64 protein-coding genes (1 of these 64 only partly in view) are annotated in these 57330 nt (G+C 50.6%); 57 read left to right on the top strand and 7 right to left on the bottom strand.

Annotation, left to right across the window (positions count from 1 at the left end; translation table 11 throughout):
* Positions 1-64: 64 nt before the first annotated feature.
* Positions 65-637: a hypothetical protein gene (locus tag FGI41_RS22940; protein WP_139492634.1), complete on the bottom strand. Its 573-nt coding sequence runs from the start codon at positions 635-637 to the stop codon at positions 65-67.
* 168 nt (positions 638-805) lie between these two features.
* Between FGI41_RS22940 and trxB the strand changes: the two genes are divergently transcribed.
* From trxB to tadA, 5 genes are all read left to right on the top strand, one after another.
* Positions 806-1759, top strand: a complete 954-nt coding sequence (gene trxB, locus FGI41_RS22935) for a thioredoxin-disulfide reductase (protein ID WP_139492633.1) — start codon at positions 806-808, stop codon at positions 1757-1759.
* Between the two features lie 94 nt (positions 1760-1853).
* The gene (locus FGI41_RS22930) at positions 1854-2969 is read left to right on the top strand and encodes an aminopeptidase (RefSeq protein WP_139492632.1); all 1116 of its coding nucleotides are present in this window, start codon (positions 1854-1856) and stop codon (positions 2967-2969) included.
* 64 nt (positions 2970-3033) lie between these two features.
* On the top strand, positions 3034-3900 hold the full coding sequence (locus FGI41_RS22925) for a DUF8832 domain-containing protein (RefSeq protein WP_255298609.1): 867 nt from the start codon (positions 3034-3036) through the stop codon (positions 3898-3900).
* 245 nt (positions 3901-4145) lie between these two features.
* Positions 4146-5585, top strand: coding sequence for a S8 family serine peptidase (locus FGI41_RS22920; protein ID WP_139492631.1), 1440 nt, complete (start codon positions 4146-4148; stop codon positions 5583-5585).
* Between the two features lie 174 nt (positions 5586-5759).
* Complete coding sequence (gene tadA / locus FGI41_RS22915; protein WP_139492630.1) at positions 5760-6233, top strand: tRNA adenosine(34) deaminase TadA; 474 nt, start codon at positions 5760-5762, stop codon at positions 6231-6233.
* A 43-nt stretch (positions 6234-6276) separates the two neighbouring features.
* Here the strand turns inward: tadA and FGI41_RS25185 are convergent, their stop codons facing one another.
* Both FGI41_RS25185 and FGI41_RS22910 read right to left on the bottom strand, forming a co-directional pair.
* Positions 6277-6450: a hypothetical protein gene (locus FGI41_RS25185; protein ID WP_176560407.1), complete on the bottom strand. Its 174-nt coding sequence runs from the start codon at positions 6448-6450 to the stop codon at positions 6277-6279.
* Positions 6451-6499: 49 nt separating this feature from the next.
* Entirely contained in the window at positions 6500-7231 is a 732-nt protein-coding gene (locus tag FGI41_RS22910) for a pseudouridine synthase (protein ID WP_139492629.1), read from the bottom strand.
* A 169-nt stretch (positions 7232-7400) separates the two neighbouring features.
* On the opposite strand from FGI41_RS22910, the gene FGI41_RS22905 reads away from it, so the two are divergent.
* Together FGI41_RS22905 and FGI41_RS22900 are read left to right on the top strand one after the other, a co-directional pair.
* Complete coding sequence (locus tag FGI41_RS22905) at positions 7401-7838, top strand: ribonuclease H-like YkuK family protein (RefSeq protein WP_139492628.1); 438 nt, start codon at positions 7401-7403, stop codon at positions 7836-7838.
* A 178-nt stretch (positions 7839-8016) separates the two neighbouring features.
* Positions 8017-9435: a PAS domain-containing sensor histidine kinase gene (locus FGI41_RS22900; RefSeq protein ID WP_139492627.1), complete on the top strand. Its 1419-nt coding sequence runs from the start codon at positions 8017-8019 to the stop codon at positions 9433-9435.
* Between the two features lie 716 nt (positions 9436-10151).
* Here the strand turns inward: FGI41_RS22900 and FGI41_RS25580 are convergent.
* The gene (locus FGI41_RS25580; protein WP_255298608.1) at positions 10152-10280 is read right to left on the bottom strand and encodes a hypothetical protein; all 129 of its coding nucleotides are present in this window, start codon (positions 10278-10280) and stop codon (positions 10152-10154) included.
* Positions 10281-10504: 224 nt separating this feature from the next.
* On the opposite strand from FGI41_RS25580, the gene dnaX reads away from it, so the two are divergent.
* The 6 genes from dnaX to FGI41_RS22870 all read left to right on the top strand — a co-directional run bounded on the left by dnaX (position 10505) and on the right by FGI41_RS22870 (position 14960).
* Positions 10505-12253: a DNA polymerase III subunit gamma/tau gene (gene dnaX, locus FGI41_RS22895; protein ID WP_139492626.1), complete on the top strand. Its 1749-nt coding sequence runs from the start codon at positions 10505-10507 to the stop codon at positions 12251-12253.
* 29 nt (positions 12254-12282) lie between these two features.
* The gene (locus FGI41_RS22890) at positions 12283-12591 is read left to right on the top strand and encodes a YbaB/EbfC family nucleoid-associated protein (RefSeq protein WP_139492625.1); all 309 of its coding nucleotides are present in this window, start codon (positions 12283-12285) and stop codon (positions 12589-12591) included.
* A 49-nt stretch (positions 12592-12640) separates the two neighbouring features.
* A complete protein-coding gene (gene recR / locus FGI41_RS22885; RefSeq protein ID WP_139492624.1) occupies positions 12641-13237 on the top strand; it encodes a recombination mediator RecR in 597 nt (198 codons plus the stop codon).
* A 193-nt stretch (positions 13238-13430) separates the two neighbouring features.
* Entirely contained in the window at positions 13431-14414 is a 984-nt protein-coding gene (locus FGI41_RS22880; RefSeq protein ID WP_139492623.1) for a CPBP family intramembrane glutamic endopeptidase, read from the top strand.
* Positions 14415-14438: 24 nt separating this feature from the next.
* Positions 14439-14678, top strand: coding sequence for a YaaL family protein (locus tag FGI41_RS22875; protein ID WP_176560406.1), 240 nt, complete (start codon positions 14439-14441; stop codon positions 14676-14678).
* Between the two features lie 12 nt (positions 14679-14690).
* A complete protein-coding gene (locus tag FGI41_RS22870) occupies positions 14691-14960 on the top strand; it encodes a pro-sigmaK processing inhibitor BofA family protein (protein WP_139492621.1) in 270 nt (89 codons plus the stop codon).
* A 16-nt stretch (positions 14961-14976) separates the two neighbouring features.
* Here the strand turns inward: FGI41_RS22870 and FGI41_RS22865 are convergent, their stop codons facing one another.
* Positions 14977-15495 (bottom strand): hypothetical protein, encoded by a 519-nt coding sequence (locus tag FGI41_RS22865; RefSeq protein WP_139492620.1) that lies wholly within the window; start codon positions 15493-15495, stop codon positions 14977-14979.
* 97 nt (positions 15496-15592) lie between these two features.
* Between FGI41_RS22865 and FGI41_RS22860 the strand changes: the two genes are divergently transcribed.
* The 15 genes from FGI41_RS22860 (at position 15593) to rsmI (ending at position 27649) form a co-directional block, all read left to right on the top strand.
* Positions 15593-16549 carry a lysylphosphatidylglycerol synthase transmembrane domain-containing protein gene (locus FGI41_RS22860; RefSeq protein WP_176560405.1) on the top strand — a complete coding sequence of 319 codons (957 nt, stop codon included), beginning with the start codon at positions 15593-15595 and terminating at the stop codon, positions 16547-16549.
* A gap of 2 nt (positions 16550-16551) precedes the next feature.
* Complete coding sequence (locus FGI41_RS22855) at positions 16552-18030, top strand: alkaline phosphatase family protein (RefSeq protein ID WP_139492658.1); 1479 nt, start codon at positions 16552-16554, stop codon at positions 18028-18030.
* A complete protein-coding gene (locus FGI41_RS22850) occupies positions 18027-18749 on the top strand; it encodes a glycosyltransferase family 2 protein (protein ID WP_139492618.1) in 723 nt (240 codons plus the stop codon). The genes FGI41_RS22855 and FGI41_RS22850 overlap by 4 nt, the downstream gene beginning before the upstream one ends.
* Before the next feature lie 22 nt (positions 18750-18771).
* A complete protein-coding gene (locus FGI41_RS22845; RefSeq protein WP_139492617.1) occupies positions 18772-19842 on the top strand; it encodes a hypothetical protein in 1071 nt (356 codons plus the stop codon).
* Positions 19843-19894: 52 nt separating this feature from the next.
* A complete protein-coding gene (locus FGI41_RS22840) occupies positions 19895-20077 on the top strand; it encodes a sigma factor G inhibitor Gin (protein ID WP_139492616.1) in 183 nt (60 codons plus the stop codon).
* A gap of 164 nt (positions 20078-20241) precedes the next feature.
* Entirely contained in the window at positions 20242-21717 is a 1476-nt protein-coding gene (locus FGI41_RS22835; RefSeq protein WP_438358052.1) for an aminotransferase class I/II-fold pyridoxal phosphate-dependent enzyme, read from the top strand.
* 32 nt (positions 21718-21749) lie between these two features.
* Entirely contained in the window at positions 21750-22388 is a 639-nt protein-coding gene (gene tmk / locus FGI41_RS22830; protein WP_255298607.1) for a dTMP kinase, read from the top strand.
* 223 nt (positions 22389-22611) lie between these two features.
* Positions 22612-22941 (top strand): cyclic di-AMP receptor DarA, encoded by a 330-nt coding sequence (darA, locus tag FGI41_RS22825; protein ID WP_139492614.1) that lies wholly within the window; start codon positions 22612-22614, stop codon positions 22939-22941.
* A 29-nt stretch (positions 22942-22970) separates the two neighbouring features.
* Positions 22971-23417 carry a YaaR family protein gene (locus FGI41_RS22820; RefSeq protein ID WP_139492613.1) on the top strand — a complete coding sequence of 149 codons (447 nt, stop codon included), beginning with the start codon at positions 22971-22973 and terminating at the stop codon, positions 23415-23417.
* A gap of 10 nt (positions 23418-23427) precedes the next feature.
* A complete protein-coding gene (holB, locus tag FGI41_RS22815; protein WP_139492612.1) occupies positions 23428-24414 on the top strand; it encodes a DNA polymerase III subunit delta' in 987 nt (328 codons plus the stop codon).
* A gap of 3 nt (positions 24415-24417) precedes the next feature.
* Complete coding sequence (locus FGI41_RS22810) at positions 24418-25233, top strand: PSP1 domain-containing protein (RefSeq protein WP_139492611.1); 816 nt, start codon at positions 24418-24420, stop codon at positions 25231-25233.
* A 33-nt stretch (positions 25234-25266) separates the two neighbouring features.
* Positions 25267-25656 (top strand): DNA replication initiation control protein YabA, encoded by a 390-nt coding sequence (gene yabA, locus FGI41_RS22805; protein WP_139492656.1) that lies wholly within the window; start codon positions 25267-25269, stop codon positions 25654-25656.
* Between the two features lie 69 nt (positions 25657-25725).
* Positions 25726-26493: a tRNA1(Val) (adenine(37)-N6)-methyltransferase gene (locus FGI41_RS22800; protein WP_139492610.1), complete on the top strand. Its 768-nt coding sequence runs from the start codon at positions 25726-25728 to the stop codon at positions 26491-26493.
* On the top strand, positions 26480-26749 hold the full coding sequence (locus FGI41_RS22795; RefSeq protein WP_139492655.1) for a GIY-YIG nuclease family protein: 270 nt from the start codon (positions 26480-26482) through the stop codon (positions 26747-26749). Before FGI41_RS22800 ends, FGI41_RS22795 begins: the two co-directional genes overlap by 14 nt.
* Positions 26750-26755: 6 nt before the next feature.
* Positions 26756-27649 (top strand): 16S rRNA (cytidine(1402)-2'-O)-methyltransferase, encoded by an 894-nt coding sequence (gene rsmI, locus FGI41_RS22790; protein WP_139492609.1) that lies wholly within the window; start codon positions 26756-26758, stop codon positions 27647-27649.
* Between the two features lie 113 nt (positions 27650-27762).
* Here the strand turns inward: rsmI and FGI41_RS22785 are convergent, their stop codons facing one another.
* On the bottom strand, positions 27763-28020 hold the full coding sequence (locus tag FGI41_RS22785; RefSeq protein ID WP_255298606.1) for an AbrB/MazE/SpoVT family DNA-binding domain-containing protein: 258 nt from the start codon (positions 28018-28020) through the stop codon (positions 27763-27765).
* Between the two features lie 845 nt (positions 28021-28865).
* Here FGI41_RS22785 and metG point away from each other — a divergent pair.
* From metG to spoVG, 12 genes are all read left to right on the top strand, one after another.
* The gene (gene metG, locus FGI41_RS22780; protein WP_139492608.1) at positions 28866-30956 is read left to right on the top strand and encodes a methionine--tRNA ligase; all 2091 of its coding nucleotides are present in this window, start codon (positions 28866-28868) and stop codon (positions 30954-30956) included.
* An 18-nt stretch (positions 30957-30974) separates the two neighbouring features.
* Positions 30975-31754, top strand: a complete 780-nt coding sequence (locus tag FGI41_RS22775; protein ID WP_139492607.1) for a TatD family hydrolase — start codon at positions 30975-30977, stop codon at positions 31752-31754.
* Positions 31755-31906: 152 nt separating this feature from the next.
* Positions 31907-32749, top strand: a complete 843-nt coding sequence (dinD, locus tag FGI41_RS22770; protein ID WP_139492606.1) for a DNA damage-inducible protein D — start codon at positions 31907-31909, stop codon at positions 32747-32749.
* Positions 32750-33084: 335 nt separating this feature from the next.
* Complete coding sequence (locus tag FGI41_RS22765) at positions 33085-34155, top strand: resuscitation-promoting factor (protein ID WP_139492605.1); 1071 nt, start codon at positions 33085-33087, stop codon at positions 34153-34155.
* A gap of 131 nt (positions 34156-34286) precedes the next feature.
* Entirely contained in the window at positions 34287-34841 is a 555-nt protein-coding gene (gene rnmV / locus FGI41_RS22760; protein ID WP_139492604.1) for a ribonuclease M5, read from the top strand.
* Complete coding sequence (gene rsmA / locus FGI41_RS22755; RefSeq protein WP_139492603.1) at positions 34838-35728, top strand: 16S rRNA (adenine(1518)-N(6)/adenine(1519)-N(6))-dimethyltransferase RsmA; 891 nt, start codon at positions 34838-34840, stop codon at positions 35726-35728. Before rnmV ends, rsmA begins: the two co-directional genes overlap by 4 nt.
* Before the next feature lie 207 nt (positions 35729-35935).
* A complete protein-coding gene (gene veg, locus FGI41_RS22750) occupies positions 35936-36211 on the top strand; it encodes a biofilm formation stimulator Veg (protein ID WP_139492602.1) in 276 nt (91 codons plus the stop codon).
* Positions 36212-36291: 80 nt separating this feature from the next.
* Positions 36292-36474, top strand: a complete 183-nt coding sequence (locus FGI41_RS22745) for a small, acid-soluble spore protein, alpha/beta type (protein ID WP_139492601.1) — start codon at positions 36292-36294, stop codon at positions 36472-36474.
* A 901-nt stretch (positions 36475-37375) separates the two neighbouring features.
* A complete protein-coding gene (gene ispE / locus FGI41_RS22740; protein WP_139492653.1) occupies positions 37376-38254 on the top strand; it encodes a 4-(cytidine 5'-diphospho)-2-C-methyl-D-erythritol kinase in 879 nt (292 codons plus the stop codon).
* 62 nt (positions 38255-38316) lie between these two features.
* Complete coding sequence (gene purR, locus FGI41_RS22735) at positions 38317-39150, top strand: pur operon repressor (RefSeq protein ID WP_139492600.1); 834 nt, start codon at positions 38317-38319, stop codon at positions 39148-39150.
* Between the two features lie 2 nt (positions 39151-39152).
* Positions 39153-39542 carry a RidA family protein gene (locus FGI41_RS22730; protein WP_139492599.1) on the top strand — a complete coding sequence of 130 codons (390 nt, stop codon included), beginning with the start codon at positions 39153-39155 and terminating at the stop codon, positions 39540-39542.
* Between the two features lie 104 nt (positions 39543-39646).
* Complete coding sequence (spoVG, locus tag FGI41_RS22725) at positions 39647-39937, top strand: septation regulator SpoVG (protein WP_139492652.1); 291 nt, start codon at positions 39647-39649, stop codon at positions 39935-39937.
* A gap of 105 nt (positions 39938-40042) precedes the next feature.
* Here spoVG and FGI41_RS22720 read toward each other — a convergent pair whose 3' ends face one another.
* On the bottom strand, positions 40043-41056 hold the full coding sequence (locus FGI41_RS22720) for a CobW family GTP-binding protein (protein WP_139492598.1): 1014 nt from the start codon (positions 41054-41056) through the stop codon (positions 40043-40045).
* A gap of 173 nt (positions 41057-41229) precedes the next feature.
* On the opposite strand from FGI41_RS22720, the gene glmU reads away from it, so the two are divergent.
* The 17 genes from glmU to FGI41_RS22640 form a co-directional block, all read left to right on the top strand.
* Positions 41230-42606, top strand: a complete 1377-nt coding sequence (gene glmU, locus FGI41_RS22715; RefSeq protein WP_139492597.1) for a bifunctional UDP-N-acetylglucosamine diphosphorylase/glucosamine-1-phosphate N-acetyltransferase GlmU — start codon at positions 41230-41232, stop codon at positions 42604-42606.
* A gap of 28 nt (positions 42607-42634) precedes the next feature.
* Positions 42635-43585 carry a ribose-phosphate diphosphokinase gene (locus FGI41_RS22710; RefSeq protein ID WP_139492596.1) on the top strand — a complete coding sequence of 317 codons (951 nt, stop codon included), beginning with the start codon at positions 42635-42637 and terminating at the stop codon, positions 43583-43585.
* 89 nt (positions 43586-43674) lie between these two features.
* Positions 43675-44310: a 50S ribosomal protein L25 gene (locus tag FGI41_RS22705; RefSeq protein ID WP_139492595.1), complete on the top strand. Its 636-nt coding sequence runs from the start codon at positions 43675-43677 to the stop codon at positions 44308-44310.
* Positions 44311-44449: 139 nt separating this feature from the next.
* Complete coding sequence (gene pth / locus FGI41_RS22700) at positions 44450-45019, top strand: aminoacyl-tRNA hydrolase (RefSeq protein WP_139492594.1); 570 nt, start codon at positions 44450-44452, stop codon at positions 45017-45019.
* 93 nt (positions 45020-45112) lie between these two features.
* Positions 45113-45343, top strand: a complete 231-nt coding sequence (locus FGI41_RS22695) for an anti-sigma-F factor Fin (RefSeq protein ID WP_139492593.1) — start codon at positions 45113-45115, stop codon at positions 45341-45343.
* A gap of 103 nt (positions 45344-45446) precedes the next feature.
* Entirely contained in the window at positions 45447-49016 is a 3570-nt protein-coding gene (mfd, locus tag FGI41_RS22690) for a transcription-repair coupling factor (RefSeq protein WP_139492592.1), read from the top strand.
* Positions 49017-49057: 41 nt separating this feature from the next.
* Positions 49058-50161, top strand: coding sequence for a peptidylprolyl isomerase (locus FGI41_RS22685; RefSeq protein ID WP_139492591.1), 1104 nt, complete (start codon positions 49058-49060; stop codon positions 50159-50161).
* Between the two features lie 325 nt (positions 50162-50486).
* On the top strand, positions 50487-51026 hold the full coding sequence (spoVT, locus tag FGI41_RS22680) for a stage V sporulation protein T (protein ID WP_139492590.1): 540 nt from the start codon (positions 50487-50489) through the stop codon (positions 51024-51026).
* Positions 51027-51301: 275 nt separating this feature from the next.
* A complete protein-coding gene (locus tag FGI41_RS22675; protein WP_139492589.1) occupies positions 51302-52933 on the top strand; it encodes a putative polysaccharide biosynthesis protein in 1632 nt (543 codons plus the stop codon).
* Positions 52934-52954: 21 nt separating this feature from the next.
* Positions 52955-54433 (top strand): bifunctional methyltransferase/pyrophosphohydrolase YabN, encoded by a 1479-nt coding sequence (gene yabN, locus FGI41_RS22670; RefSeq protein ID WP_139492588.1) that lies wholly within the window; start codon positions 52955-52957, stop codon positions 54431-54433.
* 44 nt (positions 54434-54477) lie between these two features.
* Entirely contained in the window at positions 54478-54771 is a 294-nt protein-coding gene (locus FGI41_RS22665) for an RNA-binding S4 domain-containing protein (RefSeq protein WP_139492587.1), read from the top strand.
* Between the two features lie 163 nt (positions 54772-54934).
* Positions 54935-55504 (top strand): hypothetical protein, encoded by a 570-nt coding sequence (locus FGI41_RS22660; protein WP_139492586.1) that lies wholly within the window; start codon positions 54935-54937, stop codon positions 55502-55504.
* Positions 55497-55649 carry a hypothetical protein gene (locus tag FGI41_RS25180; protein WP_176560403.1) on the top strand — a complete coding sequence of 51 codons (153 nt, stop codon included), beginning with the start codon at positions 55497-55499 and terminating at the stop codon, positions 55647-55649. Before FGI41_RS22660 ends, FGI41_RS25180 begins: the two co-directional genes overlap by 8 nt.
* 158 nt (positions 55650-55807) lie before the next feature.
* Entirely contained in the window at positions 55808-56092 is a 285-nt protein-coding gene (gene yabP, locus FGI41_RS22655) for a sporulation protein YabP (protein ID WP_139492585.1), read from the top strand.
* Positions 56089-56661, top strand: coding sequence for a spore cortex biosynthesis protein YabQ (gene yabQ / locus FGI41_RS22650; protein ID WP_139492584.1), 573 nt, complete (start codon positions 56089-56091; stop codon positions 56659-56661). The genes yabP and yabQ overlap by 4 nt, the downstream gene beginning before the upstream one ends.
* Before the next feature lie 30 nt (positions 56662-56691).
* Positions 56692-56997, top strand: coding sequence for an FtsB family cell division protein (locus tag FGI41_RS22645; protein ID WP_139492583.1), 306 nt, complete (start codon positions 56692-56694; stop codon positions 56995-56997).
* 100 nt (positions 56998-57097) lie between these two features.
* Positions 57098-57330 carry the 5' portion of a S1 domain-containing RNA-binding protein gene (locus FGI41_RS22640; RefSeq protein WP_139492582.1) on the top strand. The gene runs 184 nt beyond the window's last position, so only the first 233 of its 417 coding nucleotides appear in the window; the start codon lies at positions 57098-57100; its stop codon lies beyond the right edge, outside the window.

The following is a 57330-nucleotide window of genomic DNA, read 5'->3' as shown; positions in this document are numbered from 1 at the left end:
TGAGACAGCTCTCTGAGTTCTTTTTTTCTATTTTCATCAGATAGACATTGAAAAATTTTTTGTTCTAGTTCGTTGATTGTTTCATAACCTCCTTCTTCACATTTTGATATAAACCAGTATCTTCAATATATTTATCCTCTTGAGCGTCTTTTCCATCTACGTTGAATTTTCCATAAGCGGCACTTTCAATAATCCAAATGGGTTCAGGATCGTAACCGGGAGTAAGGTAAATCCGATATTTTTTAGTGGGATCCATTTGGGTATAACCGGCAATTGAACGGACCATTTTCCCTGGAATTACGCCATTATTATCAATTGTAGCGACTGGCTCGTATACAGGGATAATATCTCCTTTTTTAATTGATTTAGTATCATCTTTAATAACCTGATCGACTTGGAATTGTGTCTTTTGGTCAGCTGTTTCAAGGTAACCATCTTGGTCATAGATAATTTTGGGCTCTGACTTGATTGGTGTTCCTGTAACGACCAAAGTGGAGAATTTCCTCAGGTCTGATTCTTTTTCATAAATTGTCATATGTACTTTTGGGCTATAGTGTTTGGTTAAATTAAGGTCAGTAAAATAATACATAACTCCTAGTGTTGCGAATACTGTTAGAAATACACCAATTTTTCTCAAGACAATACCTTCTTTCTTAGTATCCCCATTTTAATGTAAGGTGATCTTTATCTGGCATGCTGACGAACATAACATGAATATAATCAATAAAATAGAGAAAACCCATCATAAAACAGCGCAAAAAAAGCCATGATGATACAGATGACTGTATTTACGGGAGGGAGTTTCATGCACAAGGTTGTTGTGTTGGGAACAGGACCGTCTGGCTTGACGGCGGCTATATACTTGGCTCGTGCGAATATGAATCCATTGGTGATCGAAGGGGATCAGCCTGGCGGGCAGCTGACGCTGACGACAGAGGTGGAGAACTTCCCCGGCTTTCCTGACGGTATCATGGGCCCTGAACTGATGGAGAATATGCGCAAACAGGCGGAGCGGTTCGGTGCGACTTTTGAACGCGGGTGGGTGACAGAGGTGGATCTGTCGAAGCGTCCTTTTACACTCAAAGTAGAAGGAAAAGGTGAGATCCAGACCCAAGCGTTGATCATCTCCACCGGGGCCTCAGCTAAGATGCTAGAGATTCCGAATGAGCGGGAAAATATCGGACGCGGGGTGAGTACCTGCGCGACGTGTGACGGCTTCTTTTTCCGCGGTAAAAAGATTATCGTGGTCGGCGGCGGTGACTCTGCGATGGAAGAGGCGAATTTCTTGACCAAGTTCGCTTCCGAAGTGCGGCTCGTGCATCGCCGTGAAGAGCTGCGTGCCTCCAAAATCATGCAGGATCGTGCCCGTGAGAATCCGAAAGTGACCTGGAGTCTCAATAATACCCCGATAGAAGTGGTGGCTGGTGAGAACGGTGTGACCGGGCTGAAAGTGAAGAACAATGAGACGGGTCAGGAAGAAGTATTGGAGACGGACGGGATCTTCATCGCGATCGGCCATCGTCCGAACACGGCTTTTCTCGGTGGTCAGATCGAAACAGATGAGATCGGCTATATCAAGGTAAAGCCAGGCACGTCAGAGACCAATGTGGAAGGCGTTTTTGCCTGCGGTGACGTGCAAGACAACAAGTACCGCCAAGCTATCACTGCTGCGGGTTCGGGATGTATGGCCGCACTGGATTGCGAACGGTACTTGGAAGGCAGCGCGGTGCATGACTGGAGTCAGACGCTGAATAAGTAGCGTGTGACCGACAAGTTTTTGAAAAAAAGGTTCCCCTCTCGACAAGGGTGGAACCTTTTTTTGTATACTGGGGAGAAAAGGGAGGTTGATCATCATGCAAGATCCACGACTGGCAAAAATCGCAGATAATTTGATTACCTATTCACTCGACCTGCAAAAGGGAGAGACGCTTTATATCGAGGTGCGTGGGGAAGGGCTGCCCCTTGCCAAAGAAGTGATGAGACAGGCGCAGGCCAAGGGAGCTTATCCGTTCTATCGGATCATTCATCCCAGCCTGCAACGGGAGCTGTTCATGGGGATGACCGAAGAGTATGCCAGCCGGTTGAAAGAAATCGAGGAGCCGATGTTCACAAAGGCAGACGCGTTTCTTGCGATCAACGGGGTGATCAATGATACTGAGCTGTCTGATGTGCCAGTAGAGAGACGGCAGGTGTATGGCAAAGTGATGCGTGAAATCTTTCGGCACGTTGATAATATCAGCAAAGGCTGTCTGATCAATTACCCGACATGGGCACTGGCACAGAAAGCGAATATGTCGCTGGAGGCGTTCGAAGATTTTTACTTCGGGGTGTGTTCGATTGATTATGCCAAGATGTATCAAGCCAGCATTCCGTTGCATGAGCTGATGCAGCAGACAGACCGGGTGCGAATCACGGGGCCTGGTACCGACCTGCAGTTTTCGATCAAAGACATCGGCAAGGCGTTCGCGGTCGGCCGACGTAACATGCCAGACGGTGAGGTCTACACGGCTCCTGTACGCGACTCCGTCAACGGGGTGATCACGTACAATACGCCGAGTACGTATCAGGGGACGAACTTCGAGAATATCCAGCTTCGTTTTGAACACGGAAAGATCGTCGAGGCCACCTCTAACAACACCGCACGTCTCAACGAGATTTTCGATACAGATGAGGGAGCACGGTATATCGGAGAATTCGCCATCGGCATCCACCCGTTGATCCTGCACCCGATGAACGACATCCTGTTCGATGAAAAAATCGCAGGGAGCTTCCACTTCACACCGGGTCAAGCTTACATGGTAGCGGATAACGGCAACCGCAGTGCTGTCCACTGGGATCTGATCAACATCCAGCGGCCCGAGTATGGCGGCGGCGAGATCTGGTTCGATGATGTCCTGATCCGAAAAGACGGAAGATTCGTGCATGAGTCCCTGCTTGGGCTCAACCCGGAGAACCTGCTGGCTGACTGATTTGAGTAGCGTACGGGGTATCGGTATAATGGGGGGAAACAGGTGAAAGGAGCCTTTTCCAACGATGAAAGCACACCCGATTCCCCTCATGATGGCGGCGGTGCTCCTGCTCACAAGTACAGCATGCGGCAACTCAGACCAGAATCAAGCCAATCCACATGCCGGACACCAGCAAAATCAACCTGCTCCAGCGGCAGATGGACACACCGACCACCAGCATCCAAACGGTGAACAGAACGCACAAGTGAAAGCAGCCTGGACCTTCACCCCAACGAACCCACAGCCACAGGAGAAGACAACCGTCCAGGTCCAGATTCAGGACAAAGCAGGCCAACCAATCCAGCAATTCGACATCAATCATGAATATTTGATGCATCTGATCGCGGTCAGCAGTGATTTGTCTTATTTTGACCATCTGCATCCTACATACAAAGAGGATGGGCAGTTTGAATTAACGACTGCTTTTCCTGCGGGCGGGGACTACAAGCTGATCGCAGATTTTATCCCGACAGGCCAAGCCGCGATGTCCAAGAGTGTCTGGGTGACGGTGGGAGGAGATGCACCTGCGCCGACCCCGCTCACACCAGATGAGAATCTGACCAAAGTCGTCGACGGCAAGGAAGTCACCCTGCAATTCAACAAGGATCTTCAGGCAGGCGAAGAGGTGGAGCTGACCTTCTCGTTCCAAGATGCCCAGACGAAGCAGCCGATCACCAATCTGGAGCCGTATCTGGGAGCGGCAGGTCACGTCGTCATCATCAGCGGCGACACCGAGCAATATCTGCATAACCACCCTACCGACGAAAAATCGACAGGCCCGAAAGCGAGCTTTATGACAGCGTTCCCAACGAGCGGTCTGTATAAGATTTGGGGACAGTTTCAGCATCAGGGGAACGTATTCATCGTGCCCTATGTGGTCAACGTAACTTAAAAAAATCATAAAAAATAAAATATGTTGAAATCCAAAAGGTGCTTGCCTGACATAGGGTAAGCACCATTTTTTGCGCTTGGAAAAAAGTTTTTGTCGTTAAACATCCGAAATTATCGAACAATTCCTACTATACAAAATGTAAAAATTATTATAAAACATATATATAGCAATTAGGTATACGGGTTATCAAAATATGCTAATTCAATTGTCCTAAAATAAAACGTGAAAAGTGGAGGTATGTACAAATGAAAAAATCATTCAAATTGATCGGTCTCAGCTCTACCCTCGTTCTGTCTGTTATCGCAACTGCTTTTGCCGGCGTATCCAGTGGTGCACTCGCTTCTGACAATCTCGAGAAATCCTATCTGATCGCATACAAGGGTGACTTGCCAACCAACTATCAAGAAACCATCGAACAAGCTGGTGGTCATGTCGAGCGTGCCATCCCAGAAGTAGGGATCGTTTCGGTCACTTCTGACAATGCTGCATTCCTCAGCACCATCCGCGGTGACCAACAAGTGGCGGCGGCTGATGTAGAGCTGGAAATGTACCTCGAAGGTGAACCACAAGCTGCGGATGGACAACCTGTCACAGACATTCCGCAACCTGACTGGAATGATCCAAACCAAAACTACCATGACATCCAATGGGACGTAAAACGCATCACGAACGACTTCAAATCCTACGAGATCAATAAAGGAAACCATGATACTGTCGTTGCGGTCATCGACTCCGGGATCGACTTCGGTCACCCAGACCTCAAAGCGAACGCAGACGAAGCAGGTTCCAAAACGTTCGTACCAGGCACAACCGATGCATGGGACTTCAACGGTCACGGTACACACGTAGCAGGTTCTATTGCCGCCAATGGTAAGCTTCTGGGCGTAGGTCCTGAGCTGACTGTCCGCGCTTACCGTGTATTCGGTGCGACTGGCGGTGCCCAACAATCTTGGATCACAGACGCGATCGTTGCTGCGGCTAACGATGGTGTAGAAGTCATCAACATGTCCATCGGCGGCTGGCGCTGGATGGCTAACAACTTCGGTGAGAAAGGTGACTCCGCAAGCCTCGTCGCTTACCACCGTGCGATCCAATACGCGATCAAAAAAGGAGCGGTCGTAGTCGTATCCTCTGGTAACGATTCCAAAGACCTCGGCAGTCTCCATGACATGCAGCAATACTGGCTCGATAACTATGGCGTCTATGTAAAAGGCCCATCCCGAGTAGTTCCGGCTCAGATCCCAGGTGTGTTGACGGTGTCTTCCACCAACCAATGGTCTACGGATAACATCGCTTTCTACTCTAACTACGGTAACCCAATCGATATCTCCGCTCCAGGTGGAGACAACGGTCCGGTATACGACGGCCTCTACCGTCAAGATCCAAAAGGCAACTACCTCAACAAACGTGATTTCCACTACCGTGCACTCTCTACCTACCCAACCTACCTGGCTCCTTATGTGACGTCCAACCTGAAAGGCTATGCTCTGATGCATGGTACTTCCATGGCAGCACCTAAAGTAGCAGGGATCGCAGGTGTTATCAAAGCGGCACACCCTGAGTACTCTCCTGCTCAAGTGGCAGCCTTGATCCGTCAATCTGCATCTGACTTCGGTAAAGTAGGCCAAGACCCACTGTTCGGTGCAGGTGAAGCCAACATCTACAACGCTCTGACAGCGAAATAATCACGGTCTTTGGACCAATAGAACAGCCAAAAAGCCCTGTGTTCCCTTGAGTGGACACAGGGCTTTTGCCGTTGACTTGCGGCTTGTTGAGTGTGAACGAATTGCACCTGCACACCAAAGATCGGTATACTGGGGAAAGCTACTAAAAAGAACGGATGAAAACGGAGGAACACCATGCAACACGAAGATTTTATGCAGCTGGCAATCGAGGAAGCGAAAAAAGCGGAAGCCATCGGGGAAGTGCCGATCGGTGCGGTAATCGTCCGCAATGGTGAAGTGGTCGGGCGAGGCTACAATCTGCGTGAGACCCAGAAAGACCCGACCCTGCACGCAGAGATGATTGCAATCCGCGAAGCGAGCGAGCGGCTGGGGGGCTGGCGGTTGATCGGCTGTACGCTTTACGTCACGCTGGAGCCTTGCCCGATGTGTGCCGGGGCCATCGTCCAAAGCCGTGTCGAGCAGGTTGTCTACGGGGCGACTGACCCGAAAGCAGGCTGTGCCGGCACACTGATGAACCTGCTGGAAGACCCGCGCTTTAACCACCAAGTCCCGACGATTCACGGTGTATTGGGGGACGAATGCGCTCAACTGCTCAAAGACTTTTTCCGTGGCTTGCGAAAAAAACGGAAAGACCTTGCTTCCAATTAGGGAGACAAGGTCTTTTTTGGTATGGCTTGCTTATGTGTAATGCTTACTCGGTATAATCGCGGATCAGCGCCTGATAAGGGGTAGAGTCGCCTCTAGCGATCTCTTCCTGGGTAGCAGAGGCTTCGAGCTGATCATCTTCCATACCGGGAGCAAAGCTGCCTTCTTCTTGTGCACTTGCTTTTAATACATCAGGGGTTGCTGGTTCTTTTTTCGGCATGATGTTGGACTCACTCCTTTTTCCATAGAGTGAGGAAAAAGGGAGCGGTTTATTCGTCGTCGCCTGCGCGGTTACGCAGAGCATCCAGCTCCTGCTCGGTCAGCTCGCGGTAATCACCCAGCTCCAATGATTCGTCGAGGTGCAGCGAGCCCATGCGAAGACGCTGGAGATAGACGACTTTCAGACCAAAAGCGGCAAACATGCGTTTCACCTGGTGGAACTTGCCTTCCATGATGGTGACGCGGATCTCGGAGGTTTCCCCTTGGGAGAGAATCTCCAGACGTGCTGGCAGGGTAGTGAAGTCTTCCAGCTCGACACCTTTGGCGAATTGGTCGATGTGCTCTTGGGTGACGCGGCCTTCGATGCGGGCGAAGTACTCCTTGTCCACCTTTTTCTTCGGGGAGAGGAGGCTGTGGGAGAGATGGCCATCATTGGTCAGCAGCAGCAAGCCTTCTGTATCGATGTCGAGGCGGCCAACCGGGAAGACCTTGTAATGAAACCATTCTTCCGGAAGCAGGTCTACCACGGTCTCATGCATGTTGTCTTCTGTCGCGGAGATGACACCCTGCGGCTTGTTCATCATGATGTAGATGAAGCGTTTGAAATCAAGCGGCTCCCCGTCCACGATAATCTCTTGCTGTTCAGGTATGACATGCATCCCTGGGTCAGTAGCCAGCTTTCCGTCGACGGTGACGAGGCGTGCTTTTACTAAAGCTTTTACTTCTTTGCGAGTGCCTTTGCCCATGTTGGCCAGCACTTTATCTAAGCGTTCACGTTTCATTGGATGATCCTTCCTTTGTTCAAGATAGCTTTATTTACTATGGAGGAACGTACCGGCAAAATCAAGGGGAAGACAAAAAAACAGTCTATCTTGGACTTTGTACCAATACATTAATTATAGATAGAAGGAGGGATGCCTTATTCGGTTTAAAAGTCCATCCAGAGGCTTTATGGAGAAAGAGGAGGTCTTTGCTGAAATTTGCCGAGCAGTGTCGGAGGGTTCCCACGAGTTTGAGATCGTCGTAGGAGCCGATTCGCAGGTACGTAACAAAGGCACTTATTTTGTCATTGCGGTGTCCTTGATCCGGATTTCACAGGGAGGCACCTTTTTCTATCATCAGTTTAAGGAGAGGCATTTATCCTCACTGCGGGAACGGATTTATATGGAGGCGTTTCATGCGGTGGGCTTGGCTTGTGAACTGCGGGAGCATCTCAAGGAGCAGGGGATTGTGTTGCCGATCCGGCTGCATTTTGACATCGGCCCCAATGGCCCGACCAATAAGTTCGTACAGATGCTCTTGAAGCTGGCGAAGGCTAATGATTTTGAAGCGTTTATCAAGCCGTTTTCGTTTGGGGCCTCGACCATTGCGGACAAATTCACGAGGTAGACGTCAACCGTATTGGGTTGGCGTTTTTTGTTAGGAGTTGGCGATTTATAGCGAAAGATTTTGCCCTGCTGTTATAGGTCATTTGGCAGGTTCTCCCTATCTTTTGCAGAATTTGTAGTAATAGTGGATGAGCTCTGACTCGTTCGGAAATGTCAGAAGGCAGGGAGGGGCGACAGTTTTGGAGATGATCACATCTGTACATCCATGGGGCTCGTTCTCAAGACTGAACCAATATATGCAACAGCTACCCCATGCCGTACTTGTCGTCGATCAGGCAGGACGGATTGTTGAAGTAAATGAGGTGTTGTTGCGTGTGACGGGGTACTCCCGCGATGAATGTATCGGTTGTAGTTTTGACCACATTCTCCCTTGGACGGGAACGATGGAAGAACTGCATCACAAGCTGTTGAAGAGTGAGGCGGACACGGAGCTGGAATGGCTTGACCGATATGGCCGGGCGGGGAAAACAACGGCGATGATTCTATCGTTGGAAGCACCGTCACCAGTGTACCTGATTCACTTTTTCCAATTAACCAAAGATCTGAATACCTCGCTGAACCATAGGATGGTGACACAGCTAACCTCAGAGATCAACCTCGGGGTAGTCGTGTTAAATACAGAAGCACGCATCGTGGAGATCAGTCAGATGGCTTGCCGTATCCTGGGTGTGGAGCGGATGCAGATTCTGCAGCAGCATATCGACCAGGCTTTCATGGGGATTCCAGAGGAGCATCGGCTGATCCAGCGTGAGCTTCTGGAAGGGGTGAAGATGCAGAATAAAGCGACCTCCTGGACCAACGACAATCAGCGCTACGAACTGCTGGTCGACTCCAATACGCTGCATGATGAATCAGGCAAGATCGTCGGAGCCTACGTGATTTTCAAGGACGTGACGAATCTGCGCTCCTTCGAGCAAAAGATCGAACGAAGCGATCGGCTCGCAATGATCGGACAGATCGCAGCTGGGACGGCGCACGAGATACGCAACCCGCTTACATCGATCAAAGGGTTTCTGCAGATGTTCCTGCATTCCTTCACCGAATCCGGGATGGAGCGTGAAAAGACCTATACCGAGATCATGCTGACTGAGATCAACCGGATCAATGCATTGGTCAGTGAATTCCTGCTTCTGAGCAAGCCGCGCGACGTGCAGTACCAACTGGTTGACCTCAACGTCGTATTTGATGAGATTCTGCCGATTGTGCAGAGCGAAGGCCTCTTGCACGGCATTGACGTGGATTATCCATCAGCCAATCAGCTGCCGATGGTGGTAGGTGATACGGAGCTGTTGAAGCAGGTCTTTTTGAATATATGTAAAAATGGAATCGAAGCGATGGGCAATGAAGGCAAGCTGACGATCTCACATTCGATCGATAAAGAGGGAGACCGGATCAGCATCGATATCCGCGACACAGGGCCGGGTATTCCGGGATATATCATTGATAAGATTTTTGACCCGTTCTTTACCACCAAGGAAGAGGGGACAGGTCTTGGGCTGTCGGTATGCCAAAAAATTGTGCATGATATTGGCGGGCAGATTCGGGTGTCTTCGAAGGGGTATGGGACGACGTTTCATATTTTGTTGTCTTATTTGTAGGGGGATGAATGCCAAATTGGTATGTTTGTGATATCCTTAATGGTATAAGGTTATATTTTACGAGCACCGCACGTACAATAGGAAAGACCGCATGTACTGCAATACATGCGGTCTGCCTAGATCAACTGTCGTTGGTTTAGCCTACGGCGTGCGATGACAAGTGAATTTATGAGAGAACCCCACCGGAGGCTGTGAACCTATTTGTCGGTGGGTTTTCTCTTGGAAAGATATCTACGTCGAATGACTTTGTAGGTTTTCGTTACTCCCCAGTAAAAACTGAGAATTGTAGCAATAACCTTCGCACCCGCATAAATCCAACCAAGTACGTCCATCGTCGCTCACCCCCTTCCAAAGAGGCTGCGCCGAGGCCCGTATCCACCGTTCAGTTGTCTATCCGAGATTATACCATGACAGGGAAAGGTTGTCCTTTACATAAGGCCTCCTTTTTTAGTTGAGCCAGTAAATATTTTTCTCGATTTATAAAAGAAAAAACAGATGAGTTGGTTTTATCCATGGTAAGATGGCATCAGAATGCTTCGGGTGTATACCGATATCCAATAGTCATAGGACTATGCGGTGACGGCTATAATAAAGAAGACCGTGTGTACTGGACATACCCACGATCTTACTTAGCCAAACTGCTGTTGGTGTCACCCACGGCGCGCGATGTTAAACATAGCAAGCTTTATTGAACCCCACCGGAGGCTGTCGACCTATTACACGGTGGGTTTCTTCTTGCCAAATTTGCGCTTGATCAGCTTGTATGCCTTCCTCGCACTCCATAAGAAGCCGAGAACGGTACCTGCTATTTTTATACCAGCGTAAATCCAACCGAGAATGACCATCGCCGCCCACCTCCTTTCCAAAAGAGGCTGCGCCGTGGCCGCACCGCGACAACTGTTGTCTAAGCGAGATTTATCGTAGCATGGAATAGGCGAACATCATCGAACAACATTCGTTTAAGATTCGGCTGCTGGATGCTCTTACATTTTGGTATTAGCCCCGCAGTTATAGTATAATAACGTAAATACTAGCTTTTTTGTGCTTGATGAACAGGGAGTGGCAAGCAATGGCGTATACAGCACTCTATCGTGTATATAGACCGCAGACTTTTGGCGATGTGATCGGGCAGGAGCATGTGACGACGACGCTCCGCAACGCGCTTCGTGAAGGGCGGCTTTCCCATGCGTACCTGTTCAACGGCCCTCGGGGAACGGGGAAAACGAGTGCCGCCAAGATCATGTCCAAGGCAGTCAACTGCGAACAGCCGCAAGACGGCGAACCGTGCAATGAATGCGGAACCTGCAAGGCGATCACCGACGGCTCCGTAACGGACGTCCTGGAGATTGACGCCGCCTCCAACCGCGGGGTGGAAGAGATCCGCGATATTCGTGACAAGGTCAAATTCGCGCCGAGTGATGTGCGGTACAAGGTGTACATCATCGACGAGGTGCACATGCTGACGACAGAGGCGTTCAACGCTCTTTTGAAGACGTTGGAGGAACCTCCGTCACATGTGCTGTTTATCCTTGCGACGACAGAACCGCACAAATTGCCGGCGACGATTATTTCACGTTGTCAGCGTTTTGACTTTCACCGCATATCATTGGGAGAGATGGTACGGCGGATTCAATATATCTGCGACCAACAGCAGGTTCAGGCTGAGGAGCAGGCACTCAAGCTGATCGCCAAGATGGCGGAAGGCGGTATGCGTGATGCCTTGAGTCTCTTGGATCAGGTGATCAGCTTCAGCGGTAAGCAGGTCAATACCAGTGATGTGCTCCAGATCACAGGAGCGGTGGCCCAGACCTATTTTTCCACGCTGGCAAGAGCGGTTGCCGAGCGCAATGTGGCTGGCGTGATTGAGCAGTTCGAGCAGGTGATGGTGCAGGGGAAAGACCCTGAGCATTTCATGCAGGACTTCATGTTCTATTATCGTGACATGCTGCTGCTCAAGACTGCACCTAACCTGACCGAGATCCTCGAGCGCACCCTGGTCGATGAACAGTTCGCCGAAGTCGCGAAGCTCTACGAATTGCCGGTGCTATATGAGACCATCGAGGTGCTGAATCAGGCGTTGACCCAACTCAAGTGGTCGACTCATTCACGCGTGCTGGTGGAGATGACGCTGGTTCGTCTGTGTCAGCCGCAGGGTTCTGCTTTTGGTGCGGCTTCCGTCTCGGCCCAGCAGGTGGCTCCGACCGCTGCTGAGGATGTGATCAGCCTGACCAACCGTGTCAAACAGCTGGAAGAGCGGCTGGGTCAAGTGTTGCGCGGGCAGGTGGCGATCGATACTTCCGCAGGCGGTGCTCAGGCGGCAGAACCACGCAGAGAAGTTCGCCGACCAGCCAGTGCAGGTCATGGCGGCTCCAAGACACCGATGAACAGAGTACGCGAGATCGTCCGCAATGCCGACGAAGGCGTCACCCAGCGAATCCGCGGTACATGGAGTCAGATTCTTTCTGAAGTCAAAAAAATGAATTACAAGTACCATGCCTGGATGGTCAGCGGCATGCCAGCTGTAGCCAGCAAGGAAGGAGTCATCGTCGTCTTCAAAGGTCAGGTCCACTGCGAGAAGACGATGGAGCCAGAGTTGCGCAGCATGGTAGAAAGCGTGTTGCACCGGGCCAGCAGCCTTCCGTTGCAGCTCTATTCCATCACAGAGGAAGAGTGGGACAGCGTGAAGCATGAGGTACAGGCGGGAGGTTCATCAGCCGGTGGTGGTGGCGATCCAGCAGCCAACGTGCCGCAGGAAGACCCGCTCATCGCCGAAGCGATCAAGCTGGCCGGCGAACGATTCGTCGAAATCAAAGAATAATCCAGCTCACCATACAAGGAGGAATCCCTATGAAAAACATGCAACAGATGATGAAACAAGTGAAGAAAATGCAAGAAGAAATGATGAAAGCGCAAGAAGCCCTCAAAGAACAAGTAGTAGAAGGCGGCGCAGGCGGCGTCGTAACTGTAAAAGCAAACGGCCACAAAATGATCACTGAAATCACCATCAAGCCAGAAGCAATCGATCCAGACGATGTAGAAATGCTGCAAGACCTCGTACTGACCGCTGTCAACGATGCACTCAAAAAAGTAGACGATCTGGTAGGCAAAGAAATGGGACGTTATACAGGCGGTATGAACATCCCAGGCTTGTTCTAACCCTTTGGAACCAACAAGCCTCGCCTGATCATAAGGGAGTAGATCCAACATGTTCTATCCAGAACCGATATCCAAACTGATCGAAGGGTTTATGAAACTGCCAGGTATCGGCCCGAAAACAGCAGGGCGCCTGGCGTTTTTTGTGCTTAATATGAAGGAGGATGACGTATTGGATCTGGCCAAAGCCTTGGTCAACGCCAAACGTCAGCTCCACTACTGCTCTGTATGTAACAACATCACCGACATCGATCCTTGCCACATCTGTAGTGACAAGCGCCGTGACGGCTCCATCATCTGTGTCGTGCAGGAGCCAAAAGATGTCGTCGCCATGGAAAAAACCCGCGAGTTCCCAGGCTACTACCACGTCCTGCACGGAGCGATCTCCCCAATGGACGGGATCGGGCCGGAGGATATCCGCATCCCTGACCTGCTCAAACGCTTAGGTGACGAACAGGTCAAAGAAGTGATTCTTGCGACCAACCCCAACATCGAAGGGGAAGCGACCGCGATGTATATCTCCCGTCTCGTTAAGCCATTTGGCATTCGTGTGACGCGGATTGCCCACGGTCTGCCGGTCGGCGGTGATTTGGAATACGCCGATGAAGTGACGCTGACCAAAGCACTGGAAGGTCGCCGCGATCTGTAATCCGGCGATGCATAACCTGACAACCAGACAGCAAAAGCTCCCGACTACGTGATTAGCCGGGAGCTTTTTTCTATTTAAAAATTTCCATAGGGGAATGGTTCGCCACTCTGCTATGATAGACTTTACTATGTACGATTCTGTGTGATTTTTTTGGTCATTCTGACATAGATTTATAGGGTAGGAGCGTGAGTCCATGCAACTTCAAACGGGGTATTACCCACAGTTGTACACCGAGAGACCTCCCCGCTCCAGAAAGTGGGCCATTCTACTGTTTATCGGTTATTGGCTGAACCTTGTCTTTGAGCTTTCCATGCTTCGCATCGCGCCGGGAGTGGACGGGCGTTGGGTGGTCAGCACGGTAGAGGAGCCGCCGGAGTGGACGATTTTTCTATTGATGGGGAGCGGTATGTTTAGTCTGGCTTGTGCTTCGATGTTTGTCATCACTTTTCTGCGGGATCGCAGGAACCGCGCATTGAGGCGGGATGGTGCACGGGTGACCGGAGAAGATTTTATCTACACACTGGCCTGGCTGCACCTGTTCAATACGATCATGCTATGGGCGTATGGGATGTTCCTGCCGTTTCCGTTCTTTCCCGAGGGGAGTATCGGAGGGATGCTGGAATCTGCTTCGATGCAGGTGACGATTCTGGGTATTGCGTTGTTTGGCTATTTTGGACGGGCCGGGGTGATTGGATTTCGGCGTCCGGCTCATCCGGGCAAAATGATTCTGACGCTTTTGGCTATTTTTCTGTTTATCGCGGTGGCACTGGATTCCTTGCTGACCAGTCCGATTGCCGACTTTTTCAATATGTCGCTTGATTCAGAGCGGGAGGAAGCGATCAGCCAAGAGCTGTTCAGCGCCAAGGAGCAGAACCTTCTGAATACGGTCTTTTCTGTGGCGGTTATCGGGATGATGGTGCCGATCGCCGAGGAGATCCTGTTCCGGGGTGTGATCCAGTCTTATCTGGTACAGAGATGGGGCGCGGTGTTGGGGATTTTGGCATCGAGCTTCTGGTTTGCGCTGATCCATATTGATTTGGCCTTGTTTGTGCCGTTGTTCGTGATTGGCTTGGGGCTTGGATTTATGCGTCATCAGTTTCAATCATTGTGGGCGCCTATATTGTTGCACAGCATGAATAACCTCTTTAGTGTGCTCCTTTCTCTCTATTCGTCTTAATACAGGGAAAGCAGGGGGATGCGGGTGAGATGGTTTCATTGGAAGATGCGCCAGAAAAAGACGGTGCGACAGGTGTATGAATGGCCGTTGATTGAGTCAGTAGAACAAGCCTTGCAAGAGTGGAGACATGCCCAGCACTTGATGGAATTGTCCGAGGGGCGCAATCAAGTGGACGAGGCGATTTATCATCTGCGCTTGGTTGAAAAGCGCTATGCGTTTTTGCTGGATCAGGCGCGCAAATATCAATTCGGTACAGAAGTGTAGGGGGAAGAATTCATGGGTACGGAATGGCTCATTGCGATTCTTGTCATCGGTCTGATGTTTGTCGTCGCTGCCAGCAAGTCAGTCTCCAAGCCACTCCAGCTTGCTGGTCTTACGGTGCTCAATCTCGTCATTGGCGCTGTGCTGCTCTTTTTCGCCAATATTGCCGGGGAAATGGCTGGATTTCATGTGCCGATTAACCCGGTGACTGCATTGCTCGCAGGGTTTTTGCGTCTGCCGGGGTTGTTGGCTTTGGTCGTAATTAAGATGTATTTTGTGATGTAGTCCCTACACTGTAGCCTTACAGGTCTGTCAGCAAAAAGGCAATGCTCCTGATCTCATACTTCACCCGGGCATTTTTCGGCTGGCGGATCGAGGCCAGCAGTGCGAGAAAGCGCGGCAGAGTCAGGACGACAGCCCCCACAGCCAGAGCCACCCCATAGGAGAGCGGGAGCCAGACGAACAACCCGGCCGGAACCAGCAGGCTCCCGATGCACACACTCGTCTCCGCACCCCGAAAAAAGGACAGCGAGATCGGATAGGCTGTCCCTGCTCCCCACCAAGGAGAGACGAGCGTATCTGGTGTCGGCTTCAGCGGGGATGAAGTGACATAGGCGTAGAAGCGAAACACGATAAAATGAAGGATCGGGATGAGTACGATCACGGCGAGGGAGACGATCAGCTGATGATAAGGGATCAGCAACACATACGACGCCCCTGCCAGCAGAGCAAACAGACTGACGATCTGTGCGAGATATCCGATTAACCGCCAACGAAAGCGGTATAATAGCTTGTAGCTGTAGATGGTCTGTTCTTTCATGACAGGCCTCCTTTTGCGTTTACGAATGAAAATTGACAGGTGAATGCAACCATTCTATAATCGGTGAGAATGATTATCAAGGGGAATGAACAAGACCATGAGCAAAAAAGTGATCATCACCAGCATCGCCTGGCTCCTCTTGGGTGTCTCTATCTATTGGGCCATCACCAAGCTGAACTGGCATGAGCTGCTTCAGGGCATAGTGCTCTTGGGGCAAAAGTGGCCGTTGCTCCTGTTGATGAGTGTCGGATATGCCGCCGCCTTTTGGCTGAGAAGTCTGGGCTGGGCGTATCAGATGCAACAGCAGCGGGTCGGGGTCAATCAGCTTTGGCTGTATCATCATATCGGACTCTTGCTCAACCATGTACTTCCGGTCAAAGGTGGAGAGGTCGCGCGGATGGCTCTGCTGCGTACACGGGAGAATTTTACGTGGGCAGAGGCAGCGGTCTCGGTGGCGATCAGCCGGATTCTGGACATGGCAGGTCTATTGATCATCGGGGCGTTTGGCTTTGGGCTGTTCATGCCAGAGCGGGTAGGACAGGCTTTTGGCACTTCTATAGGGTGGCTTGCAGGGCTTACTGTCATCCTGACGGTTGGGATCGTGCTGATGTTGCGGCTTCCTTGGCAAAAATGGCTGGCGAAGAAAAAACCACAGCTGGCTCTACAATGGGACAAGCCGCGTGCTTCGGCCCTGTTGCTGACGGCGCTGGGCTGGATGCTGGAGGCTGTCGTCGTCTTCAGTGTAGTGATTGCCTTGGGTGGACAGCTTGGTGTGGGAGAGGCCCTGTTCGTCCATGTGCTGACCATCATCGGGCAGACCTTTCATGTGACACCGGGCGGAATCGGGACGTATGAGACCGTGATGTCGGGTCTCTTGACACAGGTGGCGGGACATTCGCTCTCGTTTGCTTTGCAGGTGGCGATTCTGACGCACGGGTTTAAATTCATCTATTCATTTGTGCTGGGCGGCTATGCGGCTTGGCGCTTATCATTATCGCCTTTGGCCTTGTACCAGCAGGCAGTGGCGAAGGCTCGGGAGGAGGGGCAAGCATGAAAATGAAAAAAGCATCGAAGTTTGAAAAGGTAGCGGCGCGTTGCTGGAATATCTTAAATGAAGGCAAGCCGTTTACCCCTGTGTTTGTGGTCGGTGTGTTTCTGTTGTTTCATTTGGCGTCTTGGGGGTCTGCCGGGTTTTGGATGGCTTTTCCGATGGCGCTTGGATTTACGTTGCCATTATTGATGATTTATTTTCTATATGATTATCCGCTTCATTTGCGCTGGTTTTTGTGGATACCAACCTTGGCAGCAGGCTTTATGTGGTACCAAGAGGGGATGTCGTCTGTTCTGTGGCTTGCGGTTGGGTTGTATTTCTTTTTCACGGTGATCTTCTGGGGGACGATCTATTACCATCTGCGGATTGGGACGACCCTGTGGAACTTTACCCGCTTCTGGAAGCTGGTGCTCAAAAACAGTGATACGACGAGCGGGAATGCACAGGAGCAGATTCCTAAGGTTCTGATGCTTCTGCTGGCATTGGAGGCAGCGTATCGCCATGTGACGGGGACTGGTGAGCCTCAATCTGTGCTGACCTATGCGGTGTTCGCTGTGGGATTGTTGGTCTACACGTATCTGGTTCACCGCTTGCTGTTCACGTGGAAGCCTGTGCCGATCGCGGAATATACGCCAAAGGTATTGCCTGAGCAGCCATTGGCGGACAAGGTCTACATCGTAGTCATCGACGGCTGCAACAAGGATCGTCTCGCTATCGCGGATACCCCGTTTATCGACTGGCTAAAAGCGACGGGAACGGAGTATACCAATATGGAGACCGTGTATCCGGCGAGGACAGTGGTTTGTTTTTCATCCATGTTTACCGGAACCTATTCGTTCGAGCACGGGATCAAGAGTAACATGGTCTATAAATCGGGGATCAATTGCGAAAGCATCTTTGACAGCCTGCGTACCATCGGCAAGTCAGGCTCGATGCTGGCGGTGGCTCACTTGGTCGATGCATTCGGCAACAAAGATGTGCGTACCTATACAGCTGTCACCAAAAATGATGTAGTAGACCGTCAGATTCTAGAGCGTGCCCGTGAGATCGTGGAGGAGGAAGATCCTGATCTGTTCATCGTCCAGCTGATCTCGACCGACCAGACCGGGCACAGCCGTGGTGTCTTTTATGATGAATATCTGCACAAAATCAACGAAGCCGATCAACTGGTGGCCTCTTATTATGAGTGGCTCAAGGAACGTGGGAAGCTGGAGAATGCCGCCTTCATCGTCTGTGCCGACCATGGACAGTCCGATGGGATCGGCGGTCATGGACATCTGGATGAAGGGGAGCGGTATGTGCCGTTCATCATGCATGGCCCGATGATCAAGCAAGGGGTGCGGGTCGACGAGTGGCATTCACTTGTATCGGTCGCACCGACGATTTCGTATCTGATGAAAGCACCGTACCCGAACAAGTCGCGCGGGACGGTACTGCACGATGCACTGCAATCGGATCAAAAGGACGAGAGGGAAGAAGCGTGAGCAAACAACTTCTGTACATCGTAATCCCAGCACGCAATGAAGAGGGCGCAATCGGGGAGGTCATCCGCAAGACCCCGCGTGATTTTCACCCGAATATCGAAGTCAAAATCATGGTGGTCGACGACGGCTCGACCGATCAGACGGTTCAGGTATCTCTGGCGGCTGGGGCAGACGAGATCTACACGATGCCGACCAACACCGGACTTGGTGCAACCGTACGTACTGGCCTGCGGGAAGCGTACAACCGAGGTGCCGACTATGCCGTGATGATCGACGCGGACGATGAATACCCGGCCAACGAGATTCCCGAGCTGGTCGCCCCGCTGATCTCAGGTGAAGCCGATTATGTCATGGGTTCCCGCTTTATGGGCACAATAAAAGGCATGAAACTGCACCGCCGGCTGGGCAATTATTTTTTCACGTCGATTCAGATGCTCCTCCTGCGCCGATTTATCTATGATGGTCAGTCGGGGATGCGGGCTTTTAACCGTGCTGCGTTGGCTGATCTGGAAATCATCCATGATTATAATTACGCGCAGGTGATGACGCTGAATCTCGTACGCAAGGGCTACCGGATGAAGGAAATCCCGATTCGCTATCAGGTGCGGACCACGGGCACGTCCTTTATCCGCTTCAATGCCTACATGACGCGCGTCTTTCCGGCCATCTGGCGGGAGATGCGGCGCCCAGTCCAACGCACACAGCACGTACGGCGGTGACGATAAAAAGGGGTGTGCCGCTGTGGCTGATTACGGGTTGACACTGCGTTATCACGTGAGTCAAGAGCAACAAGGGGAACAAATGAATCGAGAGTTGGCCCGTGTGGGGATTCAGCTAGTAACCGCTACAGGTAGTGGTGATGAAAAGAGTTCACCTGGGGAAAAAGAGTCCGTGGAGCAAGTCAAAAGGGTAGATGGGCTGTTGCTCACAGACGAGGATGAACGGTCATCAGAGGCCATACAGGCATTCTGTGAAGAACCGGGGCTTTCACCAGCCTCACCACCGCTCCTTCTGCTCTTCGGCCCCCACATCCCCCACGGCTTTGCCGACCAACTCCAGAAGAAATACGAGACGCATCAGGCAGAAGTGGTGCGTCTTTTGTTATATGAAAACGGAGATCGGGCCGTCATCGGTGGAGATGTCTGTGGCTACTGGGTGAACCGTCTCCGTCACCTGCTCGCTGGACAAGACGTCATTTCCCTCACTTGCGCACGAATCGAAGCAGACGAGATCGCCCGCGCCATGCCTGAGTATCTGGCGTGGAAACGGCAGTTTTACTTCCAACTGGGGGATCGCTGTGATACATCGGGTGCCAGGCTGGACGTCGTCGCCAAGGGACTGGGCATGGACAGACGGATCGGCCACGGCTGGCTCACAGGCACGGCTTCATGCGAGGACATGCTCCTGCTCGACTGGGTTCGACACCAGTGGCAGGCGGTTCAACAAAAAACGAACATCCACCGTGTCACCTTTTGGGGAATGCCGACAGCTTGGACACCGATTTTCGCCTATTTGACCAACCAACAGAAGGTCTGCTTGTACCAGCCAGACCCAGATACAAACACGAACGATCTCCCCGCCGAATGGGTTTTGCCTGACAAACCACAGCAGGCGCTGGAAGGCGCGGATTTACTGGTGATTCTGCAAGCGGACAAATTTATTCAAGAAATCAACCTCCACCACCTGATTTCCCGAATGTCCCATCCCATCGTAATCGACGCCTGTTCCTGCTACCCGCTGGAGGAGGCAGAGCGTTCTGGGCTGATGTACAGAACTTGGGGTCAAAACACGAACGTTTGGGAATGGAACTGACTATACTAGGATATAATGGTTGGTAAGTTAGGAAAAAAGGTGGGCGTGAGCCATGGAAAACGCTATTCAACAATGCATCGTCTGCGATCGGCAACAAGCAGTTGGAATCGCCATCTGTGATCAATTCATCTGCTACTCCTGTGAACAAGAAATGGTCAAGACCGATGTTCGGGATGAGAAATACCTGTTTTTCATCAAGCAGATGCGGCAGATTTGGCTAAAAAAGAATGCGTAAGCACAGAAAGCTCCCAACATAACAAGTTCCGAGGTGAAATTCTGCCTCGGAATTTTGCTTTTAACGGGGGGAACCATCAGGCTGCCCTTTTTCAGCTGATCCGTGGTTCTGTTCATCCATGCATCCGTGCTACAATGGAAGAATCATGAAAGGACGTGAAAAGCTTGGCACAGCATGGACAAGAATATATGGAGCGCCAACGCCGCGCCCCGCTTTATGACGCCCTCGTGCAGCATGCGAAGAAGCGCCCGCATTCTTTTCACGTACCTGGGCATAAGATGGGGGCAAGCTTCGACCGTACAGCCAAGGAGCACTTCCAAAGCCTGCTGGCCCTCGATGTGACTGAACTGTCCGGGATGGATGACCTACACCAGCCGGAAGGAATCATTGCAGAGGCGCAAGCATTGGCAGCAGAAGCGTACGGAGCAGAGGAGACCCGCTTTCTGATCGGCGGCAGTACCGTAGGCAATATCGCTGCAATCATGGCTGTATGCAGACCCGGGGACAAAATCCTCGTTCAACGTAATTGTCATAAATCCGTCTATAACGGAATCATCATGGCCCGTGCAGAGCCTGTCTATATCGTACCAGCTGTAGATCCCAAGACAGGTGTGGCAACGTGTGTACGGCGTGACGATGTCGAGCGGACCTTGCAGGCTCATCCGGATGCCAAGGCTGTTTTTCTGACCAACCCGACCTACTACGGGATGGGCGTCGATCTGGAAAAGATGGCGGTCACTGTCCACCGATTCGGCATTCCGCTGCTGGTCGATGAAGCGCATGGCGCCCACTACGGCTTCCACCCGGCTCTGCCGCTGTCCGCGATGCAGTCAGGGGCTGATCTGAGCGTCCAATCCACACACAAGATGGGAACCTCGATGACGATGTCCTCCATGGTGCATGTACAGGGAGAGCGGATCGACCGTGCCCGTCTGTACAGAGCCTTGGCGATGATCCAGTCATCCAGCCCGTCCTACCCGCTGATGGCTTCCCTCGACGTATCCCGCCGCCATATGGTGCTGGAGGGGGCCAAAGAAATCGACCGCCTGCTACCAGCACTCAGCCGTCTTCGGGAGCGTATCCGTCACTTGCCGTGGCTCTATACCCCAACCGTGGAAGACCGCAATCGCAACGTCTATTCAACGCTTGATCCGCTCAAGCTGTTGCTGTCTCTTCGCACCAAGCAGCACACCGGCTACCAGCTGCAGAGCCTGCTCGAATCGCAAGCGATCTACCCCGAGCTGGCCCATCCTGACCACATCCTGCTGGCCGCATCAGTGGGGACGACAGAGGATGACTTGGACAAGCTGGCCCATGTGTTAGAAAAAATCGAGTACCACACCGAACAGGTACATACGATTTTTCAGGCGGGCATTCTTGCCTCCAGCTTTTTGCAGGAGTCCGTCACACCGATGCATGAAGCACTGGATGCCGAGAAAAAGACAGTGTCACTTGCAGAAGCCGTCGGAGCGGTCTGTGCCGAGATGGTCATCCCGTATCCGCCGGGCATTCCGTTGCTTGTGCCAGGGGAGCGGATCACCCGCGAGACGATTGCCGTCCTGCAGGAGCTGCGCGGCAGTGGAGCCAGATTTCACGGCGTAGCAGATGCTGATTTACATACCATCGCGATCCTGCGATAAACCAACAATGAATGGAACGTGGAGGCTTTTTCGTGAAACGAGATCAAGGACTTTTTATTACGGTAGAGGGGGGAGACGGGGCAGGTAAGACAACCGTCCTCGCTCTACTCAAAGCATTCCTCGACGAGCACCAAGTCGACAACATCCTCACCCGCGAACCGGGAGGCATCGAGATCGCCGAGAAGATCCGGTCGGTCATCCTCGACCCGGCCCATACCGCGATGGATCCGCGCACCGAGGCACTGCTCTATGCCGCTGCCCGCCGACAGCATCTCGTGGAAAAGGTAATCCCCGCTGTGAACGCAGGCAAGGTGGTACTGTGTGACCGCTTTGTCGACAGCAGTGTGGCTTACCAGGGGTATGGACGTCAGATCGGAGTCGAGGATATCCTCAGCATAAACCAGTTCGCCGTCGAAGAGTGGGAGCCTGACCTGACGCTTTATTTTGATATCCCCCCAGAGGTGGGTCTCGCCCGTATCAATGCCAACAAAGAGCGTGAAGTCAACCGCCTCGATCTCGAAGCCAATGATTTTCACTATCGGGTACATGAAGGCTACCGGCAGCTGGCCCAGCGCTTCCCAGACCGGATCGTCATCATCAATGCCAATCAGCCGATTGAGGCCGTCACCGCAGATGCCAAGGACATCCTGCGCCAGCGACTCTCTCTGTAACGGCCAACCTCATACATCACCCGCAGCCAGGAACCAAGCATCCCAGAAGAATCTTTCTTCGTTGCTTGGTTCTTTTTCACGCCTGCCTGTCTTATTGAATAGATATGGAGTAATTCCCACACGCCCAATGTGGCGGCGGATAAGACGAGAGGGGAAATCTATTGTATAATAGAGAGAAGTTACTTTTTGCGAATCAACGCCAGGCAGAAAGGATGAGATCCGATTGAAAATGGTGATTGCGGTAGTTCAGGATAAAGACAGCGCACGTCTGTCCCAGAAGCTGGTCCAAAACGGTTACCGTGCGACGAAGCTCGCCAGCACCGGAGGCTTCCTGCGCGCAGGAAATACGACTTTTCTCATCGGTACGGATGATGAACGCGTACCTGATGTCATCCAGATCATCGAGCAGAATTGCCAATCGCGCAACCAGATGGTGACCCCGGTATCACCACTTGGCAGCGGTGTAGACTCGTTCCTTTCTTATCCACTCGAAGTACAGGTAGGTGGAGCTGCCGTCTTCGTGATGGACGTTGAACAATTCCATTCGTTCTGACGCTCTCAATAACAGACGGGGGTGATCCTATGAAAATCGGCGACGGAATGAGACCTAAGCTAGATCCACTCAAGCCCAATGACAGCCGTCGGGGACCACAGATTGAGAAACCCAGCTTCGGTTCCATGATTCAAGGACATGAAGACCGGATGAATCAAGAAAAGCTGACCCAACTGCTCAACGAGATCGACAAGTCCGGCCAAATCCTCGCCCGCTCCCGGATGATTCGAGACTTTTATCATTACAAGAATCTCATCAAGCGCTTCATGGAAGAGGCGGTCAAGTACGGTGTGGCCCTCGATGACCGTCAGGGTACCAACCGCCGTGGACGCAGCCGTCTTTATAAAATTATCAAAGAAGTAGATGCGCAACTGCTCGAAATGGCGGATGAACTGTTAAGTGAACAGGCTCCGATGATCGACCTGTTGGCCCGTATCGGTGAAATTCGCGGCATGCTCATCAATTTCTATTTCTAGGTGACATCACATGACATGGAGTACCCTTCGCAGTAAGCAACCGCGTGTCGCGGATATTCTTTCGGGAACCTTGCGTAATGACCGGCTGGCCCATGCCTACCTGTTTTCCGGACCCAAGGGCACGCTGAAAAAAGAGATCGCTACGCATCTGGCAAAAAGCTTATTTTGTCTTGAGGCCACCCATGATGCCTGCGGACAATGCATGAACTGCCTGCGGATCGACTCAGGCAACCATCCCAACGTCTACGCCATCGCACCGGATGGTCAGTCGATCAAGATTGACCAAGTGCGCGAGCTTCGCAACGAAATGAAGAAGCGCTCCGTCGAACAGACAGAGCATAAAGTATACATCCTAGAGCACGTTGACAAGATGACCGTGCAGGCAGCCAACAGCCTGCTGAAGTTTCTCGAAGAGCCGCCCCGAGGCGTTGTGGCGATCCTCACTACCGAAAACATTCACGCGATTCTGCCGACCATTCTTTCACGCTGCATCACCATCCCATTCGCCCCGCTTCCCGCCGAGGAGGTGGCTTTGGAACTTCAGGCCGAGGGTGTGCCTGCCGGTATTGCTAATGTCGCTTGCCAAATCACAACACATTTGGACGGTGCAAGGCAATTAAGCCAATCAGAATGGTTTGCACAGCTTCGAACTATGGTGATACAATTGGGGAAGGAAATAAAACAGCGTGGAACACAAGCGCTGTTCACGATACAAGATCAATTTCAGAAGAATGATAAATATAAAGAGGAATTGCCCCTTTTTCTAGATTTACTCATCCTTTGGCTGCGAGATATTCTGTATGTACAAACAGGCCGGCAATCGAGGCTCGTCAACATAGACCAACAGGATGTACTTGAGGGACAAGCTCTCATATGGACACAGGCCGATATTTTGCGTGGAATACAGGCAGCCATGGAGACGAGAAATCGGATAGAGCGTAACGTTAATCCTCAGTTAGCGTTAGAAAGGCTTGTTCTTCTTCTCCAGGAGGGATAGCTTTTGTACGAGGTAGTCGGAGTCCGCTTTAAAAAAGCGGGTAAAATATATTATTTCGACCCAGATCAACTTCCTACCGAAAAAGATGACCACGTCATCGTCGAGACCGCCCGTGGCATCGAATACGGCAAAGTCGTGATCGGGAAAAAAACCGTGGGAGAATCCGATGTGGTTCTGCCGCTCAAAAAGGTCATCCGCGTCGCAGACACCAACGACGCCAAGCAGGTAGAGGAGAATAAGACCGCAGCGAAGAACGCCTTCCAGATCTGCCTGCAAAAAATCAAAGATCACAAGCTTGAGATGAAATTGGTTGACGTCGAATACACCTTTGACCGTAACAAGATCATCTTTTATTTTACCGCGGATGGTCGTGTCGACTTCCGTGAGCTGGTAAAAGATCTGGCTTCTGTCTTCCGTACCCGCATTGAGCTGCGTCAGATCGGGGTGCGTGACGAAGCGAAGATGCTTGGCGGGATCGGCCCTTGTGGACGCCTGCTGTGCTGCTCCACCTTCTTGGGTGATTTTGAGCCGGTATCGATTAAGATGGCCAAAGACCAGAGCCTCTCCCTTAACCCGGCGAAGATCTCGGGTCTGTGCGGCCGATTAATGTGCTGTTTGAAATATGAGAATGATAACTATGAGACTTCCAAAGATGAATTGCCGGAAATCGGCGCGATGGTGGGTACACCAATGGGTGAAGGTCGTGTTGTCAGCCTGAACATCTTGGATCGCGTCGTTCAGATCGACTTGAGTGAAGCGAACCGCGTTATGGAATTCACCTTAGACGAGATCGTCATGATCGTTCCGGCAGCTGAGTAAGAGGTTAGGGTAGCGAGGAAAAGGGTGATGAAGGTGGACAAACGGGATATTTTCGCGAAAATGGCGAGCATAGAGGAGAGGATCGGCGAGCTGTATCAGGAGATTGGCAGTCTAAAGGATGTTATTGCCAGCCTGCTTGAAGAGAACGCCCAACTCTCTATGGAAAACCAACACCTGCGTAACCGACTCGATACCAACACAGTGCAGACGCCAGCTAAGAAAAAACAGACCGTACCGTCCAAAGAGACGAAGCAGCAACGGACTGAGGCTCGTGCAAAAGTCGTGGGAGAGGGTTATGACAACTTAGCTCGCCTCTATGCGGAAGGATTTCATATTTGCAATGTCCATTATGGAAGTTTACGAAAAGAAGGCGATTGCCTTTTCTGTCTCTCCTTCTTGAGTGGAGGACAACCAAAACCATAAGCAAAAGCGACCTGCTCTTTTTTATCGGACAGGTCGCTTTTTTCCCTACATAAAGGAGTACACGATTACATGGCAGAGAACCGCAACATTCCGTTGTATGAGACTGAACGAATTGATGACCTGCTGACCTATGACCGCAAAATCATCCAGAGCCATGAGACTTTCTGTTTTGGCATGGATGCGGTGTTGCTGGCCCGTTTTGCTTCTGTCCCGAAGCGTGGACGGGTGATGGATTTCTGTACAGGCAATGGTTCGATTCCGCTGTTGATGAGCACGCGGTCAGAGTTTGCCACCTTTGATGCAATTGAGATTCAGCCGCGCCTGCACGATATGGCGAAGCGAAGCGTGGAGCTGAACAACATGGAATCGCGCATCCATGTCCATCTGGGGGATGTGAAGGAAGCGGTGGAGCATTACGGCTACCAGAGCTTTGATCTGATCACCTGCAACCCGCCCTATATGCCACCTGAGACGGGAGAAGTAGCACCCAATGATCACCGTGCCATCGCCCGTCACGAAATCCTGCTCAATCTCGAAGATGTCATCCGCGTCGGCAGCCAGCTGCTCAAGAACGGGGGCAAAATGGCATTGGTACACCGCGCTACCCGCCTGATCGACCTGATCACGCTGATGCGCCAGTACAAGATTGAGCCGAAGCGCATGCGGTTTATCCATCCACGGGTAAATGCTGAACCGACAGGTATATTAATAGAAGGAACCCGAGGCGGCCGCCCGGAATTGCGCGTACAACCCCCGTTGATCGTCTACAAGCAAGGGGAAGAATACTGTGAGGAACTGTATGAGATTTATTACGGAAAGCGAGATGCCCTCGACTAAAAGTCACTATGTCTACATGCTGCTCTGCGCAGATAATACGCTCTACACGGGCTACACAACGGAAATCCCCCGCCGCTACAAGATGCACAACGACGGCAAGGCAGCCAAATACACACGATGCCGCCTGCCTGTCGCACTCGTCTATTATGAAGAGGGTGAGAGCCGTTCGTGGGGACTCAAGCGGGAGGAAGCGATCAAGCGGCTTTCCCGCAAGCAAAAAGATGCCTTATGGCAAAACCTCCGACTGGGGAGCTGAATAGACATGCATGTACAAAAAAGCTTTGCTGATCATGAGGGCGAGGGGATTCTCTATCTCGTCGCCACACCGATCGGCAATCTCGACGATATTACCGTCCGCTCACTGAACACACTGCGTGAGGTGGATGTGATCGCGTGTGAGGATACGAGACAGACCCGCAAGCTGTTGAATCATTTTCAGATCGAAAAGCGCACGGTCAGCTACCATGAGCACAATAAAGAAGCAAGCGGTGTCGGCCTCCTGGAATGGCTGCGCGAAGGCAAAAAAATCGCGCTGGTAAGTGACGCGGGACTTCCCGCGATCTCAGACCCTGGAGCAGATCTGGTCCGGGATGCTACAGCCGAAGGAATCACCGTCATCCCGATACCGGGAGCCAACGCCGCTCTGACTGGTCTGATCGCCTCGGGCTTGCCGACCGACCGCTTTGTCTTCGCCGGATTCCTGCCACGGGACAAAAAGCCCCGCACCCAAGAGCTTCAGCGTCTCCGCAAATATCCAGAGACACTCCTGTTCTATGAAGCACCACACCGCATCGTCAAGACACTCGAAGCGATCTATGAAGCATGGGGGGACCGCAATGTCGTATTGGCCCGCGAGCTGACCAAGCGCTATGAAGAGTTCTCCAGAGGCAGACTCTCCGAGTTGATCGCATGGCTTGGCGAAGGAGAAGGTGAGATTCGCGGTGAGTTCTGCATGATCGTAGAAGGCTATACAGGCGATGATGCAGGTACAGGTGATGAAGAAGTGATCTGGTGGCAGGCTTTGTCGATTGTCGAACACGTAGACCGTTACATCGACCAAGGCTTGTCCAGCAAAGAAGCGATCAAAAAAGCAAGTGAAGACCGTGGTTTGTCGAAACGTGATGTCTACAACGAATATCATCGGGACGAAGAATAATGTTTTTTTAAGCCAATCGGTAAACATCAAAAAGGCTATCCATCTGTGAAAGATGGATAGCCTTTATTTTATATATTAGACAGAAGCCGTGATCATCGTCGACAACAACGTTATTATTTTTGTTGTGGTACTGGGAGTTCGGAAACGCACTCTTGGCAAATGATTTTGCCTTTGAAGTAGGTTACGCGGTCAGCGTTGCCACAGAAGATGCAAGCTGGCTCGTATTTTTTAAGGATGATACGCTCGCCGTCCACGTAAATCTCAAGAGCGTCTTTTTCTGCAATGCCGAGAGTACGGCGGAGTTCGATTGGAATTACCACGCGGCCAAGTTCATCTACTTTTCTTACAATACCTGTTGATTTCATCATCATCAATTCTCCTCTCAAGAAGTAGCTTAACGGGTTGTCGATTTATAGATGACACTTCACTTTTTATCGTCATTATTCGACATTTTCTTGTTGGTTTCATCATACCAGCCATTCCCAAAGGTGTCAATACGGAATTTTACATTTACTTGCATTCGTGGTTTGTATTATGCTTGATCCATTTTATGCAAGCCCAGAAACCTTGTTGTATCGCGTATTATCCCGTAGATGGGATTAGTGGGAGGATGGTTCGATCAAACTTTCTTAATTAATTTAATAAATATAAATGGAAATTAGCCGTGTAGAAATCTGCAAAAACATGGGTGAAAGCCGACAAGTTTTGTCGAACGGATAAAACGCTTTCGACATCTCATTATACATTTATGTATAAAGAATGTATTCTGTTCATACAACCGTCATGCTATCCGCTGTAGTCCATCTTGACAATCGGGTTTAGAAACAGCTAAGGTAGTATAGAATAAATGATAAAGTTGGAAATAACGTAAACGCGTTGACGGGAAGAGTAAGCTTGCCAGCCTTATTCCAGAGAGCCGGACATGGTGGAAACCGGCATAAGCGCACAAGCCGAAAATGGCCCCTGAGTATCGCGGCCGAGCGACTCCTGACCAGAAGATTTGCGAATCGGGTGGGAGCGATAAGCCGTGACGTATGCCCTGCGTTAAAGGGGTAGTCGCTGACAGGCGACTCGCAAAGTCCATGGCTTGTGAAAGCATGGAGCATTTGGGTGGTACCACGAGGAACCGTACACCAGACGGCTCGTCCCAATCAGGGATGGAGTCGTTTTTTTGTTGCCCTCATACGCTTTACCAATTCAAAAGGAGGTTACATATATGACACAACGACCAACGTATTACATCACCACCCCGATCTATTATCCGAGCAACAAGCTGCACATCGGGAATGCGTATACCACCATCGCATCCGATGCACTGGCCCGCTACAAAAGATTGCGTGGCTTTGATGTCTTCTACCTGACAGGGACAGATGAGCATGGGCAAAAACTGCAGGAACGCGCTGCCACCGAGGGTATGCAGCCGCTGGAGTTCATCGATCCGATCGTTGACTGGATCAAAGACCTCTGGGAGAAGCTTGATATTTCCTATAATGACTTCATCCGTACCACTCAGCCGCGTCATAAAGATGCCGTGCAGAAGATTTTTCAACGCTTAGTCGATCAAGGCGACATCTACCTGGGTGAATATGAAGGCTACTACTGTGTGCCGGATGAAGCATTCTGGACCGAGACACAGGCGAAGACCGACAAAGGCTATCTCTGCCCAGACTGTGGCCGCCCAGTGGAGAAGGTGAAGGAGAAGAACTACTTCTTCCGCATGTCCAATTATCAAGACCGTCTGCTTCAGCATATTGAAGCCAACCCACAGTTCATCCAGCCGGAATCCCGCAAAAATGAGATGGTCAACAACTTCCTCAAGCCGGGCCTGCAAGACCTCAGCGTATCCCGCAGCAGCTTTGACTGGGGGATCAAGGTTCCAAACGATCCTGAGCACGTTATCTATGTATGGATTGATGCACTCACCAACTATATCACCGCGCTCGGTTATGGCTCTGAAGATGACTCCAACTACAAGCGCTACTGGCCTGTCGATGTACATATGGTGGGGAAAGACATTCTGCGTTTCCACACGATCTATTGGCCGATCCTCCTGATGGCGCTGGGAGAACCATTGCCGAAGCAAGTATTCGGTCATGGCTGGCTGCTCATGCCAGACGGCAAGATGTCCAAATCCAAAGGGAACGTAATCGACCCGAAATTCCTGATCGACCGCTACGGCTCTGACGGGGTGCGTTACTTCCTGCTCCGTGAGATCGCGTTTGGACAAGATGGGGTGTTCACACCTGAGACGTTTATCCAACGTCTGAACTTTGACCTTGCCAACGACCTCGGCAACCTGGTGAGCCGTACCGTGGCGATGATTGAGAAATATTTTGACGGCATCATTCCAGAACCGTCCCAAGCTGGTGAGTTCGACGAGAACCTCAAAGGACTCGCGCTCAAAACCAAGCAGCTTGTCGAAGAGAACATGGACGACATGCGCTTCGGCAATGCACTCGCCCATATCTGGGAGCTGGTGAGCCGCACGAACAAATATATCGACGAGACACAACCATGGGTGCTGGCTAAGTCCGAAGAGAACAAAGCCCGCCTCGGCACCGTGATGTACAACCTCGCGGAGAGCATCCGCATCACGTCCATCCTGATCCTGCCGTTCATGACCAATGCACCGGCAAAAATCTGGACACAGCTCGGCGTGGCAGACACCTACAATCCACTCAACGACCTGAGCTATGGACGCTTGACCGAAGAAGATACAGCACTCGCTACGTCCGCTCTGTGGAACACCGCAGCCGAGTGGGGTCATCTGCCTGTAGGCGTGAAGGTCAGCCGTGGCACCGAAGTTCTTTTCCCGCGTCTGGAAGTGGAAAAAGAGCTGGAATTCATCGACGCCTCCACCGCAGAAGCCCGTCGCCAAGCGGAAGAGAACCGTAAAAAAGCAGAAGCATTAAAAGGAGAAGGTACCGTGAGCGAAACAACTGAAAACAAACCAGCAGAAACAGCAAAACCAGTCGAAACCACCAACGAAATCGGCATCGAGGACTTTGGCAAGATCGAGTTGCGCGTAGGCCAAATTCTTGAATGCGCCCAACACCCTAACGCAGACCGTCTGCTCGTCTCCCAAGTCGACCTCGGCACAGAAAAGCGCCAGATCGTCTCCGGCATCGCCAAATACTACAAGCCAGAAGATCTCGTCGGCAAAAAAGTGATCGTCGTCACCAACCTTAAGCCTGTGAAGTTGCGCGGTGAGATGTCCCAAGGGATGATCCTCGCAGCCTCTGTCGAAGACCAGCTGACACTGGCCACCGTTGATCCTAGCATGCCAAACGGCGCAATTGTGAAGTAAGGAAAGGCGGGAGCAGTTTTGTTAATTGATACACATGCCCACCTGAATGCGGAGCAATTCGACGAAGACCGCGACGAAGTCATTGCCCGCGCCAGAGACAACGGCGTCGACACCATCGTCAATATCGGGTTTAACCGCGAGACGATTCCGACCTGCATCGAGCTTGCGGAGAAATATGATTTTATCTATGCCGTCGTCGGCTGGCACCCGCAAGATGCCATCACCATGACGGACGCTGATCTGGAGTGGATCGAGGAGCTGGCCAAGCATCCAAAAGTGGTCGGGATCGGCGAAATGGGCTTGGATTATTACTGGGATACCTCCCCGAAGGATGTGCAGAAGGAAGTATTCCGCAAGCAGATCCGCCTCGCCCGCAAGCTCCAGATGCCGATCATCATCCACGACCGCGATGCGCACCAGGATATCATCGACATTTTGCGTGAGGAAAAAGCTGAGGAAGTAGGCGGCATCATGCACTGCTTCTCCGGCAGCTCCGAGATTGCCAAGATGGCACTTGATATGAACTTCTATATCTCCTTCGGCGGTCCGCTGACGTTTAAGAACGCGAAGAAGCCAAAGGAAGTAGTCATGGAGGTTCCGCTCGACCGTCTTTTGATTGAGACAGACTGTCCGTACCTCACCCCGCACCCATTCCGCGGCAAACGCAATGAGACAGGGTATGTCCGCTATGTGTGCGAAGAGATGGCGAATCTGCATGGGATGAGCTATGAAGAGATGGCGAAGATCACCTCGGATAATGCGAGACGGGTGTTTGGGTTGCCGCCAATACAGAGATAAATAAATTTGAGGAAGCAAGGTTTTCCTGACGTCGAAAAAAGACGGGAGGAAAACCTTTTTGTTTGTCTCGATTATATGAAATCAGGGGTATAATCCAATAAATCAGCATTGAATCAATCAGCTCGAATTTATAGAATCTTACTAAAGGTGAGATGGAGGGGGAGATTGTAATTAGTAACGATCTGACACCAGACAATATCTCGTTGTTCGAAAACATAAGACAAGAAGATGAACATGGTAATGAATATTGGACGTCCAGAGGATTACGGAAACTTTTAGGGTATTCGGAATACCAACATTTCATACCTGTTATCGAAAAAGCAAAGCAGGCTTGTGAAAACAGTGGTTACCCAATTGAGGATCATTTCGAGGATATCCTCGAAATGATCCCCACAGGAAAAGGAGCCATGCGTCAATTCAGATCAATCAAATTATCTAGGTATGCTTGTTACCTAATCGTTCAAAATGCTGATCCAAGTAAAGAGATCGTAGCCCACGGACAGACCTATTTTGCTGTTCAGACCCGGAAACAGGAGATATTTGAACAAAGTAATGAGGAAGAAAAACGAGTCTTCCTTCGAGAAGAGATGAAAAAACATAACGTAGCGCTGGCTGATGCAGCCTACCATGCCGGTGTAGAAACTGACCGTGACTTTGGAGTCTTTCAGAATTATGGATATAAGGGTCTCTATGGTGGTTTAGGGGCAAAGGAAATCCATAAGAAAAAAGCGTTGAAAAAGTCACAACAAATCCTTGATCATATGGGGAGTACAGAATTAGCAGCGAATCTGTTTCGTGCAACGCAAACAGAGGAAAAGTTACGACGTGACAATATTCAAGGAAAGTCAAATGCGAATAATACCCACTTCGAGGTTGGGCAAAAAGTTCGTCAAACAATCAAAGAGCTTGGTGGGACGATGCCTGAGGATTTGCCAACGGAAGAGAGTATTAAAAGGGTAGAGAGGCGAATAAAAAAACAATTAAATGAAAAGTGAGTGTCTAAGGTGACTGTTTATGAGCGGTCCCCTTTTTATATGTAGATTTACTTAAAAAGAGTTTCTGACAAACGCCGTTCTATCAGTCGACCAAGCCGCATAACCTGTTCCCTGTAGGGTTTTTTCGACTCGTACCAACATGAATATGTCGAACGAATATTCAATCTCCTCGACAGAAAAGCCCTATAACCTGTCCGAATTATTTGGTAAGGTAGAGAAACATCATTTCCATCCGTTGGAAACTTGTCAATAGGAGGATGGAAGGAAGGGGGAATTTGACAAAACGACTAAAGTAGCATAAAATCCAACAAGGCTTTGTAAAAGGAGTGTGGGAGATGGAATTAGGCAACATCTGGGCCTCCCACAAAGTGAAAATCCTCGCATTCATAGGGGCTTTCTCTCTTGTGGCGGTGTCCGTGGGCATCTACTTCTTTATCCTAGCTACCCAGCCAAAGCAGGTAACGCTGACAATTGACGGCGTTTCAAAACCAATCAGTACGCAAGCCGAGACGGTCGAAGAGTTGCTCTCCGAACAGCAGCTCACGATCAAACCACAGGACGTACTCATTCCCGACATACATACGCCAATCACTGAAGCTATGACCGTCGAATTACAAACGAGCTTGCCCGTTGCTGTCCAAGTAGACGGACAGACCAAAACGGTACATTCCGTTAAACGAGATGTATCGAGTGTACTGAAGGAGGCTGGAATTACTTTGCGCGAGTTGGACAAAGTCACGCCTGCGCGAACCGCAACGATCACCAAGGATACGAAGATTTCTGTTATACGAGTCGACGAAAAAGTTGTACAAGTGCCCAAACAGGTTCCCTTTCAGGAAATTCGCAAAGCCGACGCAAACCTGACAAAAGGGGAAACCAAAGTCGTACAACAAGGCCAAGAGGGCAAGGCGGTCGATCACTACAAAGTCGTCCTAGAAGACGGCAAAGAAGTGGGTCGTCAACTGGTGAAAACAGAAGTCGTCCAACCGAAAGCGGACCGAATTCTTGCAATCGGTACGAAGAAAAAGGATGTTGTGGTAGCAGCGTCGGAGTCACTCACCTCACGTGGAGGAAAAAGCTTCAGAGCGAGACGCGTGCTGACAGGAGTCACGCTCACCGCCTATTCAGCTCATGGCGGAGGCAAAGCACCTGGATCAGCCGGTTTCGGTCGCACCGCGACAGGTGTACGCGCAGCGGAGGGACGTACCATTGCCGTAGACCCTAGCGTAGTACCACTCGGCTGGTGGGTATACATTGACGGAGTCGGCTATCGCCGCGCCGAAGATACAGGCGGAGCCGTCAAAGGTCACAAGATGGATATCTACTTTAACAGTCGTTCGGAAGCTATGCAGTTTGGTCGTAAACGGGGCAAAACCGTTTATATCATCGGACCAAAATTAGAGTAAGACGAGAAGGCAGGAGGAGCCCCCTCCTGTCTTTCGTTTTGCGGACAAATATGGTAAGCTGATGAAATGCAATTTTGTCACGAGTTTTTGGATAAGCTAAGGATGATTTTACCCACAAGGAAGGATTGACCATGAAGATAAAAGAGGTCATTGTCGTGGAAGGCCGTGATGATACGGCTGCGATCAAACGGGCTGTGAATGCCGACACTATCGAGACAGGCGGTTCTGCCATCAATGATGAAGTAATCCGCCGCATCCGCCATGCTCAGGAAAAACGGGGCGTCATCGTCTTCACCGACCCTGATTTCCAAGGCGAACGAATCCGCAAAATCATTTCCCGCGAAGTACCAGGCTGCAAGCACGCCTTCATCACCCGCGAGGAAAGCATCAAAAAAGGAGATCTGGGTGTCGAAAACGCCGACCCCGACGTGATCATCCGCGCGCTCTCATCAGTCCGCACTGAGGTGGCTGAGACGACAGGCGAGATTACCTTGGACGATCTCATCGCTGCCGGTATGGTGGCAGGCTCAGACGCTGCCGACCGACGCAAGCGACTCGGTGAACTCCTCGGCATCGGATATGCCAATGCCAAGCAGATGCAAAAACGACTCAATATGTTCCAGATCAGCCTCGCCGAATTCGAGCAGGCTGTCGCTACCCTGAATGAGGGGAGAGAAAATGCATGAGTATCACACCAGGCTACAAAGATATCGCCACACCGACCCGCACCAGAGAGATCATTGAGAAATACGGTTTCTCCCTGAAAAAAAGCCTCGGGCAAAACTTCTTAACCGATATTAACATCCTACATAACATCATCGAAGCTTCCGAACTGACCAAGGACAAGGCCGCTATCGAAATCGGTCCCGGTATTGGAGCTTTAACCGAACAGCTCTGCCGCGCCGCAGGTAAGGTCATGGCGATCGAGATCGACCAGCGACTGCTCCCGATCTTAGAAGACACGCTGTCCCCCTACGACAACGTCAAGGTGGTTCACGGCGATGTCCTCAAGCTCAACGTACCCCAGCTCATCCAAGAGAATCTGGGCGGCTATGAGCACGTCAGCCTTGTTGCCAACCTGCCGTACTACATCACCACACCAATCCTGATGGGCATCCTGGAGGCACGCCTGCCACTGGATCACATCGTGGTCATGATTCAAAAAGAGGTGGCAGACCGAATCGCTGCCAAGCCGGGCAGCAAAGACTACGGCTCCTTAAGTGTAGCCGCTCAATTCTATGCGGAAACCGAGATCGCTATGATCGTTCCTGCCACCGTCTTTGTCCCAAAACCAAACGTCGATTCCGCTGTCATCAAACTGACCATCCGCAAAAAACCGCCGGTCGAGGTTGCAGACGAGGATCTCTTTTTCCGTGTCCTGCGCGCCGCGTTCGGCCAAAGACGCAAAACCCTGCTCAACAATCTGGTCACCAACTTTTTCGGCAAGGATCAGAAGGAAAAAGCCCTCATTTCCCTTGAAAAAGCAGGCATTGATCCAAGCCGCCGAGGTGAGACTCTGACCATCGAAGAGTTCGGCCGCTTAGCAAATGAAATCAACTGTATCAATGGATGACTAGAACAGCTTCCCGACTGTCAAACCGACAGAAGGGGAGCTTTTTTATGTTTTTTACATAAATATTATAATTTTGTGCCACATTCGACAATAAACCCTAAAAATATCCCGTTGACAAAAACTCGATTTCGTTGCTATAATTTTAAATTTCTTTGACAAACTAAGGGTGGGCTGTTATAATAAAGACAAGCGAGGTGGATAATACAAATGGCAAGAAACGCGTTACTTGACATTAAACGCAGTTTGGATGATCACATTGGCCAACGTATTATGTTAAAGGCGAATGGTGGTCGCCGTAAGACCGTGGAAAGATCGGGCATCCTCGAAGAAACATACCCATCCGTATTTGTAGTAAAGCTTGATGACGACCAGTTGTTTGAACGAGTATCCTACAGTTATGCAGATATTCTTACTGAGACTGTAGAACTCACTGTTTGCCAGGACGACAACGCATATATAAAGATTACTTACGTCCAACAGTAGAGCCATCGCGTCTCTACTGTTTTGTTTTGGACGGAAATGCACATACTAACCCTGTCAGTAAGTGAAAGGGGATGTTAGGCATGAGTCGCAGACGAGGCATTATGTCTGATCAGTTGAAATACGAGATCGCCAAGGAGCTTGGGTTTTACGACACCGTCAAAAACGAAGGCTGGGGCGCTATCACGACGAAGGACGCCGGCAATCTCGTCAAACGGGCCATTCAGATCGCTGAGGAAGCGTTAGCCAAGCAGACAACCAGATAATCTTACTGACCAGCCGGGGGGAACGCCCTGGCTTTTTCGTTTTTGATGTGTGGTTGGCGCGGGGGAGAGGAGCCGGATTCCGGTGCTCGCCTTCTTGCCACCCCGCAAGGGGAGCATTTGACTGTCCGCTACACAAAAAGCAAGGGCTACATACCGGGGCAAAAGGGTTCGAAGAAGCCTATTCGTACGAAGGGGTTGCCCCTGAGCTAATTCGAAGAAGCCATTTACGCCCTCGCTTTTTGTTCCGCTGGGAGGGTCGGCAAAGAGGCTCTCACCGGAATCCGGCTCCTCACCCTGGCACCAAAGACAGCAATCCAAAAAGAAAAATGCCTTAAAAGAGGAAAAAGAAAAAAGACAATGGAAAAGACAAACACCAAAAACAAAGAACATAAGAAATGCTACGAGGTGAAACTCCAAATCAAGAAGCACCGTCCTGCCTGAATTAGTAAAACTCCAGAGCATTCCCTCAATGCTCTCTTTTTCTATCTCTCCTTCTCTCTTTTTTCACAACTTTAACAGCCGCGCAGGGGGAGAGGAGTCGGGGGCGGGTGGAGCGCCCTCTTTGGAAACCCACCCAGCGCAGAAAGGAGCAAGGGTGCCTCTACTCCCCCGAATCCGCCCAGGGGCAAACAGCCTCACTTCCCTGAACCCCCCAGATGTCCCCTCTCATCGGGGGATTGAAACATTTTTGCCCCGAAAAAGCCCTTGCTCCTTTCGTAGCGGCCAGTCAATCCCACAGCAGGTTTCCAACAAGGCAATCCACCCGCCCCCGACTCATCTCCCCCACACCTCGCCGACTGTTAAACTTGTGAAAAAAACCCCTTCACCAACTGGCATGCACAATTCTACCTATGCTACAATCATGAGAAGGATATCAGTAGAAGAGGCAGAGGTGAACAAGGTGCGGATCTCAGTAAAAGCTCCCGCTAAAATCAACTTAACATTAGATGTGCTTTTCAAGCGGCCGGACAGCTACCATGAGGTCGAAATGGTCATGACGACTGTCGATCTAGCTGACCGTGTAGATTTGATGCTGATTGAAAAGGACGAGATCAACCTCGACTGCTCTGCCAGCTTTGTGCCGGATGATGTACGCAACCATGCGTATAAGGCGGCAATGCTCTTAAAGGAACGGTACGGAGTCAAACAAGGTGTACATATATACATAGACAAACAAATCCCGGTAGCAGCAGGCTTGGCAGGGGGCAGTTCGGATGCAGCGGCCACTCTGCGGGGGCTGAACCGTTTGTGGAATCTTGGACTGTCACTGGACGAACTGGCTGAAGTGGCAGCGGAGATTGGATCAGACGTGCCTTTTTGTGTATACGGAGGAACGGCGTTGGCACGCGGACGAGGCGAAAAATTAAAACATTTGGCAGCACCACCGCCATGCTGGGTTGTGTTGGCCAAGCCCCCTATCGGTGTATCCACGGCAGAGGTGTACGGCAATCTCAGAGCCGATCAGATCAAGGAACACCCGCCGACAGAAAAAATGCTGCAGGCAATCGGTCAGCAGGATTTTGGCCTGATGGCACGCTCGCTCGGCAATGTTTTGGAGGAAGTGACGCTTCCCCGCTACCCGCAGGTAAGACAGATCAAAGAATTGATGCTGGAATCAGGGGCAGATGGAGTGCTCATGTCCGGAAGCGGGCCGACCGTCTATGCCCTGGTGCAAAAAGAGGCAAAGGTATACCGCATCTATAATGCGTTGCGAGGTTTTGTCAAAGATGTCTATGCTGTTCGTATACTGGGCGAAGCCGAATTAGAGGTACTTGCGTAATTCCGTACAAAAATGGTACATTAACAACATAATATTCGGTTTTTGTTTGGGGGAAGACATTGATGAAAAAACTGCGCAGAAGCGCGCGCCTTGTGGATATGACCCAACACTTGCTGGCTCATCCGCATACGTTGATTCCACTGACGTTATTTTCGGATCAATACGGTGCAGCCAAGTCCTCAATCAGTGAGGATCTATCCATTATTAAAGAGGCGTTCGAAGGTGAAGGCATTGGTTTGTTGAAAACCGTAGCCGGAGCAGCAGGTGGCGTGAAATATATCCCACTGACCCCCCGCGACCAAGCTGCCCGTTTTACGAAGGAATTGATCGAGCAACTAGAGAAGCCGGAGCGACTGTTGCCTGGCGGTTATTTATATATGTCTGATATTTTGGGGGATCCGGCTACACTGAGCATCATCGGGAAGATGTTTGCCTCCGCTTTTGCAGAAGCAGACCCAGATGTGGTGATGACAGTGGAGACCAAGGGAATTCCGCTGGCTTATGCGACTGCGAGCCACCTGAACGTACCGGTGGTGATTGTCCGCCGCGATAACAAGGTAACAGAGGGCTCTGTTGTGAGTATCAATTATGTATCAGGTTCAAGTAAGCGCATCCAGACGATGTCACTTGCCCGCCGCGCACTTGCGGAGCAATCCCGCGTGCTGATCATCGACGACTTCATGAAAGCAGGCGGAACCATCCAAGGCATGATTGACTTACTGCAGGAGTTCCGTGCCAAGGTAGTCGGCTGTGGGGTGCTGGTAGAGACAGCAGATGCCTCTGAGCGTCTGATTGATGATTATATCTCTTTGGCTAAGCTGAAGGATGTTGATATCAAAGAAAAACAGATCGAAATTGAACTGGGCAGTTATTTTCCGAGAGAAGGGAACGAATGATCATGACTAACATTTCTTTCATTTCCACAGACAATGCACCAGCAGCAATCGGGCCGTACAGCCAAGCTACACAGGTAGGCCCATTCCTCTACACGTCCGGGCAGATCGCACTGCGTCCTGACGGTACTTTGGTAGAAGGCGATGTAGTGGAGCAGACCCATCAAGTATTTGCCAACCTCAAAGCGATCCTCGAACAAGCAGGCGGCACGCTTTCCAACGTAGTGAAGGCGACTGTCTTCATCAAAGACATGAACGATTTCGGGAAAATCAACGAAGTATATGCCAGCTATTTTGGTGACCATCGTCCTGCAAGATCCACTGTAGAAGTGGCTCGCCTCCCAAAAGACGTGCAGGTAGAGATCGAAGTTATAGCATATTTGGAACAAAAATAATATTTTTTGATTTTTTAACATTTTTTCGGTAAACAGAGAAGGAATATTTACCCATCATGTGGAAATATTACACTATCCGACATAGATAAAGGGAGTGAAACATGATGGAAGTAACAGACGTACGACTCCGCCGTGTCAACACGGATGGAAGAATGAAAGCCATTGCATCTATTACCATCGACCATGAATTCGTGGTTCACGATATCCGTGTGATTGACGGTAACAATGGTATGTTCGTTGCTATGCCTAGCAAACGCACACCAGATGGAGAGTTCCGTGACATCGCTCACCCGATCTCCTCCACTACTCGCGAGAAAATCCAGGCGGCTGTACTGGCTGAGTACGATCGCGTAGGTCTCGAAGAAGAGTCCGGCGTGGTAGAAGCAGGCGCATAACAACAAAGAAAAGCACCTATGAGGGTGCTTTTTTCATTTTGCTCAGATATAGTTTGTCCAGAGATATTGTACTTAGGTATAGGGCGATAGGATGCAGGGGTCACGCTATGGATAGCATTTCTCCAGATCAGCGAGGATGGCCTCCTTGTCCAGCCCTTCACCGATGAACACCGCTACCATCTTGGGACCGAAGTTCTCGAATGGGAAGATATTGACCTGTGTCTGTGTCTGCTGGAACGAGATCAGATCATCGCGGTCGGCGAACAGGACATAGCCTTTGCAGCGATAGACGGTTTTGGGCAGATTCCAGAGGAACAGCTCGAACTTTTTGGGATCGACCGGGCCTTTGAAGTGGTACGAAAACGTTTCAATACTGTTAAAGAGTGAAGGCTGGCTGCTTTTCAGCCCCAAGGACTGCTTGATTTTGTCCAGCGGGGAGAAGCGGCCTATTGTCTTTTGGACGGGGGCGGCAGAGGTACGGTCTTCTGCGGCCACCTGTTGAGCCAGACGCTTGACCTGCAACAGCTTGGGCAGATCAATTTCGGTGCGGATCGTGACATGGGTCGGGGCCAGTCCGTTCAGTTCTTTTAGCTTGGCGGTTACTTTGGTGACGGTGTCTTCGCTGACCAGATCGACTTTATTGAGGATGATCAAGTCGGCGTATTTGACTTGGTTGCGGACAGTCTTGACCAAGGAGCTGCTCGATTTGAAGCTGGAGTTGAGATCGAGGAAGCGGGAGGCGTCGACGACACTGATGATGCCTTTGAGGTCGATGTGCTCGTACAGCTCCGGATGGGTCATCGCATCCACGACATCGATCGGGTCGGCCACCCCTGTTGTTTCGATAATAATATGTTCGGGATGGAGGTTGTGGATCACTTCTTTGAGCGCGTCGGTGAGTTCACCGCGGATGGAGCAACAGATACAACCGTCCAGCATTTTTTTGACGGGAAAGCCGAGGCCTTGGATTTGCTCGCCGTCGATGTCTTCCTCGCCCATTTCGTTCATCATGACGACGACATTGCTGCTGGTCTGCTTTAGATAGGTAAGCAGGTTTTGCAGCAGGGTGGTTTTCCCGCTGCCCAGATAGCCGGTCAAGATATAGACTCCGATACTCATGCACATTCCCTCATTTCCTAAAAAAGAATGATTCTGAATTATCATTCGTTATGCTGTAAATGATACCGATGAGGACAAATTGTGTCAAATGAGAAAACCTTTCATCATGTCTTGAAATCACCATACGATTAAGATATAGTCAGTATGGAACTTTTGTATGGTGGAGGGTTAACATGTCGAATATATATGCCGTGATTCTCGCCGCTGGACAGGGAACCCGCATGAAATCGAAGCTCTATAAAGTGCTTCATCCTGTATGCGGGAAGCCGATGGTTCAGCACGTGGTAGACACGCTTGCTTCGATGCAAGTGCATGATTCTGTCGTCGTAGTGGGTCACGGAGCCGATTTGGTCCGTCAAACCTTAGGTGAACGAGTTCAATACGCTTTTCAAGACAAGCAATTAGGCACCGGGCATGCGACCAAGCAAGCCGCGCCGATTCTGTCTGAAAAAGAAGGCACCACCTTATTGCTTTACGGGGATGTACCCCTCCTGTCAGCGGAAACGCTTACTTCTTTACTCTCTTACCACCATGGGCAAGAGGCTGCTGTCACCGTTCTGACCGCAACGATGGAAGATCCGACCGGCTATGGCCGTATCGTCCGAAGCGAAGCGGGTGAAGTGCTGCGCATCGTTGAGCAAAAGGATGCGTCTGCTGAGGAACGTGCAATCCAAGAAATCAATACTGGCATCTATTGCTTTGATAATGCCAAGTTGTGGAATGCTCTTGAGCAAGTCACCAACAATAACGCTCAAGGGGAATACTATATCACGGATGTAGTAGGCATTCTGCGCGAAGCCGGCGAGAAAGTAACGGCTTTTGTTGCAGCAGACCCGGATGAAACAATGGGTGTCAACGACCGTGTACAACTTTCCATGGCAGAAGCATACATGCGTAAGCGCATTAATGAAAAACATATGCGTAATGGCGTAACGATCATTGACCCGGCTTCTACTTATATTGAAGCAGATGTGGTGATCGGCAATGATACGGTTCTGCAACCTAACACGATTTTGCGTGGAACAACTGCGATCGGTTCTGATTGTGTGCTCGGGCCGCAAGCTGACCTGACCAATGTAACGGTAGCAGATGGCGTCAAGATTCAGTACTCTGTGCTGACAGACAGCGCTGTTGAACAAAGCGCTACAGTAGGTCCGTTCGCTTATGTCCGTCCGGATTCTCATATCGGTCCAAACGTGAAGATCGGCGACTTCGTCGAGCTGAAGAACGCGAAGATCGGTCAAGGATCCAAAGTTCCACATTTAAGTTATATAGGCGATGCTGAGATTGGAGAAAACGTCAATATCGGCTGTGGCACGATCTCTGTCAACTATGACGGTGCGAAAAAGCACAAGACGATCGTAGGCGACAACGCGTTCATTGGCTGTAACTCCAACCTGGTAGCACCGGTTGAGATTGGGAAAAACGCTTATGTGGCTGCCGGTTCGACAATCACCAAAAACGTGCCGGAAGATGCTCTGGGTATCGCACGTGAGCGTCAGGAGAATAAGCTTGGTTACGCAGCAAGACTGCCTAGAAAAGGCAAGTAAAGAATAAACGGGAGGTTCTTTTAACAAAATGGCTAACTATCGCGACCCGAAACTGAAAGTTTTTACTTGTAGTGCAAATCCGCAACTCGCAAAAGAGATTGCTGAACATATTGGACTGCCACTGGGGAATGCGGAAACAAAACGTTTCAGTGACGGTGAGTGCCAAATTAAACTCAACGAGAGCGTTCGTGGCTCCGACGTATTCGTCATCCAGCCAACCAGCGCTCCAGTCAACGAACATCTGATGGAGCTGCTCGTCATGGTAGACGCGCTCAAACGTGCGTCCGCTAAGAGCATCAACGTAGTGATTCCGTATTATGGTTATGCCCGTCAAGACCGCAAAGCACGTGCCCGTGACCCAATCACCGCGAAGCTGGTAGCCAACCTGATCGAAACAGCAGGTGCTCATCGCGTGATCACTATGGACCTGCATGCGACCCAAATCCAAGGCTTCTTCGATATTCCAGTGGATCACCTCCTGGGTGTGCCAATCCTGGCGAAGTACTTCTTGGACAAACAACTCCCGGATATCTGCGTCGTCTCTCCTGACCACGGTGGTGTGACCCGTGCCCGCAAGCTTGCTGAGCGTCTCGGCGCGCCGATCGCGATCATCGACAAACGCCGTCCAGAACCAAACGTAGCGGAAGTCATGAACATCGTTGGTAATATCGAAGGCAAAACGGCGATCATCATCGACGATATCATCGACACAGCAGGTACCATCACACTTGCTGCCAACGCACTGGTTGAAGCAGGCGCGAAAGACGTATATGCGTGCTGCACCCACCCAGTTTTATCCGGTCCTGCGATCGAGCGGATCGAAAACTCGAAAATCCGTGAGCTGGTGATCACCAACTCCATCCCGCTGCCAGAAGAGAAGCACACCGATAAGATCAAAATCTTGTCTGTAGCTCCAATCATCGGGGAAGCGATCATCCGCGTCCACGAAGAACTCTCTGTAAGCAAACTCTTCGACTAATTTTTCTCTCCTGATGGAAATAAAAACCTCCCTTGATGGACATGCTAGTAGGTGAAATCATCACTAGCGCCATTAAAGGAGGTTTTTTGGTGGAAGCGATTCAAGCAAAGCCACGTCAAGCAGTAAATGCACAGTCAGGTAACTCGAACAAAGCCCTTCGCCGCGAAGGTTGGGTGCTGGCTAATGTGTATGGTACACAAGTGAACAATGTGGAACTGGTCGTAGATGGCAAAGAACTTGACCGCGCCCTGCGCAAACAGGCGACGAACAAGCCATTCAAACTTTCCATCGATGGTGACCAATCCTATGACGTCATGGTCTATGAACTGCAGCGTCATCCTGTGCAAGCCAATGTGCTTCACGTCGATTTCAAACAGATCAACATGAATGAAAAAGTACATACCACCGTACCAGTCGTCGTGACAGGCAAACCGGATTTCGGGACGCCTTCCCTTGTGCGCCACAGCGTCGAGGTAACCTGCCTGCCGGGAGATATCCCTGAGTCCTTCCAAGTGAATGTAGATGGTCTCAACGTAGGTGACACGATACTGGTCAAAGACCTTGAAGTGCCGGCCGGCATCGAACTGGGCATTGACGACCTGGAAGTGATCGTCAGCATCCTGGCGGTCAAAGTCAAATCCGATGAATCTGTCGAAGCGATGGCAGAAGCGAATGCAGTGGCTGAAAATGCTGATGCACCAGTGGAAGAAGCGAAAAAAGTATAGGATCAATCAAGTACCTCTCAGCCGTTTTTGGTTGAGAGGTTCGTTTTTTGGCGTAAAGCGTCGAGCATCATTTCTTTTTAATATCAGAGGAATCATGTAATATAAGAAGAGATGTAAGCATAGGTGGAGGTAAATCAAGGTGAAGGTTATTATCGGTTTGGGCAACCCCGGCAAAAAATACGAGGACACGAGACATAATGTGGGGTTTATGGCCATAGATAAGTTAAGTAAAGAATGGGGCATCTCTGTCACGTCCAACAAGTTCCGCGCTCTTGTCGGCGAAGGCAATGTACAAGGACAAAAGGTGCTTTTGGTGAAGCCGCAGACGTATATGAATCTCTCCGGCGAATCGGTTGGCGAGATCATTAAGTTCTACAAGCTGACCCACAAGGATCTCGTGGTGATCTATGATGATCTGGATCTGCCGACAGGCAAGCTGCGCCTGCGTGAAAAAGGCAGTGCCGGCGGACATAACGGCATCAAGTCGATGATCGCCCATTTGGGGACACAGGAATTCAACCGCATCAAGATCGGGATCAGCCGTCCAGCACCGGGAGGCAGTGTCAGTGATTATGTGCTGCATGACTTCCCGAAGGCTGACTTGCCAGCGATCAGTGAAGCGGTGGATATCACCGTCAAAGCGTGCGAGGCATGGCTGCGCGAAGAATTTATCAAGGTGATGAACCAGTTCAATCCAACCAAAGAGTAAGTGGGGAAAGATGAGCAAAGCCGTATGATTTTTCCTGTTATCGCCCATACTAGGCAGAGAATTGAGATGTAAGACTGCCTGGGGGTGCGTAAAATGAGCTATCGTTACGTCTGTCGTTGCTGTGGGATGAAAATAGGTGAGATCGAGCAGCAGCACGTCTCAGAGACGCAGCTGGGGCTTGATTCCTTGACCCCGGAAGAACGCCAACATATAATAGCGAAAGATGCGAGCGGGGATACGATTATTCGCCTGACCTGCAACTATTGCCGTGATGCAATGGAGCAGAATCCAGAGCTCTCTTTGATTGACAACCCGCTTCAATAAGGAAGCATCAAAAAGAAAAGGCTTACAAGTAACCCGAGCCTTAGCTTTGTTGAAAGCTAAGGCTATTTTCGCATGAGAGAAAGTCTGGAGAGGAGACGCATGGATGCAAGTCATCATTAATCGGATAAAAGATGATTCCCATTTTGGCACGATCGTGGCTGGACTCTCTTCCGGCCTGCATGAGCAGTTGATCGCCGGACTGGCCGGTTCCTCGCGTCAAGTGCTGATGGCGGCACTCTATCAAGAGGGGAAGCGCCCGATCTGTGTGGTTACACACAATATGTTTCAGGCGCAGAAGGTATATGAGGATCTGCTGGAACTAGTGCCAAGCGAAGACCTGCTGCTCTATCCCGGCAATGAGCTGATCGGCTCAGAGATGGCGATTGCAAGTCCAGAGACACTGGCACAGCGTATACATGTATTGAACCGTTTAGCACAAGGCTTTACGGGTATTTTGGTTGCACCTTTTGCAGGATTAAGACGTTTTGTCGTACCGGTTCCGGTCTGGCGTGATGCACAGATCAAGCTGTCCCGCAGCGGGAATCTGGATTTGGATACGTTTTTACATAAGCTGATCGAGCTGGGGTATGAACGTGTTGATCTCGTGGAGCGCAAAGGCGAAATGAGCGTGCGCGGCGGGATCATCGACCTGTACCCGATCGACTCTGAATGGCCGGTGCGGATTGAACTGTTCGATGATGAGATCGATTCGATTCGTACGTTTGATATGGCGACACAACGTTCCAAGGAAAATTTGGAATCGTATACATTCGGCCCGGTAAAAGAGATGTTTGCCACTTCCGATGTGCTGATCGAAGCGGCAGACCGTCTGGAGAAAAAGCTGGGTGAGACCCTTGGCAAGCTCAAAGACGAAGGAGCCAAGGAAAAAGTCATGCAAAAAATCGGTGAGGATATCGCGCTGATGCGGGATGGTCACCGGTTTGCCCATCTGTTCACCTACAGCTCCGTGATCTATCCGAGCCAGAATACATTGCTCGATTATATGCCGTCTGATACGGTACTGCTGATCGACGAGCCGTCCCGTGTGGCAGATACAGCGACCCAATTGCAAAAAGACGAACTGGAGTGGCAGACCAACCGGATCACCGAAGGCGAGTTCATGGCTAACCTGACTCTGTCCTACAACTACGATGAGCTGATTTTGGAGCAGAAAAAATGGCCACTGGTCTATCTGTCTCTGTTCCTGCGTCAGACGCCGAAAACCCAGCCTCGTAATATCGCAAATATAAATTGTAGAACGATGCAGAATTTTCATGGGCAGATGAACGTGCTCAAAGGCGAGCTGGCCCGTTGGATCAAAGGGCAGAACCAGATCATTTTTGTCGCGGCCGATGCCGAGCGGGCGAAGCGTCTCGAGCGTGTGCTGCATGACTATGAGATGGAGGCCGACCTGCTGTTAGATACGGTAGCGGATGTACCGCCGGGCCGCCCGACCATTATCCTGGGCAACCTGCAGAGCGGTTTTGAGCTGCCGATGAACAAGATGGTCGTCATCACCGAGGGCGAAGTGTTCACCGCCAAGCAGCGCAAGGCACGCAAAGTACAGCAAAACATGACCAACGCTGAGCGGATCAAAAACTATCTGGAGCTCAAGCCGGGCGATTATGTGGTGCATATCAACCACGGGATCGGACGTTACCTCGGCATCGAGACGAAGGAGATCCTCGGGATTCACAAGGATTATCTGCATGTACAGTATGCAGGTGGCGACAGTCTGTTTGTGCCTATCGAGCAGATTGACCATGTGCAAAAATATGTCGGCAGCGAAGAAGCAGAGCCGAAAATCTACAACCTCGGCGGCAATGAGTGGAAGCGGGTCAAGAGCAAGGTCCAGTCTTCTGTCAAAGATATCGCCGAAGACCTCATCAAGCTGTATGCCCAGCGTGAAGCAGCAGTCGGCTATGCCTTCCATTCTGATACGCTTGAACAGCGTGAATTCGAAGCGATGTTCCCGTATCAGGAGACACAGGATCAGCTTCGTGCGATCGCTGAGGTCAAGGGCGATATGGAGAGCAAACGCCCGATGGACCGTCTCGTCTGCGGTGACGTAGGCTACGGGAAGACCGAGGTGGCGATCCGCGCTGCCTTCAAATCTGTCATGGATGGCAAACAGGTAGCTGTCTTGGTGCCGACTACGATTTTGGCTCAGCAGCACTTTGAGACGTTCCGTGAGCGTTTTTCTGATTATCCGATCAAGGTTGAGGTACTCAGCCGTTTCCGTTCGCGCAAAGAACAGAATGCCACGATCAAGGGTGTCAAGGAAGGCACAGTCGATGTCGTCATCGGTACACACCGCCTGCTGTCCAAAGATCTGACGTTCCGCGATCTCGGTCTGTTGATCGTCGACGAGGAGCAGCGTTTTGGGGTCAGCCATAAAGAAAAATTGAAGCAGATCAAGACCAATGTGGACGTTCTCACCCTGACGGCGACGCCGATCCCGCGTACCCTTCACATGTCCATGCTGGGTGTACGTGATCTCTCCGTCATCGAGACACCGCCGGAGAACCGTTTCCCTGTGCAGACGTATGTGGTGGAATACAATCCGGCACTGGTGCGTGATGCGATTGAGCGTGAGCTGGCGCGGGAAGGTCAAGTCTTTTTCCTCTATAACCAAGTGCAAGGAATCGAGCAGATGGCTGAACACATCTCTTCTCTGGTACCGGATGCCCGCGTAGCCGTGGCCCATGGTCAAATGAACGAGAGTGAGCTGGAAGGCGTGATCCTCGACTTCCTCGACGGACAATACGATGTGCTGGTCAGTACGACGATTATCGAGACCGGGGTGGATATCCCGAACGTCAATACCCTGATCATCCACAATGCCGACCGCATGGGTCTCTCTCAGCTGTATCAGCTGCGTGGCCGTGTCGGACGTTCCAACCGGATCGCGTATGCATACTTCACCTACCAGCGTGACAAGGTACTGACCGAGGTAGCGGAGAAGCGTCTGCAGGCGATTAAGGAGTTCACCGAGCTTGGCTCCGGCTTCAAAATCGCGATGCGCGACCTGTCCATCCGTGGTGCGGGGAACCTGCTTGGGGCAGAGCAGAGTGGTTTTATCAACTCGGTCGGTTTTGATCTGTACACCCAGATGCTCAAGGAAGCCATCGACGACCTGCGCGGAGAAGTGAAGCAGGAGATCAAGTCTCCAGTGGAGATCAACCTGCAGCTGGACGCCTACATCCCGTCCGAATACATCACCGACAGCCGTCAGAAGATCGAGATGTACAAAAAATTCGTCGCGACTGCAACACTCACCGATGTGGACGATCTCGCGGAAGAGCTGATCGACCGTTTCGGCGATATTCCGAAGTCGGTGGAGAACTTGCTCGTCATCTCCCGCCTCCGCGTACACGCCCTGCAATACGGTGTCGTCGAGATCAATCAAAAAGAAGCAGATGTGATCAAGCTCTTGTTTGATCCAGCGCAGACCAACAATATCGACGGCGGTGCACTCTTTGCTATGTCTGCCAAATATGACCGTCGTGTGGGATTAACTACCAGTCCGGGTGGACAACAGATTGTGGTAACTGTTAAAGTAAAAGGGTTAAGTGTAGAAGATGGTGTCAAGCTGGTCGAGAGCCTGCTCAGTCAATTCCATCTGATCCGTAAAGATTTAAACAGCACCCATTCGCTCTCCGACATCGGTTAAGAGCGGATGGGGGGCTTTATCCAGAGAAGGGAGATCTACCTATGAAAAAATCGAAAATGTCTGGGAAGCGTTTCGTCGCGCTGCTCTCCACGACGGCGCTGGCTGTTGCGCTCCTGACTGGTTGTGGACAAGCCAAAGACGAAGCCAAACCGGCCGATGACAAACAAGCAGCCGAACAACCTGCTACACCTACTGATGACAAAGCAGGTGCGGAAGATCCCCTGGCTCAGTTTCCACCAGTGAAGCTTCCTTTCCAAGTAGACCCGAACACCAAGATCGCGGAATACAAAGGCGGCGAGCTTACTGCTGGCGAGTTCGAAACATTCCTGCGCACCATCTCGCTCCTCAACCCGCAACAAGCACAAGCAATCGGCGCTGCTACTAAGGAAATGATCGACGACTATGTGCGTCAATACACGGCGACCGAAATTCTGGCGGCCCGCGCTGATGAAAAAGTAACGGCAACCTCCCAGAAACAAGCCCAAGAGACCTATGACAAGGTAAAGGGCCAGCTCGTCGGCATGCTCGGCAATGATGAAGCCAAGTTCAACAAGCTCTTGGAAAACCACAAGCTGACCAAAGAACAAATCATCGAGCAAATGACACTCATCAATAAATCCGTCAACCTGCTTGAATCATCTGTCACCGATGCGGATGTGAAAAAGGAATACGATACAACTGATAAAGCAGCACTCACGACTGCATCTGTCCGCCACATCCTGATCAACTTCGAGAAGCACAAGCCAGAAGAAGCACTCAAGCTCGCCAATGATCTGACCGCCCGCATCAACAAGGGTGAAGACATGGCGAAGCTGGCAAAAGAATTCACGGAAGACCCAGGCAGCAAAGAAAACGGCGGTCTGTATGCAGATGCGGACGTCAACCAATGGGTTCCTGAATTCCGGGATGCCGCCCTCAAGCAAAAAGTGGGCGAGGTAAGCGCAACACCAGTCAAGACCGATTACGGCTACCACGTGATCCGAGTGGAGAAGCGTGCTGTGAAGACCTTCGAAGAAACCAAGCAACAATTCAAAGAAATCGCCCTTAGCAAAAAATACGATGCGTTTGTCAAAGACGAACTGGACAAGCTCGTGACCAAGTGGAACATCCCAGAAGTAAAAGCCGCTGCACCAGCGACTAAATAAGAACATCATCATGGAAACGCCATTTTGCCGAAGCAGAAGCCTGCCTTGGCGAAATGGTGTTTTTTGATGGAGGAATGCCCCCAGAATAGCCCATAGCAAGCCACCCTGTTTTTTCGTTTGATCGCATATTCTGTAACCCGCGGCAAATACTATAGTCACTCGCTACCGACCGGGAGAGAGCATGGCGCGTTGGTAAGATGAGCACCGTTGGAAAAAGTTACTGCAAGGTAGTGATTAGTAAAAAACAGAGATTCAGGAAAACATATAGCTAATCCTCAAAGGAAAGACACACAAAATCTTCTCAAGAAAGCGAGGCAACAAGATTATGAAGGCAACTGGTATTGTTCGTCGTATTGACGACCTCGGACGGGTCGTAATCCCGAAGGAAATCCGCCGCACACTTCGTATCCGCGAAGGCGATCCACTTGAGATTTTTGTCGACCGTGATGGGGAAGTTATCTTGAAGAAATATTCACCAATCGGCGAATTGGCTGATTTCGCCAAAGAATATGCTGATTCACTCTACGAATCCTTGAACCATACTGTCATCATCACTGACCGTGACACTGTCATCGCTGTATCTGGTGCTTCCAAGAAGGAGTACATGGAGAAACCTATCGGCTCCCTCGTCGAAAAAACCTTGGAGGAGCGTAAAACTCGTCTAGAGAAAAACGCTGGCCAATATGAGATTACCCGCGACAACTCAGAACAATATTCCTCCTTCGTCATCGCTCCAATCGTAGCAGGTGGCGACCCAATCGGCGGGGTCATCCTCGTCAACAAAAACGAAGTGAAGATGGGCGAATTAGAAACCAAAATGGCTGAGACAGCTGCAGGCTTCTTGGCGAAGCAAATGGAACAGTAATCAAGTAGATGGGGATACGATCTTACAGGAAGACCTCTTGCGATTAGCGCTGGGGTCTTCTTTTCTTTTCTTCCTCATTATTCCTCTCGGAAAAAGTTGTTGGAAGCGTAGATGATATCTGATCGTAAGGAGACCGGCCCCTCTTACGAGGGGGAAAGGCGACTGGAGAACAGATATCATCTATGCTTCCCACCACTCAACCTTTTTCAACTCCCAACCCACCTTATGGTATAATGAACGCAGTTTTGGTTTGATTTGAGAGGAGAAGACACACCATGTCTGCAGAGAGAGGTTCCAACCATTTTGTCAAAGGTGCCGCTATCTTAGGTATTGCTGGTTTATTATCAAAGCTGATGGGGGCGGTATACCGTATCCCGTATCAGAACATAACTGGGGATATCGGGCTTTATGTGTATATGCAGGTCTATCCGCTATATACGGCTCTGTTAATTCTGGCGACGGCCGGGTTTCCGATTGCGATCTCCAAGATCGTCTCGGAGCGGCTGGCGCTTGGTGACCCTGCGGGAGCGCGAAAAGCATTTCGGATTGCAAGTGTCTCTCTGGGTATACTTGGTCTTTTATTTTTCCTGCTGCTATTCTTCGGTGCGCCGATGATCGGCCGCATGATGGGGGATGAGCACCTCACCTTGCCCCTTCAGGCAGTATCGTGGTCGTTGCTGTTAGTGCCGATGGTGTCGATTATGCGTGGCTATTTTCAAGGACAGCAAAACATGATGCCGACGGGTGTCTCGCAAGTGGTAGAACAATTGGTACGCGTGGTCTTCATTATCGCTGCGGCTTACTGGATGATGGCGGTCTATCATGACGCTTATCTGGCCGGTACTGGTGCTGTGTTCGCCGCATTACCGGGAGCGGTTGGTGCGTTGCTGGTCCTGCTGTATTACTGGCGACGCAACGCAGGTACGGAAGCGAGTGCAGTTGACTCAGCCAAACAGACGGCAGCGGTCATGACGAACCGCGAGATTTTTAACAAAATCCTGCATTACGCAATTCCGATCTGTCTCGGTGCTCTTGTATTGCCGATGATCCCGCTGATTGACTCGGTGACGGTCTCCAACCTGTTGCAATGGAGTGGTATTGATCCGGAAGCGGCCAAAGATCTCAAAGGAACGTACGACCGCAGCCAACCGCTGATTCAGTTCGGTACCTTCTTCGCCACATCACTGTCGCTTGCACTCGTACCTGCAATCAGTGAAGCGATGGCACAGGGGCAGACCCGTCTTGTCTCCAACCGGACCGAGATTGCGTTGCGACTGACTCTTTTGCTCGGGTTGCCTGCTTCGGTCGGACTTGCTTTGTTGGCCGAGTCGGTAAACGTCATGGTATATGGTAATGATAAAGGGACACTTGCGATTGCGGTTCAGTCCTTTACGATTCTGTTTGCGACGTTGATGATATCGAGCTCCGGTATCCTGCAGGGGATTGGACAGGTCAAGCTTCCGGCGCGTCACCTGATGATTGGGGTGGTGGTGAAGCTCCTCGCCAACCTCGCGCTGATTCCGTTGTGGGGCATCGTCGGTTCTGCCGTGGCTACCGTGCTTGCGTATGTGGTGGCAATGATCCTCAACATCATGGCAATTCACCGTCATATCGGATTGGTGATCAGCCTCAAGCAACTGGTAATCAAGCCGTTGATCGCTGTAGGGATGATGGGTATCATCGTAGTGATTCTGGAGTACGGACTGCTGACTGGACTTGGAGATGTGATCACACATGTACGTCTGCTGCACACGGTTGCCGGACTGATTGCAGTAGGTGCCGGTGCACTGGTCTACGGCGTGGCCTTGCTGTATACGGGGGGCATTACGCGCCAGGATATGCGTTTTATCCCTAGAGGTGAGAAGCTGATTGCTCTGCTCACCCGCTTCAAGCTATTACGTGACTAAGAAGTAAGGAGTGCTGAATTCATGACCCCAACCATCCACGTCCTCGGCCTGGGAGCCGGGGACTTAAACCAACTCCCGCTTGGTATCTACAAGCGGGTCATAGCAGCCAAGCATCTATATGTGCGGACAGCAGAACACCCAGTGTTGAACGAGCTTGCGGCGGAGGGTGTGACCTACGAATCTTTTGATGACGTATATGTCGCGCATGGCAACTTTGACGATGTCTACAGCGGTATCGCGGCTAAGCTGGTCACCATCGCCAAAGAACAAGGCGAGATCATCTACGCAGTACCCGGTCATCCACTGGTAGCAGAACGTACTGTACAGATCCTGTTGGAAAATGCGGAAAAAGAACAACTCACCATCAACATCGAAGGCGGTCAAAGCTTCCTCGACCCGCTTTTTGCAGCCTTGAAGGTCGACCCGATCGAAGGCTTCACCATGCTGGATGCCACCAGCCTGCGTACCGAGCAGATCAACCCGCAGCTGCACACCGTGATTGCCCAGGTGTACGACCAGCTGACCGCCTCTGACGTCAAGCTGTCACTCATGGATGTGTTCCCGGATGAATACGAGATCACGGTCTGTACCGCTGTCGGGGTCGAAGGGATGGAAAAGATCGATGTCGTCCCGCTGTATGAGCTGGACCGCGTCGATCATCTCGGTAACCTGAGTCTGGTCTATGTCCCGCCAACCACCGAGGAGAGCGTCCGTTACCGCCAATTTTCTTATCTAAAAGAAATCATCGCCGTCCTGCGCAGCCCGGAAGGTTGCCCATGGGACCGCAAACAGACCCACCAGACTCTGCGCAAATACCTGATCGAAGAAGCTTACGAAGTGCTTGAAGCCATCGACAATGACGATCTAGACGCATTAAGCGATGAGCTGGGAGACTTGCTCCTGCAGATCATGCTGCATTCCCAGATCGCATCCGAAGACGGCTACTTCACCATCGAAGATGTCATCGCCAACATCAACAGCAAAATGATCCGCCGCCACCCGCACGTCTTCGGCGAAGCCTCAGCGGATAATGCCGAAGAGGTAGTGGTCAACTGGCAACAGATCAAGGAGCAGGAAAAAGCAGAAAAAGGCATCGACACCACCGAAGAATCCAAGCTCGCTGGCATCCCGCGTGAACTGCCTGCGCTCATGTATGCAGCCAAGCTGCAGAAGAAAGCGGCAGAGGTCGGATTTGATTGGGATAACATCGCAGACGTCTTCAGCAAGATTGAAGAAGAATACAATGAAGTCAAAACCGCTAAGCCAGAAGAACAGGCCGGTGAGCTGGGAGACCTCCTGTTTGCTGTGGTCAACCTGGCCCGCTTCCTCAAGGTCGACCCAGAAGAAGCGCTGCGCATGACCAACCAGAAGTTCCACACCCGCTTCGCCCATATCGAGATGCGCCTGCGTGAAGCTGGTCGTACATTCGCCGAGACCTCACTCGAAGAGATGGACAAGTGGTGGGACGAAGCCAAAAAGCTGTCGCGAGATAACAGATAGGGCACAAGCAACAAGCTATACATAAACCCAAGGAGGAGAAATAGATGAGACTAGACAAATTCCTCAAAGTATCGCGCTTGATCAAACGCCGCACGCTTGCCAAAGACGTATGCGACCAAGGTCGTATCGAGATTAACGACCGCCCGGCCAAAGCATCCAGCAACGTCAAAATCGGCGACAAGCTGGCAATCCGCTTCGGTCAAAAAATCGTCGTCGTCCAAGTCGAGGAAATCAAAGAAAACGCACGCAAAGATGAAGCAGCGTCCCTCTACACCACAGTCGGCGAAATTCCGGTACCGCGTGATGAGAAGGAAGAAGACGAGTATATGAAGTTTTAAGGAAAGCGTACATAGCAAGCACCAAAAGCCAAGGCAGACCCACCGCCTTGGCTTTTCATATTTAATCATTTTCCATGAGTAACGGTCGGTTTAAGTCGTATTACAGTTAGAGGGTGATAATCTCCTGTGTTATGATAAGCATAGGTGAACGGAGGAAGTAGTGATGGATTCACCCCTGTACGCAAAGATACTAGCTTTTCATAAGGATAAAGGTAAAAAATTCTCTTCTCTTGCCGTCGAGATTGATGAATGGACAAGATGTCTTCGCCATCGATTGTCGGATGAAATATATCAAACAGTCTGTAATCAGTTATTAGAAGAGGATCTTCCTAACCTACTCGGGTGGCAATTCAATTGGGGAGAGCAGTTAAAATTACCTGAGCGTGAAGTATACACAATCAAAATCATAGGTGATAATAGGATTCAAGGTCTGGTCTCTTTACAACCTAATGAGGCATGGGTCGACGTCTATTTAGCCGAGAGCGCCCCATCGAATGTAGGCATTCATAAAGAATTTTTTGGTGTTGGTCCACACCTGTTTGCCATAGCATGTAAAAGGAGTTTTGAACTCGGTTTTGATGGTTATGTAGCTTTTTTCGCTAAAACAAAACTAATTCAGCATTACATTACTTCCTTGCAAGCAATCAATCCCGGCGGCTCGCGTATGATCATTCCGACTCAATCAGCACACGATTTAGTCAACTCTTACTTTGGAGGGAAGCGCCATGACTAATAAATACCTGAGCAAACAAACTGACAAACTCGAGATCGCTGCAAACGGTATATTCACAGTACCCGTTTCCGAAGCAACCCGCCAAAAAAGCGATGCATTAGTAAAACAATTCATTCAGGCAGCAAAACAAAAGCCAATCACATAGATTCCTACACAAAAAGCCAAGGCAGACCCACCGCCTTGGCTTTTTTCTATCCCCTGATCCTCCCGCCTGTTCTAAACGGACATCCCTCCCCATATCATGGTACAAAACGGTCTGATCACTATACCAATGGCCGAGCGGAAACAGAAGGAGGACATAGCATGATGGATCAAACGAAGCGCCCCCGTCATGAAGTTGTCATGATCAACCGTCGCAGCTTAGCGATCTCAGGGGTTAAAAAGGTCGAGAGCTTCGACAGCGAGGAGTTCTTGTTAGAGACTGAAGGTGGGTTCTTGAGCATTCGCGGACAGAACTTACATATGAAGAATCTCAGTCTGGAGACAGGCGAAGTGGCGATCGAGGGGCTTGTGCATGATATGGGATATCTTGAACAGGGGCAAGCCGGAGACCGTTCGAAAGGATTCTTCGGTAAGTTATTCAAGTGAGCATCGTCGTCCAGATTCAGACCGTCGCGTATATGCTGCTGTGTGGCACACTCATGGGGATGGGCTTTGATACGTATCATGTTTTCAAAAACAAAGGCCGCTTCCCCCTGTGGGTCGTCTTTATCCTCGATCTCGCCTTTTGGCTTTCCAGTGTTGGGTTGGTCTTCTATGTGTTGGTGAGTGTGAACAATGGGGTAGTCCGTTTTCCTATCTTTTTAGGGATGCTTATAGGAGCATGGTTCTACTTTTTGTTAGGTAGTAAGAAATATATTCAATTTCTTAACACCATGATAAAATTTTCTATATGGTTATATCAGACAATTCTACGGATTATCGATATATTAATTGTGAAACCAATTCAATTCATATTTCAGATGATCTGGATGTTGTTGGTTTTCCTTTTTTCGATCTTGGTTCACATTGGAACATTTATATGGCGTATCATTTCCTTTATTTTTGCACCTTTTGCCAGATGGGGTCGGAACTTGTGGAACGGTTTGACCAAGCTTTGGGCAGGATTCATCCACCGTTTGCAGAAGTTGTTTACCAGAAAGAAAAAAGATGACTAAACGGAAAGTATCTAAAAGGTGGAGTCTACTATGAATACAAGCCCTACACAGTCCCAGAGCCAAGGGCGGAAGCGCAGGATCAGATTGACGATGTTCTTTGTGCTCTGTTTCCTCGTCTGGACGGGCTATACGACTTATCTGCAAAGCGGAATCCTGACCGAAAAAGAAGAAAAGCTGGCAGCCCTGCAAGCACAGGCCGATGAGGTGCAAGATAAAAACAAAGAGCTCAACTACAAGGCAAACCGTCTCAACGACAAAGAATATATCGCGGAGCTGGCACGCAAAAACCACTTCATGGCTAAGCCGGGAGAAGTTTTGTTCGTGCTGCCGGATTAAGAAAAAACATATCAACGGGAAAGCGTTGACATGTTTTTTTTTCTTCCTATATAATTTAATTAAATGTTCATAATATTCTTGGAGGGGGATTTCCTGTTTTATGGAAGTCACAATCGGCAGCAAATACGAAGGGAAAGTTACAGGTATTACGAAATTTGGAGCATTTGTTGAGCTGCCTGGTGGCGTGACGGGTCTCGTACACATCAGTGAAGTGGCAGACAAATACGTGACGGACATCAACGAGCATCTGAAGATTGGCGATATGGTCACCGTCAAAGTGATGAGCATACAGGACAACAAAATCGGCCTGTCCATCAAAAAAGCAGTCGATCA

The sequence above is a fragment of the Brevibacillus dissolubilis genome (genome assembly GCF_006170445.1).
Lineage (GTDB): Bacteria > Bacillota > Bacilli > Brevibacillales > Brevibacillaceae > Brevibacillus_B > Brevibacillus_B dissolubilis.
The sequence above is the reverse complement of the archived record's forward strand: the minus strand, read 5'-3'. Positions and strand labels throughout refer to the sequence as shown.

Bases quoted from the DNA above. Each gene is read 5' to 3' on its own strand.
- FGI41_RS22870 (WP_139492621.1), top strand. From the start codon at position 14,691: ATGGGTACGGAATGGCTCATTGCGATTCTTGTCATCGGTCTGATGTTT.
- FGI41_RS22890 (WP_139492625.1), top strand. From the start codon at position 12,283: ATGAAAAACATGCAACAGATGATGAAACAAGTGAAGAAAATGCAAGAA.
- FGI41_RS22745 (WP_139492601.1), top strand. From the start codon at position 36,292: ATGAGTCGCAGACGAGGCATTATGTCTGATCAGTTGAAATACGAGATC.
- FGI41_RS22685 (WP_139492591.1), top strand. From the start codon at position 49,058: ATGAAAAAATCGAAAATGTCTGGGAAGCGTTTCGTCGCGCTGCTCTCC.
- FGI41_RS22820 (WP_139492613.1), top strand. From the start codon at position 22,971: ATGAAAATCGGCGACGGAATGAGACCTAAGCTAGATCCACTCAAGCCC.
- glmU (WP_139492597.1), top strand. From the start codon at position 41,230: ATGTCGAATATATATGCCGTGATTCTCGCCGCTGGACAGGGAACCCGC.
- FGI41_RS22880 (WP_139492623.1), top strand. From the start codon at position 13,431: ATGCAACTTCAAACGGGGTATTACCCACAGTTGTACACCGAGAGACCT.
- FGI41_RS22930 (WP_139492632.1), top strand. From the start codon at position 1,854: ATGCAAGATCCACGACTGGCAAAAATCGCAGATAATTTGATTACCTAT.
- metG (WP_139492608.1), top strand. From the start codon at position 28,866: ATGACACAACGACCAACGTATTACATCACCACCCCGATCTATTATCCG.
- FGI41_RS22660 (WP_139492586.1), top strand. From the start codon at position 54,935: ATGGATTCACCCCTGTACGCAAAGATACTAGCTTTTCATAAGGATAAA.
- purR (WP_139492600.1), top strand. From the start codon at position 38,317: ATGAAAAAACTGCGCAGAAGCGCGCGCCTTGTGGATATGACCCAACAC.
- recR (WP_139492624.1), top strand. From the start codon at position 12,641: ATGTTCTATCCAGAACCGATATCCAAACTGATCGAAGGGTTTATGAAA.
- FGI41_RS22865 (WP_139492620.1), bottom strand. From the start codon at position 15,495: ATGAAAGAACAGACCATCTACAGCTACAAGCTATTATACCGCTTTCGT.
- FGI41_RS22720 (WP_139492598.1), bottom strand. From the start codon at position 41,056: ATGAGTATCGGAGTCTATATCTTGACCGGCTATCTGGGCAGCGGGAAA.
- rsmA (WP_139492603.1), top strand. From the start codon at position 34,838: ATGAGTATCACACCAGGCTACAAAGATATCGCCACACCGACCCGCACC.
- FGI41_RS25180 (WP_176560403.1), top strand. From the start codon at position 55,497: ATGACTAATAAATACCTGAGCAAACAAACTGACAAACTCGAGATCGCT.
- yabN (WP_139492588.1), top strand. From the start codon at position 52,955: ATGACCCCAACCATCCACGTCCTCGGCCTGGGAGCCGGGGACTTAAAC.
- FGI41_RS22765 (WP_139492605.1), top strand. From the start codon at position 33,085: ATGGAATTAGGCAACATCTGGGCCTCCCACAAAGTGAAAATCCTCGCA.
- veg (WP_139492602.1), top strand. From the start codon at position 35,936: ATGGCAAGAAACGCGTTACTTGACATTAAACGCAGTTTGGATGATCAC.
- FGI41_RS22800 (WP_139492610.1), top strand. From the start codon at position 25,726: ATGGCAGAGAACCGCAACATTCCGTTGTATGAGACTGAACGAATTGAT.
- FGI41_RS22730 (WP_139492599.1), top strand. From the start codon at position 39,153: ATGACTAACATTTCTTTCATTTCCACAGACAATGCACCAGCAGCAATC.
- FGI41_RS22920 (WP_139492631.1), top strand. From the start codon at position 4,146: ATGAAAAAATCATTCAAATTGATCGGTCTCAGCTCTACCCTCGTTCTG.
- spoVG (WP_139492652.1), top strand. From the start codon at position 39,647: ATGGAAGTAACAGACGTACGACTCCGCCGTGTCAACACGGATGGAAGA.
- FGI41_RS22860 (WP_176560405.1), top strand. From the start codon at position 15,593: ATGAGCAAAAAAGTGATCATCACCAGCATCGCCTGGCTCCTCTTGGGT.
- tadA (WP_139492630.1), top strand. From the start codon at position 5,760: ATGCAACACGAAGATTTTATGCAGCTGGCAATCGAGGAAGCGAAAAAA.
- holB (WP_139492612.1), top strand. From the start codon at position 23,428: ATGACATGGAGTACCCTTCGCAGTAAGCAACCGCGTGTCGCGGATATT.
- spoVT (WP_139492590.1), top strand. From the start codon at position 50,487: ATGAAGGCAACTGGTATTGTTCGTCGTATTGACGACCTCGGACGGGTC.
- FGI41_RS25580 (WP_255298608.1), bottom strand. From the start codon at position 10,280: ATGGTCATTCTCGGTTGGATTTACGCTGGTATAAAAATAGCAGGTACC.
- dinD (WP_139492606.1), top strand. From the start codon at position 31,907: ATGGAGGGGGAGATTGTAATTAGTAACGATCTGACACCAGACAATATC.
- rnmV (WP_139492604.1), top strand. From the start codon at position 34,287: ATGAAGATAAAAGAGGTCATTGTCGTGGAAGGCCGTGATGATACGGCT.
- trxB (WP_139492633.1), top strand. From the start codon at position 806: ATGCACAAGGTTGTTGTGTTGGGAACAGGACCGTCTGGCTTGACGGCG.
- mfd (WP_139492592.1), top strand. From the start codon at position 45,447: ATGCAAGTCATCATTAATCGGATAAAAGATGATTCCCATTTTGGCACG.
- FGI41_RS22840 (WP_139492616.1), top strand. From the start codon at position 19,895: ATGGAAAACGCTATTCAACAATGCATCGTCTGCGATCGGCAACAAGCA.
- FGI41_RS22795 (WP_139492655.1), top strand. From the start codon at position 26,480: ATGCCCTCGACTAAAAGTCACTATGTCTACATGCTGCTCTGCGCAGAT.
- FGI41_RS22905 (WP_139492628.1), top strand. From the start codon at position 7,401: ATGGAGAAAGAGGAGGTCTTTGCTGAAATTTGCCGAGCAGTGTCGGAG.
- FGI41_RS22665 (WP_139492587.1), top strand. From the start codon at position 54,478: ATGAGACTAGACAAATTCCTCAAAGTATCGCGCTTGATCAAACGCCGC.
- FGI41_RS25185 (WP_176560407.1), bottom strand. From the start codon at position 6,450: ATGCCGAAAAAAGAACCAGCAACCCCTGATGTATTAAAAGCAAGTGCA.
- dnaX (WP_139492626.1), top strand. From the start codon at position 10,505: ATGGCGTATACAGCACTCTATCGTGTATATAGACCGCAGACTTTTGGC.
- rsmI (WP_139492609.1), top strand. From the start codon at position 26,756: ATGCATGTACAAAAAAGCTTTGCTGATCATGAGGGCGAGGGGATTCTC.
- FGI41_RS22855 (WP_139492658.1), top strand. From the start codon at position 16,552: ATGAAAAAAGCATCGAAGTTTGAAAAGGTAGCGGCGCGTTGCTGGAAT.
- FGI41_RS22645 (WP_139492583.1), top strand. From the start codon at position 56,692: ATGAATACAAGCCCTACACAGTCCCAGAGCCAAGGGCGGAAGCGCAGG.
- FGI41_RS22925 (WP_255298609.1), top strand. From the start codon at position 3,034: ATGAAAGCACACCCGATTCCCCTCATGATGGCGGCGGTGCTCCTGCTC.
- FGI41_RS22910 (WP_139492629.1), bottom strand. From the start codon at position 7,231: ATGAAACGTGAACGCTTAGATAAAGTGCTGGCCAACATGGGCAAAGGC.
- FGI41_RS22710 (WP_139492596.1), top strand. From the start codon at position 42,635: ATGGCTAACTATCGCGACCCGAAACTGAAAGTTTTTACTTGTAGTGCA.
- yabP (WP_139492585.1), top strand. From the start codon at position 55,808: ATGATGGATCAAACGAAGCGCCCCCGTCATGAAGTTGTCATGATCAAC.
- FGI41_RS22785 (WP_255298606.1), bottom strand. From the start codon at position 28,020: ATGATGATGAAATCAACAGGTATTGTAAGAAAAGTAGATGAACTTGGC.
- FGI41_RS22695 (WP_139492593.1), top strand. From the start codon at position 45,113: ATGAGCTATCGTTACGTCTGTCGTTGCTGTGGGATGAAAATAGGTGAG.
- FGI41_RS22675 (WP_139492589.1), top strand. From the start codon at position 51,302: ATGTCTGCAGAGAGAGGTTCCAACCATTTTGTCAAAGGTGCCGCTATC.